The organism is Streptomyces sp. NPDC057249 (assembly GCF_042669245.1).
GTDB lineage: Bacteria > Actinomycetota > Actinomycetes > Streptomycetales > Streptomycetaceae > Streptomyces.
Window position 1 is genome coordinate 167,404 of the sequence record NZ_JBHUXS010000003.1, and the last position, 56,981, is coordinate 224,384.

Consider the following 56,981-nt stretch of genomic DNA (forward strand, 5'->3'; position numbering starts at 1 on the left):
GCGCAGCCGGTCGGTGCTGTCCTCGCTCGGCTGGACGACGACGATCCCCTGGCCGGAGAAGGCCATCTGGAACGCCTCGCCGCTGCCGCGCCCGATGAGCGAGGACGCCTTGAAGCTGCGCTTGCCCTTCACCTTGAGGTTCGGGGACCAGGCGACCAGCGCGTCCGGGTCGACGTACGTCTCGTCCTCGCCGCGTCCGCAGTCGACCACGAGCGGCGTGCCGCGCGAGGTGATCGCGACCCAGCCGGTCCCCGAGATGCAGACGTTCCACAGGCCCTGGCCGGCGAACTTGGCGAGGCCCTTGACCCGCTCGACGCCCCAGGTGAGGTGGCCGTCGAAGGCGAGGACGTTGGTGCCGTTCACCGAGAGGGAGTCGTTGTTGAGGTTGATGACGACGACGTCGGCGCCGTAGTCGGCGAGGTAGAGCAGCCCGTCGCCGGTGCACTTCATGAGGGGCGCGCCCTCGCCGGTGATCCACTGCGAGGCGATCTGGCGGACGGCGGGCGGGTTGGGCTCGTACTGGATGAAGCCCTCGTACGCGACCATCGATCCGGTGCGCGCGTAGAGGTCCTGGCCGGTCGCCATGGCGACCTTCAGCATGGAATGGCCGTGGTTCTCCATCCGTGCCGTGACGGGCGTCGGGGCGTAGCCCGCGAGTTGCTGGTTCATGACGGGCTCCCTCAGACCTCGTAGGGCTGGACGACGATGAAGTTGCCGGGCGCGCCCCGGAACTGGAGGTTCACGGTCTCCCCGCTGTGTCCGGGGTAGGCGTTGCGGCGCAGCCGGACCTGGCTGGAGATGATCACCTGGGACGCGGACGACCACGCCACCACGGCGTTGCAGTCGGCGAAGGTGGTCGGGGTGACCGGCAGGACCACGGGGGTGCCGTGGGTCTTGACGACGAGGGTGCCGGTGCCCTGGAACTGCATGGTGAACAGGGCGCCGCCGGGGATGCCGTGGCCCTCGATGCGGCGGACCTCGTACTGGAGCGACTCGTCGAAGGCGAGCACGTTCTCGGCGGAGACGCAGACTCCGTCGCCCTGGAGTTCGATGGTGTGCAGATGGGCGCCTTCCTCGGCGAGGAAGACCTGGCCCCGGCCGGTGCAGCGCATGAGCTGCATCTCCTGGCCGGTGGCGTTGCCCACCATGCGGCCGGCGAAACCCGCGCCCTTGTAGCTGAAGTCGACCTTGCCCTGGTACATGACCATGCTGCCCTGCCGGGCGAGCACTCCCGTACCGCCCATGGTCAGGTCGACCCGCATGAGCTGCCGGTTCTGCGGGGTCCAGCGCTGTCCGGTCGCGGTCTCCTTGTACGGCTGGAGCGCGGCCTGGAGACCGGCGCCGGCGGCCTGCGGAGTGCCGCCGGGCATGCCCTGCCCGCCCGGCGGCATGCCGGGAGGCTGCTGGCCGTACGGGGACGGGGCCTGCTGCCCGTAGGGCGCGGGCGCCTGGCCGGGAACCTGCCCGAACTGCTGCTGGGGCTGGCCGGGGACCTGCCCGAACTGCTGCTGCGGCTGCTGGCCGGGCTGCCCGAACTGCTGCTGGCCGGGCTGCCCGTACGGGGCCGGCGCGGGCGGCGGAGGCATGGTGCCGCCGGGCGGGGTGATCGGGGCGGCGATCGTCGGCGCGGCGTGCATCTGCTGCTGTGCGGCGGGCGCGGGGGCCGGGGCCGGCGGGGTGCCGAAGGCGGGCGCGGGCTGAGGGGCCTGGGGCGCCTGGGGCGCTGCCGGGGCGCCGAAGGACGGGGCCGGGGCCGCCTGGGCGGGCGGGGCGAACGACGGGGCGGCGCCCTGCGGCGGCGCGGCGGCGGCCGGCTCCTCCTCGGCGACCTCGCCGCCGAAGTTCTTCAGCAGCGCCTCGAGGCCACCGTCGAAGCCCTGGCCGACCGCGGCGAAGCGCCAGACGTCCTTGAGGTAGAAGTCGCCCAGCATGACGGCGCGCTCGGTGCTGAACTCCGAGCCGTTGAACGCGTACCTGACGACTTCCTCGCCGCCCGCGACGATCCGGATGTATCCGGGGCCGACCTGCGACATCTGCCCGGCGCCGTCCACGGTCGCGGTGAACGACAGCTTGTGGATGTTCGCCGGAATGCGGTCCAGGGTGACGCGGAACGACTCGGTGTCACCGGCCTGGGCCCCGAGGAGCTGAATGGACTCCTCGGGAGATTTCGGCTGATTGAAGAAGATGAAATACCGGTCGTCGGAGAGCTGCTCATTGGCATCGAGCCCGAAGCAACTGATGTCAAAGCTCAGCCCCGGGCCGGCGATCTGCACCCCTACGTACAGGTCCGTCCCCGGTGTGAGATCGCTGATCTTGGCCTTGTGGCCGCGTTGGAATTCCCTGGCCATGCGTAACGACCGTCCCCCATCCGGAAGGTGAATGCGTCGCGTCAGGCTATCCGCAAACTCCGGCATGGGGCGAAGCCGGTACAGACCCGGTACAGAAACACCCGGCACCGCTCGCCCGGCGCCACCACCTGTCACTCGCCGCGCGCGGCGGGCAGGTGCGGCAGCCGGTCGGCGGCCACCACACCCTCCAGGTAGCCGCGGGCCCGCTCGGTGCGGGGATAGGCGTCCAGCAGCCGCCAGAACCGCGGCCCGTGCCCGGGCACCAGGAGGTGGGCGAGTTCGTGGACGAGCACGTAGTCCACGACGTACTCCGGCATGCCCTGCAACCGGTGCGACAGCCGGATGCTGCCCTCGGAGGGGGTGCACGAGCCCCAGCGGGTGTTCTGATTGGTCACCCACCGCACGGAGGCGGGCCTGGCCCGGCCCGCGAAGTACTGGGCGGACAGGCGCTCCGCCCGCTCGGCGAGCTCGGTGTCGCCGAGGACGCGCCTGCTCTCCTGGGCGGCGAGCTTGTCGAGCATCACGTCCACCCAGCGCCGCTCCTCCGCCTCGGACATGCGGGCGGGGATGAGCACGATCGTGCGGTCGCCCTCACGGTAGGCGGAGACCGTTCTGCTGCGGCGAGCGCTTCTGCGGACCTCGACCGCGCTCGTCGCGGGGGCGCGGCGGGCAGGGTCCGCACCGCGCCGGCGGGGTCCGGCGCCGGGCACGGCGGGCTCCCCGGCGGAGCCGGGCGACGGGTCGGCGGGCACGACTCGACGTTACCCGCTGTGTGCGGGGGAAGTCCCGCCTCCGGGACGGTTCTCCATGATCGGCTCCACGCCTTGCACCATTTGAACGACTAATGCCCACGCCTGTGGATAACTTTCCGCACGTCTCGGCGCCCCGCTGCATTCTGGCAAAGGAACACGCACAGCACAGTCGCGCACAGCGGAGTCACAGACACACAGACCGGGGGAAGCCGTGCATCCGATGTTGAAGCCCGCACTGCGCCGCGCTTGGCGGGGCGGGGACACCGTGCAATTCGGAGTGACACCCGCACATGCGGTGAAGGTCGGCCCGATGGATATCGCGACGGGTTGTTTCATGGAACTGCTCGACGGCACCAGAGGCATGCCGCTGCTCCGGGAACAGGCCAGGGCGATGGACTTGAGCGAACGTCATGTGGACACCCTGGTGACACGGTTGGTGGACGCCGGACTCGTGGACGACGTACGGGCGGGCGGTCCGGCGGCGGAGGCGTTGCGGGCCAGGTCCGACGTCCTGGAGCGGCACCGGCCCGACCTGGCCTCGCTCTCCGTCGTGCATCCCGAGCCCGGCAGCGGGATGCGCAGACTCGCGGCCCGCCGCTCGATGCGCGTGCAGGTCCGGGGCGCGGGCAGGGTCGGCGCGACCGTCGCGGCGGTGCTCTCCGGAGCGGGGGTCGGCCGGGTGGAGGTCCTGGACGGCGGGTGTACGGAGCCGGGTGACGTGTCCCCGGGCGGGCTGCCCTCCTCCGCCGTCGGGGAGCGCCGGGACATGGCGGCCCGGCAGCTGGTCCGGCGCTCCGCTCCCGGCCCTGGGCCCAGGGCGCCCGGGGCGGCGGGCGGCGGTCCCGCCGGGCACGAGCCGGGGCTCTCGCTGATCGTGGTCGCGCCGCGCGACGGACTGTCGGCGTACGTCCCCGATCCGGGCACCGCCGAGCCGTGGGTCTCCTCGGGCACACCCCACCTGTACGCGGGGGTGATGGAGGCCACCGGGTTCGTCGGGCCCTTGGTCCTGCCCGGCGGCACGGCCTGCGCCGGCTGCCTCCAGGCGCACCGACGGGACCGCGACCCGCAGTGGCCGCGCATGCTGGCGCAGTGGCAGTCCGGGCGGCGCGGCGCCGCGCAGGCGTGCGACCTGGCCCTGGCGACGGCGGTCGCGGGGCTCGCGGCGGCGCACGCGCTGGCGTTCCTCGACGGCGAGTTGCCCGTGAGTACGGGTGCGCGGTGGGAGGCGGCGCTGCCGCTGTTGGACTGGAGGTCGGAACGGATCGGGGCGCACCTCGACTGTTCCTGTGGCGCCGCCGGTCACACTGAGAGGGTCCGCGCCTCCGGCGCCGGCACGGCGCACGACACAATGGCCGGGTAACCGCCGCACGCAGCGCGGCAGTCTGGGAATTGGAGGGGCATATGTCTGATCTTCCCCGGAAGGCGGTCACCCGTACCGCCAAGCTGGCCGCGCTGCCGTTGGGGTTCGCCGGCCGTGCCACCTGGGGGCTGGGCAAGCGCATCGGCGGTAGATCGGCGGAGCTGGTGGCCCGCGAGGTGCAGCAGCGCACCGCCGACCAGCTCTTCAAGGTCCTCGGGGAGCTGAAGGGCGGGGCGATGAAGCTCGGCCAGGCCCTGTCCGTCTTCGAGTCCGCGCTGCCCGAGGAGGTCGCGGGGCCCTACCGCGCGGCGCTCACCAAGCTCCAGGAGGCCGCCCCGCCCATGCCGAGCGGCACGGTGCACGCGGTCCTGGCGGAGCGGCTCGGCGAGGACTGGCGGGAGCTGTTCCTGACCTTCGACGACAAGCCGTCGGCCGCGGCGTCGATCGGCCAGGTGCACCGGGCGGTGTGGCACGACGGCCGGGACGTGGCCGTGAAGGTCCAGTACCCGGGCGCGGGCGACGCGCTGCTGTCGGACCTGACCCAGCTCAGCCGCTTCGCGCGGTTGCTGGGCCCGCTGGTTCCGGGCATGGACATCAAGCCGCTGATCACGGAGTTGCGCGACCGGGTTTCGGAAGAGCTGGACTACGAGCAGGAGGCGCGGTCCCAGCGGGCGCACGCCGAGGAGTTCGCGGACGATCCCGACGTCGTGGTCCCGGAGGTGGTCCACCAGTCGGCGCAGGTGCTGGTCACCAGGTGGATGGACGGTGTCCCGCTGGCCGATGTGATCGCCGACGGCACGGCCGCACAGCGCGACCGGGCCGGCCAGCTGCTCGCGAGGTTCCTCTTCTCGGGCCCCGCGCGTACCGGGCTGCTCCACGCCGACCCGCACCCGGGCAACTTCCGGCTGCTGCCCCCGGACCCGGAGGCGGGCGCGTCGGACGAGGAGAGCGACGAGGGTGCGGACACGGCCCGATGGCGGCTGGGGGTGCTGGACTTCGGGACGGTGGACCGGCTGCCCGGCGGACTGCCGCAGACCATCGGGGACGCGTTGCGGCTGACGCTCGGGGGCGACGCGGACGCGGTCTACGAGATGCTGCGGGCGGAGGGCTTCGTCAAGGACTCGATCGATCTGGAGCCTGACGCGGTGCTGGACTACCTGCTGCCGATCATCGAGCCGGCCGAGGTGGAGGAGTTCACGTTCAGCCGGAGCTGGATGCGTCATCAGGCGGCGCGGATAGCGGACCCGCGCTCCCCGGCCCACCAGTTGGGCAAACAGTTGAACCTGCCGCCGTCCTACCTGCTGATACACCGGGTGACGCTGAGCACGATCGGCGTGCTGTGCCAGCTCGGCGCCACGGTCCGGCTCCGCGACGAACTCGAGTCCTGGCTACCGGGGTTCCTGGCGCCGGAGGACATCGAGGACTCTGCGGAGGAGGACCAGGCGGACGTGGAGGCCCTGGAAGAGGTCGAGGACCAGGAAGAGGCCGAGGGCCGAGGCCCGGGACCCGTGCCGCCGGCGCCGAGGTCCGCCGAAACGGTGGACGCCGGCTAGCCGAGGCGGAACGAACGGGGCCGGGCAGTCCGGGCCGGGCGAACCGGGCCCGCTCAGTCCCGCCCCGCCTCGCCCCGAAACGCCGCCGGGGCCGGTCCGTCGGTGGGACGGATCGGCCCCGGGGTGGGGTTCTGCTGCGCGGGTGACGCTGGGAGGCGCGGCCCGCCGGGCGCAGAGAGCGGCTGCGTCCGGGCGGGGCCTCCGTGGCCGGCCGGAGTGGCTCAGTGCATGACGGCCATGGCCAGCGCGCGGCGGGCACGCATCGACGCGCGCTCGGCGCGGCGCTGCATCCGCCGGGCGGAGATCAGGCGCACGGCCTGACGCTCCGCGTCGGCTTCGCGCAGGCGGTCGTGCATATGCGCACGAGCCAGGGCTTCTGGGATGAGTTGCATTTCGCGGGTCCTGTTCTGACGCGAGTCGTTCGCGCCGATGATGGTGACGTCCGGGGTCGCGGAGCCGGCGGGCTCGGCCGTGGGGGTGGGGATGGTCATTGGAGCCTGGTTTCGGGGGTCGTGGGTCAGGGGACGGTCGATGGTTCCGATGCGCTTCACGGGCTTGGGGGCCGGGACCCCCAGGTCGGCGGTCACGCTGCGACCGGGTTCTTGCGCGGGCGGCCACGCGGCCGCTTCCGGGCGACGACGACACCCTGGATGAAGAGCTCGCCACCCCAGACACCCCACGGCTCGCGGCGCTCCTTGGCGCCGGCGAGGCACGCCTCGACGAGCGGGCAGGTGCGGCAGAGGGACTTGGCGTACTCGACGTCGGCCGGCGACTCGGCGAAGAAGACCTCCGGGTCGTAGGCGCGGCAGGGGACGGGTACACCGAGGTTCTCGATGGCGTCGTCGAGCGCGGTGAGCGCGGTGAGGGGGGTCAAGGTGGAGTCCTCCGTGAGGCCGGGCGGGGAGATCGTGTCGGAAGGCGGTACGGACGGGGCGTGCGCTTCGAGTTGCACGGTGGTGGTGTCCTCGTCTGGTCGTTTCCGGCCTGTTGGCCGGGGGGCGGCTGGTACCAGGTCCTGCTAGTCCCGAGGCCCCTTCTCGTTGTCTCGCCCGTTGAGGCAAAACAAAAGGGCCGCGGATCCCGAGTGGGGTTCCGCGGCCCTGAAGGCGCCGGCCTGATGCTGCATCAGGCTGGATCACTCCAGGGTTCAGGCCCACGGAAGGCCCACATCGTGTGGTGGTGCATCGTCTGCTCGGTGACGCCGGCTTCCGCTCCCGCACCGACGGCCGCAAAGGCATAGGCCGGAGCCTGTCCCTTCGCTACTGCTGCTGCCGGTGCCTGGGTCGGTCGCTCATTGCGCTCCCGCACGGGAAGGCCGGCCAGGGACATCGGGATGACGGCGGAGACGCCGGACACACCGGTGGCACGCAGGGAGGACTTCGGGGCACGGGCGAGAAGGCCGAGCGAGCAGGCGGAGACGACCGAGAGATCGGTCATTTTGTTGGTCTCGATGATGCTGATCACTTCAATCGCCTCCTCTCGGCGTCTCGGGGGACCGGCGGGCCGGTCCTGCGTATTCGGATAAGTACAGCACGGAACCTGGGCTTCAGAGAAGCCGCTGTTTCCGTGGTTAAGAACCTATGGTGATGACTGGGGCGGGCGCAAACTATTTTTTCGACGAGTTTTCCTCACCTCTCGCCAGGCGCCGCTGCACCACCTTCGCACCCGTCGCCACCTGCGCAGATGTCCAGAACGGCGGCGCCGAAGCGGCCCAGCTTCCGCGCGCCGACCCCGGGAATCCCGGCCAGTTCGCCCTCGCTGCCGGGCACCGCCTCCGCGATGGCCATCAGCGTCCGGTCGGTGAAGACGCAGTAGGCGGGCTGGCCGATCTCCCGCGCCCGGGCCGCCCGCCAGTCGTGCAGCCGCTCGTACAGCGCCTCGTCCATGTCCGACGGGCAGTCGTCGCAACGCATCAGCTTCATCTCGCCGGCGTCCGTCAGGGTCTTCCCGCAGACCCGGCACCTGGCCGGTGTCCGGGGCTTCCGCCTGGCCGCCGACCGCCCCCCGCCGGAGCCGGCCGCGCCGCCCTCGCCGCTCCGGCCGCCGTCGCCGGCCCAGATGCCGCCCGGGCCGGCCGCGGCCGCGCTCCGGCCGCCGGGGCCCGTGGAGCCGGGGCGGAGCCCGTTCAGGAAGCGGGTGGGCCGGCGCCCGGGCCGGCCGCCGGGCGACCGGGAGAGCGACCAGGACAGGGCGAGGTGGAACCGGGCCCGGGTGACCCCGACATACAGCAGCCGGCGCTCCTCCTCGATCTGCTCCGCCGTCTTGGCGTAGGTGATCGGCATCATGCCCTCGGTCAGCCCGACCAGGAACACCGCGTCCCACTCCAGGCCCTTCGCCGAGTGCAGCGAGGCCAGCGTGACGCCCTGGACCGTGGGCGCGTGCTGGGCGGCGGCCCGTTCGTCCAGCTCGGCGACCAGGTCGGAGAGCGTGGCCCCCGGGTGGGCCCGCTCGAAGTCCTCGGCGAGCCTGACGAGGGCGGCCAGGGACTCCCAGCGGTCGCGCACCGCCCCGGACCCGGCCGGCGGCTCGCTGCGCCAGCCCTTGGTGGAGAGCACCGCGCGCACCTCGGCGGGGAGGTCGTCCGCGTGGTCCAGGAGGGAGTCGTTGCCCCCCGCCCGGGCCGCGCCGCGCAGGGCCACACCGGCCTCGCGGACCTCCGCGCGCTCGAAGAACCGCTCGGCGCCCCGGAGCTGGTAGGGCACGCCCGCGTCCGCGAGGGCCTGCTCATAGACCTCGGACTGCGCGTTGACCCGGTAGAGCACCGCGATCTCACCGGCCGGAACGCCCGCCGCGATCAGGTCGCGGATGCGCCGGGCGGTGCCCTCGGCCTCGGCGGGCTCGTCCGCGTACTCCACGTAGACCGGCTCGGGGCCGCGCTCCCGCTGCGAGACCAGGTCGAGACGGTGCTCGGCGGCCCGGCCGGTGGCCTGGGCGAGCAGCCCGTTCGCCAGGTGCACCACCTGCGGGGTGGAGCGGTAGTCGCGGACCAGCTTGACGACGGTCGCACCGGGGTGCCGGGTGCGGAAGTTGAGCAGGTGGTCCGGGGTGGCCCCGGTGAACGAGTAGATGGTCTGACCGGCGTCGCCCACGACGCAGAGGCTGTCCCGGTCGCCGAGCCACAGGTCGAGCAGGCGCTGCTGGAGCGGGCTCACGTCCTGGTACTCGTCCACGACGAAGTGCTGGTACTGGCGGCGGACGTGGGCGGCGATGTCGTGCCGGTCCTGGAGGATGCCGACGGTGAGGAGCAGCACGTCCTCGAAGTCGATCACCGCGCGCTCGCGCTTCAGCTCCTCGTAGGTCTCGTAGACCTTGGCGATCTCGGCCGGGTCGCGCGGGGCGTCGCGCTGGGCCTTGACGACCACTGCCGGGTAGTCGGCGGGGACGGTCTGGGTGACCTTGGCCCACTCGATCTCGCTCGTGACGTCGCGCAGCTCGTTGCGGTCGAGACGCAGGCCGCTGCGGGCCGCCGCCTCGGCCACCAGCTGGACCTTGCGCTCAAGAAGCCGGGGCAGCTCGCCACCGACTGCTTTCGGCCAGAAGTACTGGAGCTGGCGCAGGGCCGCGGAGTGGAAGGTCCGCGCCTGCACCCCGCCCGCGCCCAGCTGGCGCAGCCGGCCGCGCATCTCGCCGGCCGCCCGGTTGGTGAACGTGACGGCCAGGACGCTCGCCGGCTGGAGTATCCCCGCGCGCACCCCGTAGGCGATGCGGTGCGTGATGGCCCGCGTCTTGCCCGTACCGGCTCCGGCCAGCACGCACACCGGGCCCCGCAGGGCCGTGGCCACCTCGCGCTGCTCGGGGTCGAGCCCGTCGAGGACGGCGTCCGCGGTGTCCGGGACCCGGGGGAAGAGGGTGGAGTGCGTTGCTGATGTCACCCCGCCATGCTGCCAGGTCGCCCGGGGCGCGTGCGGTGGTCGTCCACAGGGGCGGGGTATCCGTCGTACTAATGCGGGCGGCCCCCCGCACCGGCCGCACGAGAGCCCCGCGCGCCGTCCTCACAAGGGCCCCCGGGGCGGGAATGACAGCCGGGTCGCATACGTTCACCTGGCGTGCGGCAACGCACGCCCCGGCCCCGTGTGACGTACCAGACGCGTGGGCGGCCGTCCGGGCGTGACGGGACTTGCCGGGACCGAAGAGACAGAGGAGCGCGAAGACATGCCGGGCACTGTGACGATGTACAGCACCACCTGGTGCGGCTATTGCCGTCGGCTGAAGGGGCAGATGGACCGCGAGGGCATCGCCTACACCGAGATCAACATCGAGCAGGACCCGGAGTCGGCCGCCTTCGTCGAGAAGGCCAACGGCGGAAACCAGACGGTCCCGACCGTGCTGGTGGTTCCTGAGAACGGCGGCACGGACGTCGTGATGACGAACCCGAGCCTGGCCCAGGTCAAGCAGGCCCTCGGGGCCTGACCCCCGCGCACCCCGCCCCCTCCGGTCGACGCACCGGCGGGGGCGGCTTCGTGTCCGGGCCCGTTCAGGCGCCCGCGCGCACCGGCTTCGGGAGCGGCTTGCCGTACCAGAGCTCGATCAGCCGCGCGGCGATCGAGATGCCGAACGGGGGCAGGATCTCGCCCGACTCGAAGGCGGCGGTCAGCTCCTCGCGGGAGAACCAGCGCGCCTCCTCGATCTCCTCGCCGTCCACGTTGATGTCGAACGTCGAGGCGCGCGCCATGAAGCCCAGCATCAGGCTGGACGGGAACGGCCAGGGCTGGCTGGCGACGTACTCGACGTCGCCGACCGTGATGCCGGCCTCCTCGAAGACCTCGCGGGCCACCGACTGCTCGATCGACTCGCCCGGCTCCACGAACCCGGCGAGCGTGGAGAAGCGTCCCTCGGGCCAGTGCACCTGGCGGCCGAGCAGGGCCCGGTCCTGGTCGTCGGTGACGAGCATGATGACCGCCGGGTCGGTGCGCGGGTAGTGCTCGGCGCCGCACGCCGGGCAGCGGCGGATGTGGCCGGCCGCCGCGATCACCGTGCGCTCGCCGCACCGGGAGCAGAAGCGGTGCAGCCGCTGCCAGTTCTCCAGGGCCACCGCGTGCACCATCAGGGCGGCGTCGCGCGGGCCGAGCAGCAGGCCCGCCTCGCGCAGCCCCGCCGGGCGGGCCGACTGGTCCATGCGGCCGGGCAGGGTGTCCTTCTGCAGGGCGAAGTAGCTGACGCCGTCCGCGTCGGTGCCGAGGAAGTAGCGGTGGGTCTCGGTGACGGGGGCCTCGAAGGCGGGCGTCATCACGAGTTCGGTGCCGTCGTCGGTGTCGTCGATCAGCACCTGGCCCCCGGAGACGACGAAGACCCGGGTCGTCGGGTGGCTCCACGCGGCGGACAGCCACGCCTCGTCGAGGCGGTGGTGCGCCGCGCGGTCGATGCCGCTCGGCGCGGTCAGACCGATGGGCCGGTCTGCGGTGGCGTTGTCGAAGGTGCTCACAGGTGCTTCCTACTCCCCCGGGATGGATCGGGCGTTCAGAGAATTCAGCGGAGGGCGGCCGCCAGGTCGCTCCAGAGATGGGCGGCGGTCTCGACGCCCTTGAAGAGGAGGTCCAGCTCGACCTTCTCGTCAGGGGCGTGCCAGCCGTCGGACGGTACGGAGATGCCGAGGAAGAGGACCGGCGCGCCGAGCACGTCCTGGAGGTCGGCGGCGGGCCCCGAGCCCCCTTCCCGGGTGAAGAGGACCTTCTGGCCGAACGCCCGGCCCATCGCCCGGGCCACGGCCTGGAGCGCCGGGTGGTCCAGGGGCGTCAGGCAGGGCCGGGTGGCGGGGAGGAAGGTGATCCGGTGGCTGATCCCGGTCGGGACACGGGCCTCGGCCCAGGCCCGTACGGCCTTCTCGACGTGCTCCGGGTCCTGGCCGGCCACCAGCCGGAAGCTGATCTTCACCCGGGCGGACGAGGGGATGATCGTCTTGCTTCCGGCGCCCTGGTAGCCGCCGCCGATGCCGTTGACCTCGGCGGTCGGGCGGGCCCAGATCCGCTCCAGCGTCGAATACCCGGTCTCTCCCGAGGCGGCCCGGGACTTGGCGGTGTGCAGCCAGTCGGCCTCGTCGAACGGCAGCTCGGCGAAGAGCGCGCGCTCGGTCCCGGTCAGCTCGGCCACGCCGTCGTAGAAGCCGGGGACCGCGACCTTCCCGTCCGCGTCGTGGAGCGCGGCGACGAGGCGGGCGATCTCGGTGGCCGGGTTGGGCACGGCGCCGCCGAAGGAGCCGGAGTGGATGTCCTGCCCGGGGCCGTGGAACTCGATCTCGCACTCGGCGAGGCCGCGCATCCCGGTGCACACGGTCGGCGTGGTCTCGTTCCACATGCCGGTGTCGGAGACGATCACCGCGTCGGCGGCGAGGCGGCCGGCCCGGCGCTCGACCAGGTCGCGGAAGTGCGGCGAGCCGGACTCCTCCTCGCCCTCCACGATCAGCTTGAGGTGCACGGCGGGGGCGGTCCGGCCGGTGGCGGCGAGGTGGGCGCGGACACCGAGGGTGTGGAAGAACACCTGCCCCTTGTCGTCGGCCGCGCCGCGTCCGTACATCCGGCCGTCGCGGATCACCGGCTCGAACGGTTCGCTGCTCCAGCCGTCCTCACGGGCGGCGGGCTGGACGTCGTGGTGTCCGTAGACCAGGACCGTGGGCGCCGCCGGGTCGTCGGAGGGCCACTCGGCGAAGACGGCGGGTGCGCCGTCCGTCTCCCAGACCTCGGTGACCGGGAATCCGGTCTCCTTCAGCTTGACCGACAGCCACTCGGCGCTGCGCCGTACGTCGTCCTCGTGCTCCGGCTGAGCGGATACGGAGGGGATGCGCAGCCACTCGACGAGATCGTCGAGGAAGGCCGCGCGGTGCTGCTCGGTGTACGTGCGGACGGCGCTGTCCGGGGTGTCGCTCATGACCTTCAGCCTATCCGTCCGCCGGAGGTGGCTCGTCCAGGAGGATGCGCTCCAGCTCCCGGCGGCCCGGCAACGAGGCGGGGCGCACGGCCTCGCCGCTGCGCACGAAGAGGAAGGTGGCCGTGACGTCGGTGAGCGGCAGTCCGTGCAGCTCGGCCCAGGCCAGCCGGTACACGGCGAGCTGGAGCGGGTCGGCGGTGTGGGTGCGGCCGGTCTTCCAGTCCACGATCTCGTACGTGTCCCCCGTGCGGTACACGGCGTCGATGCGGCCCCGGATGACCCGGCCGGCCAGGGTGATCTGGAACGGCGTCTCCACCCGGTACGGAGTGCGGCGGGCGTACGGGGTGCGCTCGAAGGCTTCCTTCAGGTCGGCGAGGTCGCGCTCGTCGGCGATGTCGGTGTCGCGGTCGTCGCCGCCGGGCAGCTCGTCGGGGCCGAGCATGGGCAGCGGCAGCTCCTCGAACCGGGACTCCACCCAGGCGTGGAAGCGGGTGCCCCGGCGGGCGGCGGGCTGCGGCGGGCGGGGCATGGGGCGGGCCAGCTCCCGGGCGAAGGCGTCCGGGTCGTCGGCGAGGCGCAGCAGCTGGGTGGCGGAGAGCGAAGCGGGGACGAGGACGTCGCGCACGGTGGCGCGGGCCCGGCGCAGCTCCCCGGCCAGCGCGTCGAGGTCCCGGTCCCAGGAGGCGAGGGTGCGTGTCTCCTCGGGGGTGAGGCGGGCGGGCGTGCGGGGGGCCGGGACCTCCGGGGGCTCTGCGGGCTCCGGCCGGGACAGCAGCTCCATCACCGTGTCGGCGGCGGCCCTGCGGCGGGTGAGGGCGGTCTCGTCCAGCGGGAGCGGCCAGGCGTGGTCGGCGGACGCCTCGGCGAGGGCCGGGTTCTCGTCCGTCTCCGCCGGGGCGTCCGCCCACACCTCGATCTCGCCGTACCCGGCGGCGCAGTGGTCGTACAGCGCGTGCAGGAAGGGGGACGGGCCGCGCGGCTTCTTCTGGGTGGGGCCCCACCAGTGGCCGGAACCGAGGAGCAGCGTGCGGGGGCGCGTGAAGGTGACGTAGCCGAGGCGCAGCTCCTCGGTGTGCTGGTGCTCCTTCATCTCCTCCTTGAAGCCCTTGAGGCCCTTGGCGTCGTAGCCGCGGAGGGCGGGCAGGGTGGCGGTGTCGCCGCGCAGGGCGTGCGGGAGGACCTTGGCCTGGGAGGTCCAGGCGTCCCGGGACTGGCCGCTGGGGAACTGGCCGGTGACGAGGCCGGGCACGGCGACGACGTCCCACTCCAGGCCCTTGGACTTGTGGGCGGTGAGGACCTTGACGGTGTTCTCGCCGCCGGGCAACGCGTTGTCCAGGCCCTTCTCGTACTGGACGGCGGTGCGCAGGAAGCCGAGGAAGGCGAGCAGGGTGGCCTCGCCGTCGACGGCGGCGAAGCGGGCGGCGACGTCGAGGAAGTTGCCCAGGGTCTCGCGGCGGCGGGCGGCCAGGGCCTGCGGGGAGGCGGAGAGCTCGACCTCCAGGCCGGTGGTGGCGAGGACGCGGTGCAGGACGTCCATCAGGGGGTCGGCGAGCGAGCGGCGCAGGTCGCGCAGTTCGGTGGCGAGGCGGGCGAAGCGGACGCGGGCCTCGGCGGAGAACGGAAGCCGGTCGTCCTCCTCGCCGCCCGCGTCCAGGAAGGTGTCGAGGGCGTCGGCGAGGGAGATCACCTCGGCCGGGTCGGTCCCTTCGACGGCTTCGGCGAGCCTGCGGTCGGGGTCGTGGTCCTCGTCGTCGGCGTGGGCGGCGCGGTGCACCAGGAGGCGGGCCCGGCGGCCGAGCAGGGCCAGGTCGCGGGGACCGATCCGCCAGCGGGGGCCGGTGAGCAGGCGGACGAGGGAGGCGTTGGCGCCCGGGTCCTGGAGGACTTCGCAGACGGCGACGAGGTCCGCGACCTCGGGGAGGTGGAGCAGCCCGGAGAGGCCGACCACCTCGACCGGGATGTCGCGGGCGACCAGCGCGGCCTGGATCTCCGGGAAGTCACCGGCGGTGCGGCACAGCACGGCGATCTCGCCGGGCGCCTTGCCGGTGCGCACCAGGTGGGCGATGGAGTCCGCGAGCCAGGCGATCTCCTCGGTGTGGGTGGGCAGCAGGGCGCAGCGGACGAGGCCGTCGCGCTCGGCGCCGGGGGCGGGGCGCAGGGCCTCGACGCCCTCGTGCATGGCGCGCAGCGGCGCGGCGAGCCCGTTGGCGAGGTGGAGGAGGCGGCCGCCGCTGCGGCGGTTCTCGCTGAGGGCGTAGCGGGTGGCGGGGGTGCCGTCGGCGTGCGGGAAGTGGTCCGGGAAGTCGTCCAGGTTGGCGACGGAGGCGCCGCGCCAGCCGTAGATGGCCTGGCAGGGGTCGCCGACGGCGGTGACGGCGTGCCCGGTCGGTGCGGCGCCGGGGCCGCTGCCGAAGAGGGCGGAGAGCAGGAGGCGCTGGGCGACGGAGGTGTCCTGGTATTCGTCGAGCAGGACGACCCGGTACTCGTCGCGGAGGATCGCGCCGACCTCGGGGCGGGTGAGGGCCAGCTCGGCGGAGAGGGCGATCTGGTCGCCGAAGTCGAGGAGGTCGCGGCTCCGCTTCGCCTCGCGGTAGCGGCGGGTGAGGGCGAGCAGTTCGCGGCGGGCCTCGGCGGTCTCGGGGATCTTCCGCAGTTCGGCGTTGCTGAGCTTCGCGGTCTCCAGTGCGCCGAGCAGTTCGGTGTCGTACGCGTCGAGCTGTTCGGGGCGTACGAGGTGTTCGGCCAGCTCGGCGTCGAGGGCCAGCAGGTCGCTGACGAGGGTGGGGAAGGACCTGGTCAGGGCCGGGTAGGGGCCGGGTGCCTCGCGCAGCACGCGGGCGGCGAGCTGGTAGCGGGTGGCGTCGGCGAGGAGGCGGGTGCCCGGTTCGAGTCCGATGCGCAGTCCGTGCTCGGTCAGCAGCCGCCCGGCGAAGGCGTGGTACGTGGAGATGCCGGGTTCGCCCGGGGGGTCGTCCGGGTCGATCACGTCCGGGTCGGTGATCCCGGCGGCGACGAGTGCCTTGCGTACGCGCTCGGCGAGCTCGCCGGCCGCCTTGTTGGTGAAGGTGAGCCCGAGTACCTGCTCGGGGGCGACCTGGCCGGTGCCGACCAGCCAGACCACGCGGGCGGCCATCACCGTGGTCTTCCCCGACCCGGCTCCGGCCACGATCACCTGCGGGGCGGGCGGCGCGGTGATGCAGGCCGTCTGCTCCGGGGTGAAGGGGATGCCCAGCAGCTCCTTGAGCTGCTCGGGATCGGTGAGGCGCGGGGACACTCCACAGAGGCTAACCGGCGCCACCGACAACCGCTGACGTCGCGGCGGCGGCCGCCGTCACCGCCTCCCGGTGGCGCTCGTCACACCCGGACGGGTCTAAATTGTCTGCTCGTCGCACCAACAGCCTTATGAGGACGGTCATATGAGCGCCGACGCATCCGCCCCTGACGCCACCGAGCTGAGGAAGCGCATCGACACGACGAAGGCGCACCCCGCGCGGGTCTACGACGTCTTCCTCGGCGGCAAGGACAACTATCCGGCCGACCGCGAGGCCGCGGCCATGGCGCTGGCCGCCAATCCGCGCGGCTACCTCACCGTGCGGCACAACCGTGACTTCATGCGGCGGGCGGTGACCCTCGCCGCGCGCGACGGCGTCCGGCAGTTCCTGGACGTCGGCACCGGGCTGCCGACGCAACAGAACGTGCACCAGATCGCGCAGGGCATCGCGCCCGAGTCGCGCGTGGTCTACGTGGACAACGACCCGGTGGTCCTCGTCCACGCGCAGGCCCTGCTCACCAGCGGTCCCGAGGGCCGCACCGACTACATCGAGGCGGACCTGCGCGAACCGGACCGGATACTGGAGGCCGCCCGCCGCACGCTGGACTTCGCCCGTCCGGTCACCCTGGTCCTCGCGGCCGTGACCCACTTCATCGAGGACGAGACGGCCTACCCGGTCGTGAAGCGGCTGGTGGACGCGCTGGCCCCCGGCAGCTTCCTCGTCCTGAGCAATGTCAGCTCGGACCTGAACCCGGAGCAGGTCGGCAACATCACCAAGGGGTTCAAGGAGCGCGGCTTCGCCATGGTGCGGCGGTCCTACGCCCAGATGGAACGGTTCGTCACCGACAACGGTCTGGAACTCCTCGAACCCGGCATCGTCCCCGTGCACCGCTGGCGCCCCGAGCGGGTCGTGGACCTGCCGGAGGCCGCGGACCCGGACCCCGAGTTCGTCGCGGGCCTGGACGAGCTGGACCGTACCCGCTACCAGGACATCAACGACGTCACCGACGCGGACGTCAGCGTGTACGGCCTGGTGGCCCGTAAGCACTGATCACTCGACGACGTGCCGGCCCTCCGGCTGCGCGCTGCACGACGCCTTGAAGGAGCAGTGGCCGCAGTGCTGGCCGGTCGTCGGCGTGAACCGCTCGTCCAGGACCCGGCCCGCCGCGGTCGCCAGCAGGTCGGGGACCCACTCGCCGTCCGGCGGCGCCTGCGCCTGCACCTTGGGCGCGGCGTCGCCGCCCTCCTTCTTGGGGGCGGCCTGGCGCAGCTGTACGAGTTCGGCGCCGCCCGGCTCCGGCCGCGTACCGCCGAAGGCGTCGTCGACCGCGCCTTCCCGTACCGCCAGCTGGTAAACGGCGAGCTGGGGGTGACGCTGGACCTCGTCCTTCGTCGGGGACTGCTTGCCGGTCTTGAAGTCGACCACATAGGCCCGGCCCTCGGCATCCCGTTCCACCCGGTCCATGGAGCCCCGGATGCGCACCTCGTACTCCCCCGCCTCCAGCGTCACGTCGAAGTCGTGCTCGCTGGCGACGGGGGTGCGGCCGGCGCGGTCCATGACGTGCCAGCGCAGGAAGCGTTCGAGGGCGGCGCGGGCCTGCTCCTTCTCCTGGCGCGACTTCCAGGGGGCGTCGAAGACGAGGCCGTCCCAGACCGAGTCGAGCCGTTCCATGAGGACGGCCAGGTCGGCGGGGGTACGGCCGGAGGCCACCTCGTCGGCCAGCACGTGGACCACGTTCCCGAAGCCCTGGGCGGCGGTCGCGGGCGCGTCGGCCTTCACCTCGCGGCCCAGGAACCACTGGAGCGCGCAGGTGTTCGCGAGCTGGTCGAGCGCGCTGCCGGAGAGGGTGACCGGCTGGTCCCGGTCGCGCAGCGGCACGGCCGAGCGGGTCGGCTCGTACAGGCCCCACCAGCGGTACGGGTGCGCGGCCGGGACGAGCGGCTGGCCGTCGTCGTCGGTGAGCGCCGCGAGCCGGGCGAGGCGGCGGGCGGCCTCCTCGCGCAGCGCGTCCGAGGCGGCCGGGTCGACGGTGGTGGCGCGCAGCTCGGCGACGAGCGCGGCGACGGACAGCGGGCGGCGCGGGCGGCCGGTGACGTCGCGGGGTTCGACGCCCAGCTCGGCGAGGAAGCGGGAGGGCTGGTCGCCGTCGTCGGCGGGGGCCTTGACCGCCGTGACGACCAGGCGGTCGCGGGCACGGGTGGCCGCCACGTAGAACAGCCGCCGCTCCTCCGCGAGGAGGGCGCCGGGCGTCAGCGGTTCGGCGAGTCCGTCGCGGCCGATCCGGTCCGCTTCGAGGAGCGAGCCCCGGCGGCGCAGGCTCGGCCAGAGCCCTTCCTGGACGCCCGCGACGACGACGAGGCGCCACTCCAGGCCCTTGGAGCGGTGGGCGGTCATCAGCCGGACGGCGTCGGGACGGACCGCGCGGCGGGAGAGGGTGTCGGCCGCGATGTCCTGGGCGTCGACCTCCTCCAGGAAGTTGAGCGCACCCCGGCCGCCGGTGCGTTCCTCGGCGCGGGCGGCCGTCTCGAACAGCGCGCACACCGCGTCGAGGTCGCGGTCCGCGTTGCGTCCGGCGGTACCCCCGCGCAGGGCCGCCCGCTCCAGCCGGGCCGGCCACGGGGTGCCGGACCACAGCGCCCACAGGGCCTCCTCGGCGGTGCCGCCCGCCGCCAGCAGCTCGCGGGCGGTGCGCAGGAGCGCGCCGAGGCGCTGGGCGCCCCGGGCGTACGACGGGTCGTGCGTCACCAGCCGCTCCGGCTCGGCGAGCGCCCGGGCCAGCAGTTCACCGGAGGGCGCGGGCACCCTGTTGCCGGCGGCGCGCTCCTCGTCCCGCAGGGCGCGGCCGAGGCGGCGCAGGTCGGCGGCGTCCATCGCGCCGAGGGGCGAGGCGAGCAGGGTCAGCGCGGTCTCGGTGCCGAGCCAGGGGGCGGGGGTCTCCGGTTCCTCGGGGGTGCCCTCCTCCTCGGACGCCGTACCGCGCACCGCCGCCTCGGCCACCGCGCGCAGCGCCGTCAGCAGCGGTCCCACCGCCGGTTCGTGGCGCAGGGCCAGGTCGTCGCCGTCGACCTCCAGGGGGACGCCCGCCGAGGTCAGGGCCCGGCGCAGGGAGGGCAGCGTGCGGCCGCCGGCCCGGACGAGCACCGCCATTTCGGACCACGGGACCCCGTCCTCCAGGTGCGCCCGGCGCAGCAGGTCCGCGATGTTCTCCAGCTCCGTGGAGCCGGTCGGGTAGGTGTACGCCTCGACGGAGCCGCCCTCGCGGACCGCGCCCAGTTCGCGGTGGGCCCGGACCTTCGCCGACGGCAGCCGGGTGAGCGGCATCCGCCGGGTGAGCAGCCGGGTGGCGGCGAGCAGCCGGTCGCCGGAGCGGCGCGAGGTGGTGAGGACGCCGACCGGGGCGGGGGCGCCGTCCGCCCGCCGGAACGTCTCCGGGAAGTCGAGGATGCCGTTGACGTCGGCGCCCCGGAACGCGTAGATCGACTGGTCCGGGTCACCGAAGGCGATCAGGTCGCGCCCGCCGCCGCCCCCCGGGGCGCTCCCCCGGTTGCCGGCCAGCGCGTGCAGCAGCCGCACCTGGGCGGGGTCGGTGTCCTGGTACTCGTCCACGAAGACCGCGTCGTACGCCCCCGCCAGCTGCGCCGACACCTCGGGGCGCTCCGCGAGCAGCACCGCGCGGTGCACCAGCTCCGCGTAGTCCAGCACGCCCTGGGCGTCCAGCACGTCGAGGTATTCGGCGAGGAAGCGGGCGGCGGCGCCCCAGTCGGGCCGGCCGGTGCGCCGGGCGAAGGCGGCGAGGGCGTCCGGGCCGAGGCCCAGTTCGCGGCTGCGGGCGAGCACCGCGCGCACCTCGTCGGCGAAGCCGCGCGTGGTCAGGCAGGCGCGCAGCTCGTCGGGCCAGCTGATGTGCGGGCGCCCCTCCTTCTCCAGTTCGAGCTGGCCGGCCAGGAGGTCGCGGACGGTCACGTCCTGCTCGGGCCCGGACAGCAGCCGCAGCGGGTCCGCGAAGAGGTCGGCGTCCTGGTGGGCGCGGACCAGGGCGTAACAGAAGGAGTGGAAAGTGGTGGCCTGCGGCCCCCGGGCGGCGCCGAGCCGGGCGGCCATCCGGTCGCGCAGTTCGACGGCGGCCTTGCGGCTGAAGGTGAGGACCAGCAGACGGGCCGGATCGGCGCCCCGGGCGATGCGCGCCGCGACGGCTTCGACGAGCGTCGTCGTCTTGCCCGTACCGGGCCCGGCGAGGACCAGCAGCGGGCCTCCCGGGTGGTCAACCACCGCGCGCTGCGCCGCGTCCAGAAGAGGGGGCTCCACCGATCCCGGCAGGGTGCGCACCAGCCGGTACGGGCCCGTGGTCCCCGGCCGTGCGTGACGGTGAGGACTGTGCCGGGTGGTGGAGGAGGTGCTCACGTGGGTTCGCCGGTCCTGGTGGGTGTACGGGTGAGGGCGCGGCGCCGGCCGCGAACTGAAGACGCTACTCCGGCGCGCCCCCCGAATGCGGCGGGACGGCTGCGGGGATCGTCACGTTCTTCCGGCCGCCGCGCCCCGCGCGCACCGTACGGACGCGGATGCGCCCGATCCGCCGCCCCATGGCCGAAGCTGTCAGGTGTGAGCTCCCCCACCGCCGCCCGTCACGCCGTCCCAGCGCGCGCGCCGCATGTCCAGGCGCGGGAGGTGGCCCTCCGCGCTCGCGGGGGCCTCGCGCAGCGGAGTGTTCTCCGCGCGGTAGTGGTCCAGGGCGCGCAGCTCGTGGCCGGGCAGCAGCCTGCCGTCGGAGCGCACCACGCGCCACCACGGCGCCGCACTCCCGTACAGCGCCATGACCCGGCCGACCTGGCGCGGACCGCCCTCGTCCAGCCACTCCGCGACGTCGCCGTAGGTCATGACGCGGCCGGGCGGGATCAGGTCGGCGACGTCGAGCACGCGCTCCGCGTACTCCGGCAGCGCGTCGCCCGTGGGGTGTTCGCTCATCCGCCCCATCCTGCCGCACGGCACCGACAGCCCGGCCCCTCACGACCGGCCCGTGTCCGGGCGCACACACAGCGTGCGCACGGGGGGAAAGGAGCGTATGTTGCGCATCGCACGCCCCCGCATCGCACCCTGATGCCCCCTTGCGCCCATCGGCCGTGCCACCATCATGCGGGCGGTGACCGGTGATACGAGAACACGAAGACCAATCAGAGGCGACGAAGGAGCAGGGCGTGCAGCCACCGAAGGCGGCCGACGCCTCCGATGCCGAGCCGCGTCCGGACAGGGCCCGGCGGGAGCCGGGCACGGACGCGGAGGCACCTGCCGGATCGACCCTCGCCGGCGCCGACGAGTCGCAGGCCGAGCGCGTCTCCGGTGACGAACCGCTGCTGCCCGCCCGTGTGCACCGCCCCTCCGACCTGCTGCGCCTGCTCATCGGGGTGCTGGCGGTCGTCGTGCTGTTCTCCGTCGCCGCCTTCGCCCACGGCACGACCACCGGCCTCGAAGAGGACATCAACAAGGGCACGGGCCAGGCCCCCGACCTGCTGATCAAACTGGCCGGGCTGGTCTCCAGCATCGCCGTGCTGCTCGTTCCGGTCGCCTTCGCCATCGAGCGGCTGATCAAACGCGACGGGCTCCGGATCGCCGACGGGGTGCTGGCCGCCGTGCTGGCGCACGGGGTGACGCTCGCCGCGGACCTGTGGGTCGCCAAGTCCGCCTCCGGCACCATCCGGGACGCGCTGACCCAGCCGCAGCCGGGCGACGCGGTCACCGATCCGGTGCACGGCTACCTCGCCCCCGTGATCGCGTACATGACCGCGGTCGGCATGGCGAGACGGCCCCGCTGGCGGGTCGTGCTGTGGGTGGTGCTGCTGCTCGACGCCTTCGCGATGCTGGTCGGCGGCTACACGACCCCTTTCTCGATCGTCCTCACGGTGCTGATCGGCTGGACGGTGGCGTACGGCACGCTGTACGCGGTCGGCTCGCCGAACGTCCGCCCGACCGGCCAGCACCTGATGGCCGGTCTGCGGCACGTCGGCTTCCGGCCGGTCACCGCGATGCGCGCCGAGGACGCGCCCGATTCCGGCGACCAGAGCGACCGGGGGCGCCGCTATCTGGTCTCCCTGGAGGACGGGCCGCCGCTCGACGTCACCGTCGTGGACCGCGAGCAGCAGGCCCAGGGGTTCTTCTACCGGGTGTGGCGCAGGCTCACCCTGCGCGGGATCACCCAGCGGCGGTCCATCCAGTCGCTGCGCCAGGCGCTGGAGCAGGAGGCGCTCCTCGCGTACGCGGCGATCGCCGCCGGCGCCAACGCGCCCAAGCTCATCGCCACCTCCGAGCTCGGCCCGGACGCCGTGATGCTGGTCTACGAGCACATCGGCGGGCGGTCCCTGGACGCCCTGGAGGACGCCGAGATCACCGACGATCTGGTGCGCGGGGCGTGGAAACAGGTCAAGGCCCTCCAGTCGCGCCGGATCGCGCACCGCAGGCTCACCGGCGACGCCATACTGGTGGATCGTTTCGGCAAGGTGTTCGTCACCGACCTGCGCGGCGGCGAGATCGCGGCCGGTGACCTGGTCCTGCGGATGGACGTCGCACAGCTGCTCACCACCACCGGGCTGCGGGTGGGCCCCGAGCGGGCCGTGGCCGCCGCGCTCGCCGTGCTCGGCCCCGACGCGGTCGCCGACTGCCTGCCCCTCCTCCAGCCGATCGCGCTCAGCCGCTCCACCCGGGCGCAGCTGCGCCGGCTCGCCCGGGAACGCTCGCAGCGCGAGCGCGACGCCGTCCTCGAAGCGTCGGACGCGGCCAAGCGCGCCCGGGCCGAGGACGCGGAGCTGTCCAGGAGCGAGGACCGCAAGAACGCCCGCAAGTCGCTGCGCACCGAGAAGCAGGCCGAGAAGCGGGCCATGGACGACGCCCTCGAAGAGGCGCGCGAGGAGGACCTGCTCTCCCAGATCCGCCGCGAGGTCCTGCTGATCCGGCCGCAGGCGCCGGTCGAGCCGGTCCGCCTGGAACGCATCAAGCCGCGCACCCTGATCAGCTTCATCGCCGGGGCCATCGCCGCCTACTTCCTGATCTCGCAAGTCACCGAGGCCGACTTCGGTGCGGTCGTGGAGCAGGCGGAATGGGGCTGGGTGGCCGCCGCACTCGGCTTCTCGGCGCTGAGCTACGTGGCCGCCGCGATGAGCCTGCTGGGCTTCGTGCCCGAGCGGGTGTCGTTCGGCCGGACCGTCCTCGCTCAGGTCGCCGGGTCGTTCGTGAAGATCGTGGCGCCGGCGGCGGTCGGCGGGGTGGCGCTGAACACCCGGTTCCTCCAGCGTTCCGGGGTCCGGCCCGGCCTCGCGGTGGCCAGCGTCGGCGCCTCCCAGCTCTTCGGCCTGGGCTGCCACATCCTGCTGCTGGGCGCCTTCGGCTATCTGACCGGCACCGAGAAGACGCCGTCCTCGCTCACCCCGTCCAGGACCGTGATCGCCGGACTGCTGACGGTCGCGGTGCTGGTGCTCGTGGTCACCGCCATCCCGTTCCTGCGGAAGTTCGTGGTGACCCGGGTGCGGTCGCTGTTCGCCGGGGTCGTCCCCCGCATGCTCGACGTGGTGCAGCGCCCGCAGAAGCTGCTCACCGGGATCGGCGGGATGCTGCTGCTGACCGGCGTCTTCGTGATGTGCCTGGACGCCTCGGTCCGGGCGTTCAGCGGACCGGACACCCCGCACCTCAGCTACGCCAGCATCGCGGTGGTCTTCCTCGCCGGCAACGCGCTCGGCTCGGCCGCGCCGACGCCGGGCGGCATGGGCGCCGTCGAGGGCGCGCTGACCCTGGGTCTGATCGCGGTCGGGCTGCCGAAGGAGGTCGCCGCCCCGGCCGTGCTGCTGTTCCGGCTGATGACCCTGTGGCTGCCGGTCCTTCCCGGCTGGCTGTGCTTCAACCACCTCACGCGCAAGGGTCAGCTGTGACGGCGCCCGCGCGCTGACCGGGAGGCCCTACGTGCACGGGCCACCCAGTTGGACCGGCACCCCGTGCACGCGCCCCGGTGCCGCCGCAGCATGGAGCGATGAGGACCTCCCCTGCCCTGCGCGCCGCGGCCCTCGCCGCCACCGTGACCGTGCTGCTCCCGCTCGCCGGCTGTGCGGACGGCGGTGACAAGGAACCCGCCGGCCCGACGAGCCGGGCCCGCGCGGCGAACGCCGCCACCGGCAGCCCGTCCGGCCTCGCCGCCCAGAAGCTGACCTGGAAGAAGTGCCCCGCGCCTTCCCAGGCCCAGGGCGGCGGAAACCCGCCCTCCCCGCTGCCCGGCGGGGCGAACTGGGAGTGCGCCTCCATGAAGGCCCCCCTCGATTACGCGAAGCCGGACGGCGACACCATCGAGCTGGCGCTCATCCGCGCGAAGGCGGTCAGCCCGAAGAAGCGGATCGGCTCGCTGATCTTCAACTTCGGCGGCCCCGGCGGCTCGGGCGTCGCCACCCTGCCCGCATTCGGTACGGCGTACGACAAGCTGCGCGCCCGGTACGACCTGGTGAGCTTCGACCCGCGCGGAGTGGGGAACAGCGACGGCGTCGAGTGCGAGACCGACAAGCAGCTGGACGCCCGCTACCAGGAGGACGGCACCCCGGACGACGCGGCGGAGGAGAAGGCGTTCGTCCAGGACACCAAACGGTTCGCCGCCGCCTGCGAGAAGCGGTCCGGCCAGCAGCTTCCGTACGTCGGCACCACCAACGCCGCCCGCGACATGGACCTGATGCGCCAGGTGCTCGGCGACGACAAGCTGTACTACTTCGGCATCTCGTACGGCACCGAGCTGGGCGGCGTCTACGCGCACCTGTTCCCGAAGAAGGTCGGCCGGGCGGTCCTGGACGCGGTGGTCGACCCCACCGAGGACGCCGAACAGTCCTCGCTGAGCCAGGCCGAGGGCTTCCAGCTCGCCCTGGACAACTTCACCGAGGACTGCGCGGACCGGGGCGACGCCTGCAAGCTGCCCGGGTCCGACGCGAAGGAGATCGAGCAAGGCATCTCCGCCCTGCTCGACCGGCTGGAGAAGAAGCCCGTCAAGGGCATCGGTGCCCGCAAGCTGACCGAGACCCAGGCCACCACCGGCATCGCGGCGGCCCTCTACTCCAAGGAGACCTGGCCGCTGCTGGAACAAGGTGTGGACGAGGCCGACGGCGGGAACGGCTCCCTGCTCCTGGCGCTCGCCGACTCCCTCAACGGCCGTTCCGACGACGGCCGGTACGACAACTCCGCCGCCGCCTACTCCGCGATCAGCTGCGCCGACTCGCGGGAGCGGTTCACGCTGGAGCAGACGAAGGCGAAGCTCCCCGCGTTCCGCGACGCCTCGCCGGTCTTCGGGAACTACCTCGGCTGGGGCCTGATGGGCTGCACCGACTGGCCGGTCAAGGGCACCTGGAAGACCCCCGACGTCAGCGCCCCCGGCTCCGCGCCCATCCTGGTCATCGGCAACACCGGCGACCCGGCGACCCCGTACGAGGGCGCCAAGGCGATGGCCGAGGAGCTGGGTGAGGGCGTCGGCGTGGAGATGACGTACAAGGGGCAGGGGCACGGCGCGTACAACAGCGGCGACGCCTGCGTGCAGAAGGCGGTCGGCGGCTATCTGCTCGACGGCCGGGTCCCGGAGGCGGGCACGGTCTGCGGCTAGGGCGGCCGGCGGCGCCCCCTACGATGAGCGAACTGCCGTACGGGCAGCGCTCGACGGGGAGGGAACGCACACGTGGTCGCACACGCACGGGCCGGGGCACTGGCCACCGCCGCACTGCTGCTGACGGGGGTGCTCGCGGGCTGCGAGGACGGTACGGACGAGAAGCCGGGCAAGCGGGCGGACGGCTCCCCCGCCTCGTCGCCCGCCTCGCAGCACCTGGACTGGGCCCGCTGCGAGGCCCCCGAGGGCGGCGAGGCGCCGGGCTCCGAGTGGCGCTGCGCGACGGTGCGGGTCCCGCTGGACTACGCGAAGCCGAAGGGCGTCACGATCGGCATCGCGCTGATCCGCAAGGAGGCCACGGACAAGTCCAAGCGCCTGGGCTCGATGCTCTTCGACTTCGGCGGGCCCGGCGGCTCGGGCGTCTCGATACTGCCGCGTGCCGCCGCCGGGTACGCCACCCTCAACTCCCGTTACGACCTGGTGGGCTTCGACCCGCGCGGGGTCGCGCAGAGCGCCGGGGTGCGGTGCCGCGACGACGAGGCGCAGGAGAAGGCGTACCAGGATGTGGACATGACTCCGGACACGGCGGCCGAGGAGACGGCCTTCATGGCGGACGGCGCCGACTTCGGGGCCGGCTGCGCACGCCTGTCCGGCAAGGTCCTGCCGTACGTCGGCACGACGAACGCCGCCCGCGACATGGACATGATCCGCCAGGCCCTCGGGGACGAGAAGCTGACGTACTTCGGCATGTCGTACGGCACCGAGCTGGGCGGCACGTACGCCCACCTGTTCCCGGAGAAGGTGGGCCGTACGGTCTTCGACGCGGTCGTCGACCCGACCGCGGACTCCACCGGGCACGCCCGCAACCAGGCGACCGGCTTCCAGCGGGCGCTGGAGAACTACTTCGAGGACCGCGGCGAGGACCCGGAGGCGGGCACCCGGCGGGTCGCGGCGCTGCTGAAGCGGATCGACGCCGAGCCGCTGCCGACCGGCACGGACCGCGAGCTGAACGAGTCGCTGGCGATCACCGGCATCGTGCTCCCCCTCTACTCCAAGGACAACTGGCCCACCCTCACGCGGGCGCTGGACGAGGCCGAGGACGGCAGCGGCGCCACGCTGCTCCAGCTCGCCGACTCGTACAACGGCCGGGACGAGAACGGCCACTACGACACCCAGAACCACTCGCAGCGGGCCATCTCCTGCGCGGACGACAAGGCGCGGCCCACGGCGGCCGAGGCGAAGGCGCTACTGCCCGAGTTCGAGAAGCTGTCCCCCGTCTTCGGCCCGTTCCTGGCCTGGGACACGGCGGGCTGGTGCTCCGGCTGGCCGGTGGACGGCGAGCACGACGACCCGGAGGCGAGCGCGCCGGGCGCCGGTCCGATCCTGGTCGTGGGGACGACGGGCGACCCGGCCACACCGTACGAGGGCGCCCGCCGGATGGCGGACGAGCTGGGCGAGGGCGTCGGTGTGCTGCTGTCCAACGAGGGCGAGGGGCACGGCGCGTACGGCGGCAGCAGCTGTGTGACGTCCACCGTGGACTCGTACTTCCTGGACGGGAAGGTCCCGGCGGACGGCAAGACCTGCTCGTAACGGCGCCCGCGCACGCAGAAGGGGCCGGTCCGCGCGATGCGGACCGGCCCCTTCCGAGCGTTCTAGTAGACCGGCTTCTCGGGCTCGATCTGGTTGACCCAGCCGATCACGCCGCCGCCCAGGTGGACCGCGTCGGCGAAGCCCGCCGACTTGAGGACCGCGAGGACTTCCGCACTGCGGACACCCGTCTTGCAGTTCAGGACGATGCGCCTGTCCTGCGGGAGGTCCTGGAGGGCGTTGCCCATCAGGAACTCGTTCTTCGGGATCAGCCGGGAGCCCGGGATCGAGACGATCTCGTACTCGTTCGGCTCGCGGACGTCGATGATCTCGATCTTCTCGTCGGCGTCGATCCACTCCTTGAGCTGCTTCGGAGTGATGGTCGAACCGGCCGCCGCCTCCTGGGCCTCCTCCGACACGACGCCGCAGAACGCCTCGTAGTCGATGAGCTCGGTGACGGTGGGGTTCTCGCCGCAGACCGCGCAGTCGGGGTCCTTGCGCACCTTGACCTGGCGGTACTGCATCTCCAGGGCGTCGTAGATCATCAGCCGGCCGACCAGCGGGTCACCGATGCCGGCGAGCAGCTTGATGGCCTCGTTGACCTGGATCGAGCCGACGGAGGCGCAGAGCACACCGAGGACGCCGCCCTCGGCGCAGGACGGGACCATGCCCGGCGGGGGCGGCTCCGGGTACAGGCAGCGGTAGCAGGGCCCGTGCTCGGACCAGAACACGGACGCCTGGCCGTCGAAGCGGTAGATCGAGCCCCACACGTAGGGCTTGTTCAGCAGGACCGCGGCGTCGTTGACGAGATAGCGGGTGGCGAAGTTGTCCGTGCCGTCCACGATCAGGTCGTACTGGGAGAAGATGTCCATCACGTTGTCGGCTTCCAGCCGCTCCTCGTGAAGGACCACCTTGACCAGGGGGTTGATGCCCTGGACCGTCTCCTTGGCCGACTGGGCCTTGGACTTGCCGATGTCGCCCTGGCTGTGGATGACCTGGCGCTGCAGGTTCGACTCGTCTACCTCGTCGAACTCCACGATGCCGAGCGTGCCGACACCGGCGGCGGCCATGTACATCAGGGCCGGCGAACCGAGGCCGCCGGCGCCGACACAGAGCACCTTCGCGTTCTTCAGCCGCTTCTGCCCGTCCATCCCGACATCCGGGATGATCAGGTGGCGGGAGTACCTGCGGACCTCGTCGACGGTGAGCTCAGCAGCTGGCTCGACCAGGGGTGGCAGCGACACAGGAACCTCAACAATGCAGGTGGTCGGTTTCTACGTACTTCGACTACGTACGGTTGTTCTTCCGGTAACACTGCCACGCCCCCTCTCATTCCGAGATACCAGGTCCGATCCGCGAGACGATTTCGTCCCAGTACCTGGGCAGTGCCGCGAATGGGTCGCTTTGTCCGCGGCCGTTTCCCGGACCGGACCGTCCGCCGCGGTCGGTGAAGAAGATCGTCCCGGCGCCCTGCCAGCGGGCGATGCGCATCGCCTCCTCCAGATGCGTGCGCGGCACGCCGTGCACGAAGTGCGCGAAGCGGCCGGGCGGGTAGGCCGCGGTCCACTCCGCCACCTGCGACCAGCGGTAGTCGCTCCACGCGCCCCGGAACGTGACGAGCTGGTCGCCGGTCTCCGCGTAGCCGGGGTAGGGGTGGGTGTCGTGCCCCAGCACGAGGTGGCCGTCGTCCTTCCCGAGGAAGGCCCGCAGGGTGCCGGTGAGCCGGCGGACGGCCGGCAGCTCGGCGCGGCCGGCCGGGCAGCGGTCGAGGTAGAAGCCGTCCACCCGGTACCAGTCCAGGTAGGACCGGGCGTCGGCGAGCAGTTCCCCGAACGGCCGGGTGCCGTGGGCGAGGTCGAGCTGTCCGAGCAGCCTGCCGCCGGACGCCCGTACGGCGTCGAGCGGGTCCCCTTCGCGCAGCGCGCGGGCGCGGGCGTTGCGGAGCCGCCCGGCCGCCTCCAGGCAGTGCGGGTCGGGCCGGCTGCCGGGGCCGTTGTCGATGTCGAGGACGGCCCAGTGCAGCGGGGTGCCGGGGCGGGTCAGCTCGGCCCACTCGGCGGGGGCGAGCAGCGGGTGCGCGTAGCCGGGGACCCCGAAGCCGAGCCGGTCGGCGCCGCTGGCGCGCCGGGCGGTGCCGGGGCTGGTCAGATGCGGCACGCCGCCTCCATCCAGATGTCGGCGAGTGACTCCTCCAGGTTGATCCGGGGACGCCAGCCGAGCCGGTCCCGCGCGGTGCGGACGTCGGCCTGCTGCCAGGCGCCGCAGCCGTCCGGGTACGGGGACGGGGTGGCCGAGAGGTGTTCGATGACCGACTCGGTGGAGGTGCGGGGGGCGCCGATGGGGAGGCGGGCGGGGGGCGTGTCCAGCTCGTGGAGCGCGCCGGCGTATCCGGCGACCTTGGCGAGGACGGCCGCCGCGTCGCGCAGCCGGACGGCCCGGCCGGTGCCGATGTTGACGACGCCCTGGGCGGCGGAGAGCGAGGCGGCGTGCACCGCCCGCGCCACGTCGCGTACGTCCACGAAGTCCCGCTGCACGCCGAGGCCGCTGAGCTTGAGCTCGCCGTCCCCGGCCTGCATGGTGCGGCGCATCGCCTCGGCGAGCCGGCCGAGCGGGGACCCGGCCGGGGTGCCGGGGCCGACCGGTGAGAAGACCCGCAGGACCACCGCGTCGAGGCCGGAGCCGAGGACGAGCTCGGTCGCCGCGAGCTTGCTGACGCCGTACGGGCCGCCGGGGCGCGGGATGGCGTCCTCGGCGGTGGAGGACCCGGGCTGGGAGGGCCCGTACTCCGACGCGCAGCCGACCTGGACCAGGCGGGCGGTGCAGCGGCTGCGGCGCATCGCCTCGCAGACGGTGGCGACGGCGACGGTGTTGTGCCGGGTGAGGTCGCGCGCGCCGCCCCGGGTCGCGCCGGCGCAGTTGACGACGACCCCGGGGTGGACGGCGTCCAGGAAGCGGGTGAGCGCTCCGGGGCTGCCGGTCGCGAGGTCGAACCGCACGTCGGCGTCGTCGCCGCGGCCGAGTGCCGTGAGGTGGACGGCGGGGTCGGCGAGCAGCCGGTCGGCCACGAACCGGCCGATGAATCCGTTGGCTCCGAGCAGCAGCACCCTCATCGCGCACCGCCCCGGCCTGAGGGCCGACGGCGGGCTGCCGGTGCGGGGGATTGGCGGGTCATGTCGGTGTCTCCTTGAGGGCTGTTCCGTACGTCTCGGTGCGTACGGTGCGGGTGGTGACGGCCCGCGGCGTCGGCTCCGCGGGGGCTCTGGGGCCGCCTCAGGGGGCGGCGTGGGCGGACGCCCGGGAGAGGACGAGTACGGCGGTGATCAGCAGGCCGAGCGCGGCGGTGCCGCAGGCCAGTACGGGCACGGCCCCGGCGCCCCCGGCCTCGATGAGGGCGTCGACCGGCCGGGAGACCGGGTGCAGTCCGGGCAGGCGGCCGGCCAGGATCAGGGCGGGCGCCGCGGCCTCCATGGCGCAGGCGGCGGCGAGTCCGGTGGCGGCGGGTTCGGGGAAGCCGTGGACGGTCAGGAGCCGGGCCAGCAGGAGCAGGACCCCGAGGGCGGCGGCCCCGGCCGGTGAGCCGCCGGGGCCGAAGCCCAGACGGGCCAGGTACAGCAGCGCGGCGAGGGCGCAGACGAAGAGCGCGACGACGCCGAACAGCGGGGGTCGCACGCCCGCCCCGAACTCCTCCAGCGCATGGCTGCCGTGCAGTCGGCGGTGCGCGGACAGGGCGAAGAGGTGCGCGCACCAGGCGGCCGGGGCCGCCGCGACGGCGAGCCCCAGCAGGGGCGCCGGGGTCAGCGTCCAGGGGCCCTCGGGGCCGCCGCTGAGGACCTGGTGGAGCAGGTCGTCGCCGTACAGGACGTAGCCGAGCAGCCAGCAGACGCAGAGCGCGGCGGTGCCGGACGACCGGTGCCGGGCGCTCAGCGGGCCGGTGCGCAGGGCGAGCGCGAGGCCGGTGAGCGCGAGGAGGGTCCCGGCGGAGCCGATGGCCAGCCGGGCGTCGCCGCCGAGCACCCCGTCGGTCAGCCCGAGGACGACGAGGGTCGCCAGGCAGGCGGCGCCGGGCAGCAGGGCGCGCAGGGACCAGGCGGCGCGCGTCGCGACGTCGCGCGCCGGGGCGGGGCCCTTCGCGACCGGCTCCCCCGCGACCGCCGGGACCCGCGCGAAGAGCTCCTCGGCGAGCGAGAACACGTCGCGGTGACGGTAGCGGGCGGCGGTGCGGTCGGTGACTCCGTGAGCCTCCAGGCCGGCGGCGATCTCCAGCGGGTCCACGGCCCGTTCGCACAGTTCCCGGTGGCGGTGCATGAGCGCCCGCACCGGGTCGGCGGTCCCGCGCCGCCCGACGACGGTCTTGCGCGGAGCGGGGTGCGCATGCGCCACTTCGGGGGCGCGCGCGGGCGCGCCCGCGGCTCCGGCGTCGGCCGCCGAGGCGGCGTCCCCCTGGTGGCCCTCGCGGCTCATCGTCGTTCCTCCGTGGTGCTGTTCGCCCGGTGCCGGGGCGGGCGGGCCCGCCGTCTCGTGGCTACGCATCGCCGCTCCCCGCGCCCGCCCAGCTGGGGGTGCGGTCGGCGCGCTCCCGGCCGGGCGGCTCCGGCCAGTGGCCCAGCACGTGGGCCTCCGGTGGGGTGGCGAAGGGGCGCGGGCCCTCGTGGGTGGGCGGCTGCGGCCGCTCGCGCACCGGCGCCCGCGCGATCAGCTCCAGGTAGATGCCGTGGAAGGCGGCCAGATTCTGTTCGACGCCGAAGAGTTCGAGCGCCCGGGCGCGCGCCGCCGCCCCCAGGCGGGCACGGCGCTCCGGGTCGCGCAGGAGCGCGACACAGGCGTCCGCGAGCGCCCGGGGGTTGCGCGGCGGGACCACGAGACCCGTGCCGCCGATGACCTCGACCACCGCGCCGACGTCCGTCGAGACCGTGGCCCGGCCGCAGAACATCGCCTCGACCAGGCTGATCGGGAAGCCCTCGACCACGCTGGAGAGGACCACGACACCGCCCGCCGCGTACGCCTGGGCCGGCTCCGGGACCCCGGGTCCGCCGATCTCCTCGAAGGCGACGGCGTCCTGCCCGGGGAAGAGCTCGCCGGCCAGCGCGCGGCAGCGGGCCAGGTAGGCGGCGCCCGCCGGGCCGGGGGCCGGGGCGCCGATGATCCGGAGCCGGGCGTCCGGCTCGGCGATGCGCACTTCGGCGAAGGCGTGGAGGAGCCCGGTCAGGTCCTTGGCGGGCTCGATGCGGCCGACCCAGACGAGCGTGTCGGGGCCGCCGTCCTCGCTCTCGCCGAGCGCGGCGAACCGGGCCGCGTCCATGCCCGGGTACACGGTCCGCACCTTCGCGGGGTCGGCGCCGCAGCGCTCCTGCCAGCGGCGGGCGTGGGTGTTGCCGGGGGTGATGAGCGCGGCCTGCCGGTACACCTCGGTGGCGAGCCGTCCGTGCAGGTTCGCGAGGAGGGCGCGGACCGGCGCGCTGACCGGCGCGCGGCCCGACGCGAGGTAGTGCGCCCGCACCCGCACGGAGTACTCGGTGACCAGCAGCGGCACCCCGAAGAAGCGTTTGGCCAGCAGGCCCGGCAGGGCGGCGGCTCCGCCCGCCGTCGCGTGGCAGAGGTCCACGGCACCGAGGCCGTCCTCCTCGTACCAGTCGAGCGAGAGGGGGCGCAGCACCCGGTCCAGTTCGGCGGTGAAGGCGAGCAGGTCGGTGACGGTGGCGGTCTGCACGGTGCGTCCGGTGCCGGGCGCCCGGCAGGCGGCCTCCAGGATGCGCACCGCCGTCTCCGAGCGCAGGGCGGCGGGGAGTCCGCCGTGTTCCCAGGCGAGGTCCGCGAGTCCGTAGAGCCCGCGGGTGAACCGCTCGTCCGCGAGCCGGACTTCGGCGCCACCTTCCGTGAGGCCGCCGGACTCCGCACCCGTACGGCCCCGCTCGCTGCCCGCGGCGGAGCAGACGGAGGCCGCGAGGTCCGCGAAGTGCTCGGCGAAGCGCCGGCGTTCGCGCCGGGCGTACGTCCGCGCGCCCCCGCCGGTGAGCAGCCGGGCCAGCGGTCCCCGGGGGGCGTGCAGGCCGAGGGTGTCGTCGTCGGCGGTCCACAGGGGCGCGGTGCGCACGCCGGCGATCCGGGGCGGGAGGAGGACCCGGCCCGCCGCTTCCTGTTCGGCGGAACGGCTGAGTGCGAAGAGGTCGAACTCGTGCTGTGCGAGCCCGCGTACGAGCCGGTCGCACCAGAGCCTGGATTCACCGGTCGCGTACGGATAACCACCGTCGGTGAGCAGTCCGATCCGCACGAGCGCACCCCCGATCTCCCTGATGAGCGGCCGCCGTTCCTTCGGCGACTCGCGGCGGGACGACCGTAAGCGGATACGCCGGTGGCGCGACGGACGGTTGTCCGTCGCGCCACCGAAAGGGGTGAACCGGCGTAACTTTCCCGGCGGGACAGCGTTCTGTCGCGCTAGGGAAGCGGAGAGTTACTCGGAGGTGGGGTGGACCCAGGCATTGGGGCGGCACTTGATGCCGTCGAGGTCCAGCGTCTTGGTCTGCTGCTGCATGACCGGCGCGAGCGCGCCCTTCGTGCGGCAGCTCTCGTGGTTGTGCCCGAGCCGGTGCCCGACCTCGTGGTTGATGAGCATCTGCCGGTACGAGAACAGCTTGTCCGGTCCGAAGGTGGCCGAACCCTGTGCCCAGCGATAGGCGTTGATCATCACGCGCTCGGTGGCGGCCGAGTCGCAGGAGACGTTGTCCTCCATGGTGTCCAGGCCGGACTTGGCGCACCACTTGCCGGTGGTGCCGGGGCTCGCCAGCGTGATGACGAAGTCCGGATCGCCCTCGGAGATCCGTTCGAAGGTCATGGCGCCGTCGTGCGCCCAGCTCCGGTCGTCGTTGAGGGTCTTCTGGACGGCCTGGGCGAACAGCTGGGGGTCGAGTCCGAGCCCCTTCTCCACATCGATCCGGTAGCGGTGGACCGTCCCCTTGCCCGGCGCCTTGGCGGTGCCGGGCACGGTCTCGAACGTCCCCGAGCCCGTCAGCGCCGGCGACAGCGGGTAGGGCTTGGCCATTTTCTGTTCATACGTAAGGGGCTTGACGGCCGCCGCCTCGGGTGAGGGGGTCGTACGGCTGTCCGAACGGGAGGCGTCGTCCGCGTCGTCCCGGTCGACCCCCGCGGCCTGTGCGGCGCCGTTCTTGGAGGTGCTGTCGTGGGCGACCTGCCCGGCCACGACGACCGCGAGCACCGTGGTCACCGCGGCGGCCGCGATCCCGGTGAACGTACGGCCCTTGCCGCCCCTGGCCCCCCTGGCCGGGGTCCCGTCCCCGTCGCTCCGGGCCTCCGGCTCGCGGGGGTCCCAGTCGGTGACGGAGCGGTACGGGTCGTCGGCCACCCGGTCGCGCCGGCGCGGGGCGGGCGGTGCGGGCGGGCTGTCGAAGGCTTCGACGAACTCGCGCCGCGGACCCGGTATCAGCGGCCGGGTGCCGGTGGTCTGCTGGTGGTGCGCGGGGCGCTGAGCGCCGGGGCGCGCGCCGGGCGCGGGGGCCTGGAGGCCGGGGCGGCCCGGGGGGCGCATGGGGCCCGCGCCCCAGCCGCCGCCGGGTTCGCGCTGTTCGGGGTGGCCGCCGCGCACCTCGGGCGCCCCCACGGAGGGCGCGGGGTCCGCCTGCCGTCTGCGCCGTCCGGTGCCGGCGACGGGCCGGGCGGCTCCGCGCCCCGCTTCGTCCGGCTCCGCCTGCCCGGTTTCGGGCGCGCTGGGCGCAGGGCCCTTCCGGCTGTGTCGTCCCACGCCCTGGATCAGCTCCCGCCGCATTCGTCGAGCAATTCCCGGAACGCCTGGGCAACCGCCTCCGGGTACTCCATCATCGCCACGTGCCCGGCATCGGGCAGTGTCAGCAGGCGCGCGTCGCGGAAGGCCGCGGACGCCCTGCGGGCCATCCGGAACGAGACGAGCCGGTCCCGTCCGCCGTACACCAGCTGGGTCGGCGCGAGCACCCGCTCGGCCTGGCGCCACAGCCCGTGCTGTCCGCCCAACGTGTACGCGTCGACGATGCCACGGGCGGAACGCGCCATGGCGTCCCAGAAGTACGGCAGTTCCAGCCTGCGCTCCATTTCGGCCACCGCGTCGCGGAAGCCGGCCTCGGAGACCCGTGCCGGATCGCCGTAACAGAGTGCCATGACTCCGCGGGTGCGGTCCTCCGCGGTCCAGTCCCGGGAGAGCCGGGCGAACAGGGAGGCGACGCCCGGCAGTGCGAGCAGCGCGGTCGGGGCGGCCGTGCGCTGGACCCGGATCTCCGGGAGCGCGGGCGAGATCAGCGTGAGCGTACGCACCAGGTCGGGGCGGACCGCGGCGACCCGGGTCGCGACCGCGCCGCCCATCGAGTTGCCGAACAGGTGCACGGGCCCGCGCTCCTGGGCGTCCAGGAGGCGGATGACCGCCCGGGCGTGTCCGGTGACCGAGTAATTGCCGTCGTCCGGGGGCGGCGAGTCGCCGAAGCCGGGCAGGTCGACCGCCTCGCAGTCGGCCAGGTCCTCCACGAGCGGCATCAGGGCCGACCAGTTCTGCGAGGAGCCGCCGAGCCCGTGCACGAAGAGGGCGGGCGGCAGCCCGGGCCCCCGGGACGGCCGCGAACGGACGGTGAGCGTCAGCCCGGGCAGCTCGACGGAGCGCAGCCGCTCCCCCTCCGCCACCCTGACGGCGCTCACCGTGGGTGACACCGCCGCGGCGGCGGCGCGGACTCCCGGCAGCTCGGTCGAAGACATGCGGCAATGTTACGAGATGATCACACCGGGGTTCATGTGTTCGCCGTCACACGATCGCATAGCGGCTTCACGGGGTACCTCATAGGCTCGAACCGAGGAAGGGAGTCACCATGACGGTCGACCCGAGGGACCCGGAGACCTTCGAGGACGTCCAGCCGGACGAGCCCGACCAGGAGACGCCCGAGGCGGACGCCGCCGAGCAGCACGCCGACCTCCGTCCGGAGAGCGACGAACCGCTCACGGACCTCGAGCGCGGCGGCGCCAGCGAGGCGGACGCGGCGGACCAGGCCCGTGTGGTCCCGCAGGATGAGGACGATTACCGCTGATACGTCCCGCTCTGCCCGCCGGGGCGGACAATCTGCGGCTACCGCAGCCGTCCGGTCCGTGAAATTCTGCGTCCGCGCCGCGCATACCGGGGTTACCCAAAAGTACGATGTCGGTATGGCGCGGCACGTACGGAACGGCTGTGTCGGACCACGAATTTGGGAGGCGGCGTGACAGCCATCGAGCAGACCGAGGCGGCGCGCCCGCGGGGCACTCGCCTGCCCCGCCGCGCCCGACGCAACCAGCTGCTGGGAGCCGCGCAGGAGGTCTTCGTCGCGCAGGGCTACCACTCCGCGGCGATGGACGACATCGCGGAGCGCGCCGGGGTCAGCAAGCCGGTGCTCTACCAGCACTTCCCGGGCAAGCTGGAGCTCTACCTGGCCCTTCTCGACCAGCACTGCGAGTCGCTGCTCCAGGCGGTGCGCACGGCGCTGGCGTCGACCACGGACAACAAGCTGCGCGTGGCCGCGACGATGGACGCGTACTTCGCGTACGTGGAGGACGAGGGCGGCGCCTTCCGGCTGGTCTTCGAGTCCGACCTGACCAACGAGCCCGCCGTGCGCGAGCGCGTGGACCGGGTCTCGCTCCAGTGCGCCGAGGCGATCTCCGACGTGATCGCGGGCGACACGGGCCTGTCCAAGGACGAGTCCATGCTGCTCGCGGTGGGCCTCGGCGGGGTGTCCCAGGTGGTCGCCCGCTACTGGCTGTCGAGCCGGTCGGCCATTCCGCGCGACACCGCGGTCCAGCTGCTCACCTCGCTGGCCTGGCGGGGCATCGCGGGCTTCCCCCTGCACGGCATCGATCAGCACTGACCGCCCGCGCGGCGCCGTGTTCGCTGCGGGCGTGGCCGGGCCGCCCTGACGAGTCCCCTCAGCGGGCTAATGTGTGCTGCGTACGGCGCGGTTCGCCGCGCAGGGACTGACCGTCGGAGGGACATAGCCGTGGAGGTCAAGATCGGGGTGCAGCACACGCCCCGGGAGATCGTTCTGGAGAGCGGGCTTTCCGCCGAAGAGGTCGAGAGCGCGGTGTCCGAGGCTCTCGCCGGCAAGGCGCAGCTGCTCAGCCTCACGGACGAGAAGGGCCGCAAGGTCCTGGTGCCGGCCGACCGGATCGCCTACGTGGAGATCGGCGAGCCCAGCACCCGACGGGTGGGGTTCGGCGCGCTGTAGGGCGTACGAACGCGAGGAGCGGCCCGGCGGGATTCCCCGCCGGGCCGCTCCTCATTCGGCGCCCGCACCCGGGACCGGCGGTGCGGCGGCCGGGCGAAGCCTGTGCGCGGGAGGGTTGTGAACGGCCGCTCACGGGTAGTACCAGCAGGACCGAAGCGCCCGTTCCGTATATCTGCGAGGTGATCGTCCGTGATCCTGGAAACGTTGAGCGCCGTCGTGCTCGGAGTGGTCCTCTCCTGGGCGGCGCTCCGCTCGCTCCCCGGCCGGCTCCCGGCCCGTCGGACCGTGTTCGGCACGGGAGCGCTCGGCGGCGTGTTCGGCGCGTCCCTGATGCACTCGGTGCTCGGCCCGGGCCACGCGGCGGCCGTCGTGGTGGGCGCCGTGCTGATCGCCGCCGTGACGGTGTCCCTGCTGATCCGGCCCCGCCGCCGCCGGCTGAGCCGGTCGGCCGCCGCCTGACATCCGGGTCCGCTACGCGGCCAGCCCCAGGGCTGCCATGCGCTTGGTGTGCGCCTCGGTGATCCGGGAGAACATCCGGCCCACCTCCGCCAGGTCGAAGCCGTCGGCGACCCCGCCGACCAGCATGGTCGACAGCGCGTCCCGGTCCGCGACCACCCGCTGCGCCTGCGACAGCGCCTCGCCCATCAGCCGCCGCGCCCACAGCGCCAGCCGGCCGCCGACCCTCGGGTCCGCCTCGATCGCCGCGCGCACCTTCTCGACGGCGAAGTTGCCGTGACCGGTGTCGTCCAGCACGGCGAGCACCAGCGAGCGGGTGTCGGAGTCCAGCCGGACCGCGACCTCCCGGTAGAAGTCGCTGGCGATCGAGTCGCCGACGTATGCCTTGACCAGGCCCTCCAGCCAGTCCGACGGCGCGGTCTGGCGGTGGAAGTCGTCCAGCGCCCGGGCGAAGGGCTCCATGGCGGCGGTCGGCTCGACCTCGATGGCGGTCAGCCGCTCCGTGAGCCGCTCGAAGTGGTGGAACTCGGCGGACGCCATCTTCGCCAGCTCCGCCTTGTCGGCCAGCGTCGGTGCCAGCTTGGCGTCCTCGGCCAGCCGCTCGAAGGCCGCCAGCTCCCCGTAGGCGAGGGCACCCAGCAGGTCCACCACGGCGGCCAGGTACTGCGGCTGCGCGGACGCGGTGGCCCAGTCCTGGTCGGCGATTCTGGTCGTGGCGGGGGCTTCGTTGGCGTTGTCAGGCGTCTCCATGCAGCGCAGAATAGCCCGCCCGGGCGGCGGCGGAAGGGCCTGCCCGACGACCGACGTCACACCGTTCCGACGAATTCGCCCAACACAGATGCGCGGATCCGGGGTACAGTGGTAATGCGCTTACTGAGCACTTTGCATCTGCTCGTGGCGCGAAATTGAATGAGGATGCCCGGTCGGTGGCCCGATCGGCTCCGACCCGACAGCCCTCCACGCGGTGCGTGCACACGTACGACCGCAGATGAGGGGCCCCCTCAGCGGCACGAGCGCTCGAGCGACGGCAGTGGTCCCGCGCCACCCGGCCCATCCGCCGGATGACCAACCCCGGCACGGTACGACCCCCTTCGTTCGCCTCGGACCGCGTCTCACAGAAGAGGCAGCACCCTGACTACGTTCCGAGACCTCGGGATTCTTTCCGAGACGGCCGAGGCCCTTGAGGCCGTCGGCATCACGTCCCCCTTTCCCATCCAGGAGCTGACGCTCCCGGTCGCCCTCTCCGGCTCCGACGTCATCGGCCAGGCCAAGACCGGCACCGGCAAGACGCTCGGCTTCGGCCTCCCGCTCCTCGAGCGGGTCACCGTCCTCGCCGACGTCGAGGCCGGCCGTGCGAAGCCGGAGGAGCTGACCGACTCCCCGCAGGCCCTCATCGTCGTGCCCACCCGCGAGCTGTGCCAGCAGGTCACCAACGACCTGCTCACCGCGGGCAAGGTGCGCAACGTGCGGGTCCTCGCGATCTACGGCGGCCGGGCCTACGAGCCCCAGGTCGAGGCCCTGAAGAAGGGCGTCGACGTGATCGTCGGCACCCCCGGCCGGCTGCTCGACCTCGCGGGCCAGCGCAAGCTGGACCTGTCCAAGGTCCGCGCGCTCGTCCTCGACGAGGCCGACGAGATGCTGGACCTGGGCTTCCTGCCCGACGTCGAGCGCATCATCACGATGCTGCCGGCGAAGCGCCAGACCATGCTGTTCTCGGCCACCATGCCGGGCGCGGTCATCTCGCTCGCCCGCCGCTACATGTCGCAGCCGACGCACATCAACGCCACCTCGCCCGACGACGAGGGCACGACCGTCAAGAACACGGCGCAGTACGTCTACCGCGCCCACTCGATGGACAAGCCCGAGATGGTCGCGCGCATCCTCCAGGCCGACGGCCGCGGGCTCGCGATGATCTTCTGCCGCACCAAGCGCACCGCGGCGGACATCGCCGAGCAGCTGGAGCGGCGCGGCTTCGCCTCCGGCGCGGTCCACGGCGACCTCGGCCAGGGCGCCCGCGAGCAGGCCCTGCGCGCCTTCCGCAACGGCAAGGTCGACGTGCTGGTCTGCACCGACGTCGCCGCCCGCGGCATCGACGTCGAGGGTGTGACGCACGTCATCAACTATCAGTCCCCCGAGGACGAGAAGACCTACCTGCACCGCATCGGCCGCACCGGCCGCGCCGGCGCCAAGGGCATCGCGATCACGCTGGTCGACTGGGACGACATCCCGCGCTGGCAGCTGATCAACAAGGCCCTGGACCTGAGCTTCCCGGACCCCGTCGAGACGTACTCCACCTCCCCGCACCTCTACGAGGACCTGGACATCCCGGCCGGCACCAAGGGTGTCCTGCCGCGCGCCGAGCGCACCCGCGCCGGTCTCGGGGCCGAGGAGATCGAGGACTTGGGCGAGACCGGCGGCCGCGGCCGCAAGTCCGCCGCGCCGGCCGCCCGCGAGGAGCGTGCGCCGCGCACCCCGCGTCAGCGCCGTCGCACCCGTGGTGGCGCGTCCGTCGCCGAGGGCGCCGCGACCGTGCCCGCCCCGGCCGCCGAGGCCGAGCCCGAGGCGTCGGCCGACGCCCCGCGCACCCCGCGCCGCCGCCGGCGCACCCGTGCCGGTGCGGCGGAGGCCATCGCGGCGGAGGCCGTCGCCGCCGAGGCCGCGGTCGCCGTGGCCGAGGCGCCCGCCCCCGTGGCCGTGGTGACCGAGCCGGAGGCCGAGGCCGCGCCGAAGAAGCGCACCCGCACCCGGACCGCCAAGCCGAAGACGGAGGCCGTCGCGGCCGAGGTCGTCGCGGAGACCGCGACCGCCGAGGACGAGGCCAAGCCGCGTCGCCGCCGGGCCCGCGCCGCCAAGCCGGTGGCCGAGGAGGCCGAGTTCCGGAGCGCGCCGGTGGCCGAGCCGGAGGTGCCCGCCGTGACGCGACCGCGCCGCCGCCGGGTGATCAAGCCGGCCGAGGACGAGGTCGACTTCCAGATCGCGCCGATCTCCGAGCCGGAGCCGGTGCGCCGTCGTACGCGTACGGCCGCCAAGCCGAAGACGGAGGCCGTGGCGGAGACCGCGACCGCCGAGGGCGAGGCCAAGCCGCGTCGCCGCCGGGCACCGCGCGCCACCGCGAAGGCCGAGGGCTGAGCGGACCACGCAGCATCCGACGGGCGGCCCCGGGGAACCTCTCCCCGGGGCCGCCCGTCGTTCGCGGACACGGGCCGCCCGTCGTTCGCCGCCGCCGGGAACGTTCTAACCTCGTTCCATGAGCAGGCCACCCACCTTCACCCCGCCCTCCTGCGCCCGTGCCCGTGCGCTGCCCACCGCGCGCGGGCGCTTCGCCGTGCTGGACGCGGCCCCCGCCGGGCCGGTGCGCGGTACCGCCCTGCTGGTGCCCGGGTACACCGGCAGCAAGGAGGACTTCATCGCGCTGCTGGAACCGCTCGCGGAGGCCGGCTACCGTGCCGTCGCCGTCGACGGGCGCGGGCAGTTCGAGAGCCCGGGGACGGACGACCTCCGGGAGTACGCGCAGGAGGAGCTGGCCCGGGACGTGCTCGCGCAGACGGCCGCGCTCGGCGCCGGCGAGGGCGCGGTGCACCTGCTGGGGCACTCGCTCGGCGGGCAGCTCTGCCGGGCCGCGGTCCTGCTGGACGCCTCGCCGTTCCGCTCGCTCACCCTGATGTCCTCGGGGCCCGCCGAGGTGGTCGAGGCGCAGCAGATCAAGCTGAAGATCCTCGGTGACGCGCTGGCCACCATGACCATGGGCGACGTCTGGGAAGCCATGCGCGCCTTCGACCCGCCGGCCGAGGCGGAGACGGGCGGCGAGGACCTGCGGCGGCGCTGGCTGCTCCACCGTCCGGCCCAGCTGATCGCGACGGGCCGTCAGCTGGCCGCCGAGCCGGACCGGGTGGCCGAGCTCGCCGCGACCGGGCTGCCGGTCCACGTCGTCTCCGGTGAGGTGGACGACGTCTGGCCGGTGCCGGTGCTGGACGGGATGGCGGTCCGCCTGGGGGCGCGCCGGACCCGGATCGAGGGCACCGAGCACTCCCCCAACACCGGCCGGCCGGAGGCGACCGCCGCCGCGCTCGCCTCCTTCTGGGACAGCCTGTAGGCCACGCCCGGGGTTCCCGTGCCGCCGGGTCTCAGTACTGGGACTGGAGGTGCTGCCAGAAGCCGTCGCGCAGCGCCCGCCGCAGTGGGGGGTGGCCGCGCAGCGAGCGCTGGAGGAGGCGTTCGGCCTCGTGCAGCAGGTCCTGGTCGACCGAGCCCGGCAGGAAGGGGTGCCCGGGCAGCAGGTCCGCCAGGGACGCACGGCCGCGCGCGGCGAGCCAGGCCGCCGCGATCTGCGCGCCGACGAAGTGGACGTCCTCGCGGGAGGGTGCGGGGGCGTCCTCCTCGTACGTGGTGACGGGGCGTCTGGTCACGTAGGGGCGGCAGAAGTCCAGGTCGAAGGTGCGCTGGCTGTCCACCTCCCAGAGCAGCGGCTCCGCCTGGTTGCGCCCTTCGCCCGCCTCGATGCCCCAGAGGTGGACGCGGGCGCCGTAGCCCTGCGCGGCCTCGACGGCCGAGACCAGGTCCTCGTCGCCGCCGACGAGCGCGGCGTCGCTGATGGCCCGGTGGCGGGCGAGCGATTCCAGGTCGGTGCGGATGAGGGAGTCGACGCCCTTCTGCTGGTTGTTGGCGTTGAGGTTGCCGAGTCTGACCTTGACGTCGGGGAGTTCGGCGATGGTCTGCTGCTCGGTGGTGTGGATGCGGCGCCTGGCCCCGTCGTACCAGTACACGCGCAGCAGCCGGCTGTCCGCGAAGATGGTGCGGGCCTTGTCGATGAACGCCTCGATCAGCCCTTCGGCGTCGAGGTCGAAGGAGCGCCGGTCCTCGGTGCCGGTGACGAGCAGCCCGGCGGCGGCGTAGACGTATCCCGCGTCCACGAAGATCGCGTGGGTCGACGGGGTCTTCGAGACCTCGGCGAGGACGCGTTCGAGCAGGGCGTTGGTGCGGTCCAGCCGCTCGCCGATCTCCGCGTCGCTCATGCGGGTCCCGTCGCGCCCGTACGCCTGATTACCAACGGGTATTTAGACATCCGAAAAATTTCCTTAGCGTAGGGAATGATTGCAGGGGGCAAGCCGTTGTATCCGGTGTGGGGCGCTCGACAGACATGCCTGGCGCTCCTCATCCTTGCGGACGGGACACCGTCCTCCCAGTAGTTCTCCAGCAGGAGGATCAGACGAAGGGAAGCCCTATGCGCTTCGAGATCATGCGACTCGACGATGTCGACGGTACCGCCGTGGACAGCACCGTCGTGGACGCCGCCTCCGTCAAGCGGATCGTGCAGCAGGCCGCGGCCACGGGCCAGCGCATCTACATCCGCCCGGCCGAAAGTCCGGCTTCGTAACACCTTGCCGATGTGAGTTGCCGTCGTAACGAAGACGAAGCGCCCCCGCACGGAACGGCCGTGCGGGGGCGCTGTTGCGTCCGGGCCCCGGTCAGCCGCCCCGGATGACCTGGGTGACGCCGTTGATGATCTGCTGCACCGCGATCGCGGACAGCATCATGCCGGCCAGCCTGGTCACGAGCACGACGCCGCCGTCCTTGATGACGCGGATGATCAGCAGCGAGTAGCGCATGGTCAGCCAGAGCACGACGTGCATGACGAGGATCGCCGTCCAGACCGAGACCTGGCTCGCCACGCTGTCGGCGTGCTGCACGGCGAGGATCACCGAGACGATCGCGCCGGGACCGGCGAGCAGCGGCATGCCGAGCGGTACGAGGGCGACGTTGACGTCCTTGGTCTGCGTCGGCTCGTCGGTCTTGCCGGTGAGCAGGTCGAGCGCGATGAGCAGCAGGAGCAGCCCGCCGGCGATCATCAGCGCCGGTACGGAGACGTGCAGGTAGTCCAGGATCTGCTGGCCGAGCAGGCCGAAGACGGCGATGACGCCGAAGGCGACGGCGACGGCCTGGAGCGCCATCCGGCGCTGCACCTTGGCGGGGCGGCCGGCGGTGAGGGCGAGGAAGATCGGGGTGATTCCGGGCGGATCCATAATCACAAAAAGGGTGAGAAAAAGGGATCCGAAGACAGCGACGTCGAACACGGGTGAGCCTTGCGGGGAGTGAGCGGGTGTGCGGCGGGTGACCGCGGGGAAAGGACGCGCCCCGGGGCAGCCGGGCATGCCGGACGGCGGGCGGGGAGCGGTGAAGGGACGAGCGGCGTACGCGGGCGGGGCCCGGGCGCCGTCAGGCGGTGGCGGGTCCGCCGGCGCCCGGCACCGGGAAGGCTCCCGTGGCGCGTCGGGTGATCTCGCCGTAGATCTCGGGGTCGGTGGTGTACGTGCCGAGCTCCACGGTCTTGCGGCTGCCGTGGTAGTCGCTGGAGCCGGTCGCCAGCAGCCCGAGCTCGCGGGCCAGTGCGCGCAGCCGGGTCCGGGTCGGCTCGTCGTGGTCCATGTGGTCGACCTCGATGCCGTCGAGCCCGGCGGCGGCCAGCTCGGCGATCCGCGCCTCGGGCACGGTGCGACCCCGCTTGACGGCGGCCGGGTGGGCGAAGACGGTGACGCCGCCCGCGGCCTTGACGAGCCGGATCGCGTCGAAGGGGTCCAGCTCGTGCTTCTCCGCGTACGCGCGCCCGCCGTCGCCGAGCCAGTCCGGCGTGAAGGCGTCGGAGACGGTCGGGACGACGCCCAGCTCGACGAGGGCGGTGGCGACGTGCGGCCGGCCGACGGAGCCGTCGCCGGCGATCCGGGCCACCTGCTCCCAGGTGACGGGGACGCCCAGCTCCCGGAGCTTGCGGACCATGGTCCGGGCGCGCGGCACCCGGTCGTCGCGCACCAGCTCGCGTTCGCGGGCGAACTCCGGCTCGTCCGGGTCGAAGAGGTACGCCAGCATGTGCAGGCCCACGCCGTCGATGCGGCAGGACAGCTCGGCGCCCGTGACGAGGGTCAGCCCTTCCGGGAGCGCGGCGGCCGCCTCGGCGTGCCCGCGCACGGTGTCGTGGTCGGTGAGGGCGACGACGTCGAGGCCCGCGGCGGCGGCATTGCGCACCAGCTCGGCGGGGGTGTCCGTGCCGTCCGACGCGGTGGAGTGGGTGTGCAGATCGATGCGCACGACTCGTACTCCAGTGCTCGCGGCCGGACGGGGGGACGCTCAAGGATAACCGGCGCGCGCGCTTGGTCCGCCCGTCGTCAGGGGCCCGTCAGCAGGCGGGGGGTGAGGGCGCCGCACGGCACCAGGTCGACCTCTCCCCCGGCGTCGCGCAGGTCGGTGAGCACCAGCTCGTCGTACAGGAGCAGCCCGGACTGCTCGGGCCACACGATGGCCCACAGCCACAGGCCGCACGCCTCGCCCGCGAAGACGGCGCGATCCGCGGGGGCGTGCCTGACGTGCCAGAGGGGGGTGGGGCGTCCGGCGGCGAGCACCTTGGATTCCGGGGGGCCGTCCACCCGCAGCAGGGGTCCGGGGTCCGGTCCGTCGATGCCCGCGTACCGCGCGCCGAGTCCGACGCCCAGCTCCTCGGCGACGAGCAGCAGCTCACCCATGCCGCCGAGCGGCCCGGGTCCGGAGCAGGCGACGGCGGTGGCGCGTCCGCCGGTGCGGTCGTCGCCGGCGCAGGCGACACCGGTGAACAGCCAGCCGACCGGGAGCGGCCAGGGCATCCAGACGGGGACCTGCGCACGGTGCACCACCACGCCGAGCGCCTCGACGCTCGGCGGGACGACCGGCTGGAGCGGGTGGACGCTGCCGTGGACGTCGCACTGCCAGGTGTCGGCGAAGAGTCCGGGCGCCCTGACCCGGCCTCCGCACTTCGGGCAACTTGGTTCGCCCCTCATACCTTCCCACGGTCCTCTCCGGCCGTCGCCGCGTCAAGGACGATCACCCTCGCGCGCCGTGCGCCCAGGCCCCTCTACCCCGCGCACCGCACGGTCACCGGGCCGCCATCGGGAAATTTAGATGTAACTTGCATTCATTAGCTTCTCTAACTTATTCTGTGCATAACGCATCGATCCAGTGGAGCCAGTGGAGAGGAAGAGGCCCATGCCGTCAGAGGCAGTAACCGGAGAGGACCCGTTCAACCAGGAGCCGGTCAGCATCCTGCGCCAGCCGAAGGCCGTCTGGGCCACGGCGGGCGCTTCCGTCGTCGCGTTCATGGGCATCGGCCTGGTCGACCCGATCCTGCCGTCCATCGCCAAGGGCCTGGACGCGACGCCCAGCCAGGTGTCCCTGCTCTTCACCTCGTACTTCCTGATCACCGCCGTCGCGATGCTCGTGACCGGCTTCGTCTCCAGCCGCATCGGCGGCCGCAAGACCCTGCTGGCCGGGCTGGCGCTCGTGGTGGTCTTCGCGGCGCTCTCCGGCACCTCCTCGTCCGTCGGGGAGCTGGTCGGCTTCCGGGCCGGCTGGGGGCTGGGCAACGCGCTGTTCGTCTCGACCGCGCTCGCGGTGATCGTCGGCGCGGCGGCCGGCGGCAGCTCGGCGGCGATCCTGCTGTACGAGTCGGCGCTGGGCCTCGGCATGGCGTGCGGGCCGCTGCTCGGCGCGCTGCTCGGTGACGCCAGCTGGCGCTACCCCTTCTTCGGGACGGCCGCGCTGATGGCCATCGGCTTCGTCTGCATCACGGCGTTCCTGAAGGAGCAGCCCAAGCCCGCCCGCAAGACCTCACTGCTCGACCCGGTCAAGGCGCTCGGCCACGGCGGGCTCGCCTCCGTCGCGGCGTCCGCGTTCTTCTACAACTACGCGTTCTTCACGATCCTGGCGTTCACCCCGTTCGTGCTGGACATGACGCCGTACAAGTCCGGTGCCGTCTTCTTCGCCTGGGGCCTGCTGCTCGCGGTGTTCTCGGTGCTCGTCGCGCCCCGGCTCCAGCAGCGGTGCGGCTCGCTCAAGGTGCTCGGCGCCTCGCTGGTGCTGCTCGCCGCCGACCTGGTCGTCCTCGGCTACGGCAGCCACACCACGGCCATCGTCTGCACCATCGTGTCCGGTGCGCTGATCGGCATGAACAACACCGTGTACACCGAGCTGGCGCTCGGCGTGTCGGACGCGCCGCGCCCGGTGGCCAGCGCGGGCTACAACTTCGTCCGCTGGTTCGCCGCCGCCGCGGCGCCCTACCTGGCCCCGAAGATCGAGGAGTGGAGCGACATCCACATCCCGTTCGTGGTCGCCGCCGTCGCCTCGGTGATCGGCGCGGTCGTGGTCTGGGTCCGGCGCTCCGCGCTCACCCACGAGGCGGAGGAGCTGGAGCCGAAGCACGCCACGGAGGACGGCGTCACGGTCTTCGCCAACTGAGGCCGTCAGTCCAGGATCACGGAGTGTCGCAGGGGATCGCGCAGGTCGGTCCCCTGCGACAGCCATTTCTCCTGGAGTTCCTGCGCCCCCCGGACCCGCTTCCAGGCGGCCTCGTTCGGCGTCATCGGCAGCAGCGGCAGAAAGCGCACCGGCTCCAGGTGGGCATCCAGCTCCAGGTCCTCCACCAGCCCCCCGCTCTCCGCGACCAGCACCGAGGTGAACGGCGCGCCCGGCCACAGCGGTTCGCCGACGTCCAGCGACGCGCCGGGCGCCACGACCAGGCCCTCCACCTGGGGCGAGGCCGCGAGCACCGCGAGCTTGCGCAGCACCTGGTCGGTGTCGGCCAGGCCCGCCCGCACCGACAGGACCAGTTCGGCGCGCGGGCCCTTCAGCGGGTCGGCCACGACGGCCGTCGGGTCGGACATCGGCTGGGCGGACATGCCGAGCGTGGCGTACCGCACGATGTCGCCGTCGATGAACCGGAGCACCTCGATCCGGTCCGTCCCGAGAAACGTCACTGCCGCACGCGCGTCCGGTTCACCCAGGGCCGTCCGCAGACGTGCCTCGACCAGAGCAAGAATTTCTGCCATGCCGCGAGCATAGGTCGCGTATGGAACGGGCAAAGTAAGGGATTGGCCCTGTACCGGCTGCTAGCCTGGGGTGTCGGCCGGGACAGCTCGCTGAAGCGTCGCTCTCAAGTCCCGGCGCTACGTCATCCCCCACGGGGGACCGGCAGGAGGAGGTGGGGCTGCGGTGGATCCGAGTCGATCGTGCAGTACCAACCGCTCTTCCGCCGGACGCCCCTCCGTGTGATCTGACACCCGGTCGGGGCCCTGGCATGTCGCACGACGGAAGAGCACAGCCTTTCACCTGTCTGTAGCGAACGCCGTCGTCCTGTCGCCGCGGTGCCGCCCGCTTTGCGGATGTGAGTCCACGTCCCCATTCCGGGCTGTTCCAGGCCCCCCGACGACGGCCCTCCGTGAAGGAGCCAGCCATGTCGATGATCCGTGACCTGCGCGCCGTCGTGCGCCCCTCCCTGCGCAAGAGCACCCCCCTGCACAACGGCTACGACACCACCCGCGACCCGTCCGCCTCCAGCGCGGTGGTCGACTGCGCGGTCTACCGCGACGGCCGGCGGCTCGCCGAGGTGGACGGCACCTGCCGCACCGCACGTGAGGCGATGCTCCGGGTCCGGGAGAAGGGCGGCTTCGCCTGGATCGGGCTGCACGAGCCGACCGAGGAGGAATTCGCGGGCATCGCCCGGGAGTTCGGGCTGCACCCGCTGGCCGTGGAGGACGCGGTCCACGCCCACCAGCGCCCGAAGCTGGAGCGCTACGACGACACACTGTTCACCGTCTTCAAGACCATCCACTACGTCGAGCACGCCGAACTGACCGCGACCAGCGAGGTCGTGGAGACCGGCGAGGTCATGTGCTTCACCGGCCGGGACTTCGTCATCACCGTGCGGCACGGCGGCCACGGCTCGCTGCGCGCCCTGCGCCACCGTCTGGAGGACGACCCCGAGCTGCTGGCCAAGGGCCCCTCCGCCGTGCTGCACTCCATCGCCGACCACGTGGTCGACGGCTACATCGCGGTGGCGGGCGCGGTGCAGGACGACATCGACGAGGTGGAGATCGAGGTCTTCTCCACGCCGGACAAGGGCAGCGCGCGCGGCTCGGACGCCGGGCGGATCTACCAGCTCAAGCGCGAGGTGCTGGAGTTCAAGCGGGCCGTCTCCCCGCTGCTGCGGCCGATGCAGTTGCTGAGCGAACGGCCCATGCGGCTGATCGACCCCGACATCCAGAAGTACTTCCGGGACGTCGCCGACCACCTGGTGCGCGTCCAGGAAGAGGTCATCGGCTTCGACGAGCTGCTGAACTCCATCCTCCAGGCCAACCTGGCGCAGGCGACCGTCGCGCAGAACGAGGACATGCGCAAGATCACGTCCTGGGCGGCGATCGTCGCCGTGCCGACGATGATCTGCGGGGTCTACGGCATGAACTTCAAGCACATGCCGGAGCTGGGCTGGACGTACGGCTATCCGATGGTCATGGGCTTCATCGGCGTGGTCTGCTTCTCCATCCACCGCATGCTCAAGCGCAACGGCTGGCTCTGAGCGCCCCCGTTAAGCTCTCCCCCATGACTGCTGCTGACACGCTGCTCGGGACGGCCCTCGTCGAGGAGGCCACGAAGAAGTCGGGCCTCGTCTGGGTGCGCGGTACCGGAGCGGCGCGGGCGCTGTGGCACGTGTGGCACGAGGGCGCCGCCCACCTCGTCGGCGACGGCCCCGGCGAGCAGCCGCTCCCGGCCGGGCTCACCGAGGGCGCCACCGCCGAGGTGACCGTCCGCAGCAAGGACAAGGGCGGCCGCGTCGTCGCTTGGTCCGCCTCGGTCACCGTGCTCGCGCCGCGCTCCGAGGAGTGGGAGTCAGCCGTGGCCGAGTTGAAGGGCAAGCGGCTGAACGCACCGGACGCGGAACAGATGGTGGAGCGCTGGGCCCGCGAGTGCCGGGTCGTCCGGCTCACGCCGCTCGACGCGCGCACCGAGCTGCCCGACACCTCCGGGGCGGCCGCGCCGCTGCCGACGACGGCGACGACCCGGCTGCCGGTCCCGGCGGGCCTGCCGCGCCTGCTGAAGCGCTCACTGCGCACGTAGCGCGGGGCCTCAGGACGACGTCTTCGGGAGCTGCTTGCCGTAGTCGACGGTCTCGTCCTTCGCGGGGGCCTTCAGCGTGAAGTCCTTGCCCCAGTCGGCGAGCGTGATCACGCCTCCGCCGCCGCCCCGGGCGAAGCGCAGCGGGTACGGCTTGCCCTCCAGCGCCACGTCGAGCGCGCCGCCCGCGCCCTCGCCGCCCATGATCCGCACCGTGCGCACCCCGGCCACCTTGTCGCGGTCGCCCTTGGTGAGCTTGCCGTGCAGCGTGAGCATCCCGTCGAGCAGCATCTTCTTGTCGGTGAAGCCGCTGAGCTGCTTGTACGTGGGGTCGCCCTCGGGGACCTTGACGTACTTGCCCTCCAGCTTGTCGGCCGCCGCCGCGCCGCCCTCGCCGGTGTCCGCCTTGCCCTCGTCGTCGTGGCTCCAGAAGCCGGCGTCGGCCTTGAGATAGAGCTCGTCACCGATCCGCAGCAGTGTGAACGTGCTGTTCTTCGAGGTGACCGAGCCCGCGCCGCCCTTGTTCTTGAGCCGCATGTCGATCGTGTACGTGCCGCCCTTGCTGACCAGTGTCCCGGCGAGCCGCACCGCGTCGGCGGAGTCCGCCGCGGCGCGCGCCTTCTTCTCGATCTCCGGCGCGGAGAGCTTGCCGACGCCGTTGGTCCCCTCGTCCGGGTCCTCGCCCCCGCACGCGGTCAGCACCGCGGTCAGCCCCGCGCAGAGCGCGACGGCGAGGGATGCGTTCCGGCGGCGGGTCCGTACGGCCGGGGCGGAAGAGGTCACAGGCGCACTGCCTCTCGTATCCATGGTGGGGGGTGGCAGACGGCAGCGTACCCGGGTGGCCTACGCCATCGGACCCGGAGCCGTACGGACGGCCAGCCGGGGCGGTCCACGACCGTACGGGCTAGCCTGATCACGTCATAACAGTGCAATAACTGTCGGAAGCGGGCGCCGGAGGCTGTCCGGTGGCGAAGCGAGGAGGTGCGGGATGACACCGGTGACGCCCCGGGTGTTCGTCTCGCACCTGTCCGGTGTGCCGGTCTTCGATCCCAACGGCGACCAGGTGGGACGCGTCCGCGACCTGGTCGCGATGCTCCGCGTCGGCGGCCGTCCGCCCCGGCTGCTCGGCATGGTGGTCGAGGTGGTGAGCCGGCGGCGGATCTTCCTGCCGATGACCCGGGTGACGGGCGTGGAGTCGGGGCAGGTGATCACCACCGGCGTGGTCAACATGCGGCGCTTCGAGCAGCGGCCCACCGAGCGCCTGGTGCTCGGCGAGTTCCTCGACCGCCGGGTGCGCCTGGTGGAGACGGACGAGGAGGTCACCATCCTGGACGTGGCCATCCAGCAGCTGCCCGCCCGCCGGGACTGGGAGATCGACAAGTACTTCGTCCGCAAGGGCCGGGGCGGGGCGCTGCGCCGCAAGGGCGAGACGCTGACCGTCGAGTGGTCGGCGGTGAAGGGCTTCTCGCTGGAGGAGCACGGGCAGGGCGCCGAGTCCCTGGTGGCCACCTTCGAGAAGCTGCGCCCCGCCGACGTCGCCAACGCGCTGCACCACCTGACGCCGAAGCGCCGGGCGGAGGTCGCGGCGGCGCTGGACGACGACCGGCTCGCCGACGTCCTGGAGGAGCTGCCCGAGGACGACCAGGTGGAGATCATCGGCAAGCTCCAGGAGGAGCGCGCGGCGGACGTCCTGGAGGCGATGGACCCGGACGACGCGGCCGACCTGCTCTCCGAGCTGCCCGAGGAGGACAAGGAGCGGCTGCTGACGCTGATGCGCCCGGGCGACGCGGCGGACGTACGGCGGCTGATGTCGTACGAGGAGCGCACCGCGGGCGGCCTGATGACCACGGAGCCGGTCATCCTGCGCCCGGACGCCACGGTCGCCGACGCGCTCGCCCGGGTGCGCCAGGCGGACCTGTCACCGGCGCTCGCCGCACAGGTGTACGTGTGCCGGTCGCCGGACGAGACGCCGACGGGCAAGTACCTGGGCACGGTGCACTTCCAGCGGCTGCTGCGGGACCCGCCGTTCACCCTGGTCAGCTCGCTCCTGGACAGCGATCTGGTGCCGCTGCCGCCGGACACCCCGCTGTCGGTGGTGACCAGCTATCTGGCGGCGTACAACCTGGTGTCGGTGCCGGTGGTGGACGAGAGCGGTTCGCTGCTGGGCGCGGTGACCGTGGACGACGTGCTGGACCACCTGCTGCCCGACGACTGGCGGGAGACGGACTTCCACGGCCGCGAGGGGGTGCTCGGTGACCGGTGACGACCGCGCCCGCGCGTCGAACGGCTCGACGGCGCTGACCCGTACGCCGCGGAACCGGCTCGACCAGCCGAAGGCCCCGCGCCGCCGGCTGCTGCCGGAGTACGACCCGGAGGCGTTCGGCCGGTTCTCGGAACGCATCGCGCGCTTCCTGGGGACCGGCCGGTTCATCGTCTGGATGACGCTGATCATCATCGTGTGGGTGGCGTGGAACATCTTCGCGCCCCCGCACCTGAGGTTCGACGAGTACCCGTTCATCTTCCTGACCCTGATGCTCTCGCTCCAGGCGTCGTACGCGGCTCCGCTGATCCTGCTCGCGCAGAACAGGCAGGACGACCGGGACCGGGTCACGCACGAGCAGGACCGGAAGCAGAACGAGCGCTCCATCGCCGACACCGAGTACCTGACCAGGGAGATCGCGGCGCTGCGGATGGGCCTCGGCGAGGTCGCCACCCGGGACTGGATCCGCTCCGAGCTGGAGGACCTGGTGAAGGACCTGGACGACCGCCGGGCGCTGTTCTCCGCCGAGAGTGACGAAGACCGCTGACGGGGCTACCCGCGCGTACGGGAAGGCGCCGTACCATCGTCCGTATGGCTACGGAAGACGCGGTGCTTGAGGCACTGGCGACAGTGAACGACCCCGAGATCCACCGCCCGATCACCGAGCTGGGCATGGTGAAATCGGTCGACATCGATCCTGACGGTGTGGTCGCTGTCACGGTGTACCTCACCGTCTCCGGCTGTCCGATGCGCGAGACGATCACCCGGAACGTGACCGACGCGGTCGCCGGTGTCGAGGGCGTCTCGCGGGTCGACGTCACCCTCGACGTGATGAGCGACGAGCAGCGCAAGGACCTGGCCGCCTCGCTGCGCGGCGGTACGGCGGAGCGCGAGGTGCCGTTCGCGAAGCCCGGCTCGCTGACCCGGGTGTACGCGGTCGCCTCCGGCAAGGGCGGCGTCGGCAAGTCCTCGGTGACGGTGAACCTGGCCGCGGCGATGGCGGCGGACGGGCTCAAGGTCGGCGTCGTGGACGCGGACATCTACGGTCACAGCGTGCCCCGGATGCTCGGCGTGGACGGCAGTCCGACCCAGGTCGAGAACATGATCATGCCGCCGTCCTCGCACGGCGTGAAGGTCATCTCCATCGGCATGTTCACCCCGGGCAACGCCCCGGTGGTGTGGCGCGGCCCGATGCTGCACCGCGCGCTCCAGCAGTTCCTGGCCGACGTCTTCTGGGGTGACCTGGACGTCCTGCTGCTCGACCTGCCGCCGGGCACCGGTGACATCGCGATCTCCGTCGCCCAGCTCGTGCCGAACGCGGAGATCCTGGTCGTCACCACCCCGCAGCAGGCCGCCGCCGAGGTGGCGGAGCGGGCCGGTTCGATCGCCGTGCAGACCCACCAGAAGATCGTCGGCGTCGTCGAGAACATGTCCGGCATGCCGTGCCCGCACTGCGACGAGATGGTCGACGTCTTCGGCTCGGGCGGCGGCGCCAAGGTCTCCGAGGGGCTGACGAAGACGATCGGCGCCGAGGTGCCGGTGCTGGGCGCGATCCCGATCGACGTCCGGCTGCGCGAGGGCGGCGACGAGGGCAAGCCCGTCGTGCTCTCCGACCCGGACTCCCCGGCCGGCAAGGCGCTGCGCACGATCGCGGGCAAGCTGAGCGGCCGTCAGCGCGGCCTGTCCGGCATGTCGCTGGGCATCACCCCGCGCAACAAGTTCTGACACGCCTACGGACACGACGAAAGGCCGGGCCCCACGGGTCCCGGCCTTTCGTCGTCGCAGGCGTTACGCGTACGCCTCGATGTCCTTGACCACCGAGAAGCCCAGTCCGTACGCGCTCATCCCGCGCCCGTAGGCGCCGATGTGCACCCCGCCGGGCGCGGAGCCGGCCAGCACCCAGCCGAACTCGGACTCGCGGTAGTGGAAGGGGACCGGGACGCCGTCGACCGGCAGGGAGAGCGCCGACCAGGCGGGGCCCGCCAGATCGTCGGCGAGCTCGAACGCGGTCTCCGTCTGCTGGTCCAGCCAGTCGTCGCGCAGGGTGTGGTTGAGCTGCGGCGGCCAGGTGCAGGACAACAGCCCGGAGCCGGCCAGCCAGGCCGCCGAGGACACCGTCGTCGCCTCCAGGACCCCGGTGCCGTCACCACTGCGCCGTACGGGGCTGCTGGCGACGGTCACCACGACCGCGAACCGCTGCTTGTCGGCGCCCGAGTCGCCCCGGACCAGCGGCTCGTCGCCGTGTCCGATGGAACCGTGCTGCACCTCGCCGTCGGCGGCCGTGCCCAGCGGCATCAGCCGGCGCGGACCGGTGAACGCCTCGTCCAGCGCGTACCAGGGGAACGGGGCCTTCAGATAGCCGTCGACCACCAAGAGCCGGGCCGCCGGGACCGCCTCCACCGTGTCCGGCGCGTCCTGTGCGCCCACCCGACTCGTCGTCTCCATCAGCCCGGCCCGCCTCCTCGATCCTCAGGGTCCGGAGCGGCCCGCCCCCGCGGGCGTCCTCACCACCGGACAGATGGAGAATAGCGACACCGTCCGGACGACCCGGGATCGGCAGCCCTCAGGTGGCGTCCGCGTCGAACGGCGGCGGGGTGTCCTTCGGCGGCTGCTCGCCCTTCTTGAGCAGGTCCGGAGCGCCCTTCGAGCCGTTCGCGGCCGTGACCGAGGCACCGCCCGACACGCCGGTCTTCGCCTCGACGGACGCGGTGCCGCGCCCGTTCACCGCGTCGGTGACCTCGGTGATCTCCTTGCGCAGGTCGAAGCTCTCGCGGATCTCCTTCAGCCCCAGGTCGTCGTTGCCGTCCATGAGCTGCTTGCGGACGAAGGTCTTGGGGTTGAGGTCCTCGAACTCGAAGTCCTTGAACTCCGGGCCCAGCTCCGTGCGGATGTCCTCCTTGGCGCTCTCCGAGAACTCACGGATCTTGCGGATGAAGCGGGAGACGTCCTGGATGACCTTGGGCAGTTTGTCCGGGCCGAAGACGAGCACGCCGAGAATCGCGAGCGTCAGCAGCTCGAGTGCACCTATGTCGTTGAACACCTTGCGGCTCCTCGTATTCTCCGCGACCAAGCTCGGATGAGGTCCGGACATCCAACACGGTACCCGGCGAATCTGTCCGGACGGTAGCTTCCCGTGGCGGTCACGTGCCGGTTGCCGAGCCGAGCGTCAAAGTTATGGACAGGTCTTTACCGCCGCGGGACACGGTCAGCTCCAGCCGGTCCCCCGGCCGGTGCGAGCGGATCTTGACGATGAGCTCCTCGCCGCTGTGCACCCGCTTCCCGTCCACCTCGGTGATGACGTCGTCCGCCTCGATGCCGGCCTTGTCGGCCGGGCCGCCCGCCGTGACGGGCGAGGAGCCCTGGGTGCTCCCGCCGACCTTGGCCCCGTCACCGTTGTACTTCATGTCGAGCGTGACGCCGATCACCGGGTGCGTCGCCTTGCCGGTGTTGATCAGCTGCTCGGCGACGAGCTTGCCCTGGTTGATCGGGATGGCGAAACCGAGCCCGATGGACCCGGCCTGGCCGCCCTCGCCGGCCGAGCCGCTGTCGGCGGCGCGGATGGCGCTGTTGATGCCGATGACATGGGCGTCGGTGTCGACCAGCGGGCCGCCGGAGTTGCCCGGGTTGATCGGGGCGTCGGTCTGGAGCGCGTTGACGTAGCTGACGTCGCTGCCGTCGCCCTTCTCGCCGCCCGCGGTGATCGGCCGGTCCTTGGCGCTGATGATGCCGGAGGTGACGGTGTTGGACAGGTCGAACGGTGCGCCGATGGCCACCACCGGGTCGCCCACCTGGACGTTGTCGGAGTTGCCCAGCGGGAGCGGCTTCAGCCCGGAGACGCCGCTGACCTTCACCACGGCCAGGTCGTAGCCGCTGTCCTTGCCGACGACCTCGGCGGTCGCGGTCTCGCCCCCGCTGAACGTGACGGTGATCTCACCGGCCGAACCGGCCGGGGCGACCACGTGGTTGTTGGTGAGGATGTGGCCCCGGTCGTCGAGGACGAACCCGGTGCCGGTGCCGGACTCGGTGGCGCCGCTGACGTGCAGGGTGACCACGCTGGGCAGGGCGCTGGCCGCGATGCCGGCCACGCTGTCCGGGGCGCGGCCGCCGCCGTCCCGCTCGTCCTGGGGCAGTTCGATGCTGGTGAGGCCGCCGTTGCGTTCTATGTACGCGCCTATGCCGCCGCCGATGCCGCCCGCGACCAGGGCGAGGAGCAGCGCGCCGATCAGCAGCGCGCCGCGCCGGTTCTTCCGCCGGCCGTCGGGGAGCGGGGGCCCCGGCTGGGTGACGAGGGGCTGCCGGGGCGCGCCCCACGGGTCGTAGCTCTGCCACTGCGGGGCCGGCGGGTGGGCGGCCGGCTGCTGCTGGAACGCGGCCTCCTCGGCGCTCGGTATCCCCGCGCCGTTCGTCCCCGCGTACGGCGGGGGCACGGGGGTGCCGTGCGCGGGTGTCGGGCGCTGTACGGGAGGAGCGGGCGCCCACGGGCCGGGCCCGCCGTAGGGCGGGGTGCCATACGGGTCGGGCTCGTGCAGCGGCTGCCCGGCACGGGGGGCGGTGTCGGGGGACGCCGGGGGCTCAGCCGGCGCGGCGGCCTCCGGGGCCTCGGCCACCGGGGCCTCGGCCACCGGGGCCTCGGCCTCGGCAGGGGCCCGCGGGGCCGGCACCGCGTCCTCGACGGGAGGCTCCGGGTGCGCCGTGCTCCCCGGTGTGGGCCGGCTCCACCACTTCGCCCTGGGCTCGGTCGGCTTCCCGTCGTCCATGTTCTCCCCGCAACTGCCGCAACCGGCCCTCCGCACGCCCC

At 73.0% G+C, this 56,981-nt stretch carries 49 protein-coding genes (1 of these 49 running past the window's edge); 20 read left to right on the top strand and 29 right to left on the bottom strand.

Annotation, left to right across the window (positions count from 1 at the left end):
* From ACFUJY_RS07285 to ACFUJY_RS07295, 3 genes are all read right to left on the bottom strand, one after another.
* Positions 1-669: the 5' portion of an AIM24 family protein gene (locus tag ACFUJY_RS07285; protein WP_383295780.1), read on the bottom strand. It extends 12 nt beyond the left edge of the window; the window shows 669 of its 681 coding nt (coding positions 1-669); its start codon is at positions 667-669; its stop codon lies beyond the left edge, outside the window.
* Positions 670-680: 11 nt separating this feature from the next.
* Positions 681-2,348, bottom strand: coding sequence for a TerD family protein (locus tag ACFUJY_RS07290; RefSeq protein ID WP_383295783.1), 1,668 nt, complete (start codon positions 2,346-2,348; stop codon positions 681-683).
* A 131-nt stretch (positions 2,349-2,479) separates the two neighbouring features.
* Positions 2,480-3,100, bottom strand: a complete 621-nt coding sequence (locus ACFUJY_RS07295; protein ID WP_383295786.1) for a M48 family metallopeptidase — start codon at positions 3,098-3,100, stop codon at positions 2,480-2,482.
* 211 nt (positions 3,101-3,311) lie between these two features.
* Between ACFUJY_RS07295 and ACFUJY_RS07300 the strand changes: the two genes are divergently transcribed.
* Both ACFUJY_RS07300 and ACFUJY_RS07305 read left to right on the top strand, forming a co-directional pair.
* Positions 3,312-4,460, top strand: a complete 1,149-nt coding sequence (locus ACFUJY_RS07300) for a ThiF family adenylyltransferase (protein WP_383295788.1) — start codon at positions 3,312-3,314, stop codon at positions 4,458-4,460.
* Positions 4,461-4,501: 41 nt separating this feature from the next.
* Positions 4,502-6,013, top strand: coding sequence for an ABC1 kinase family protein (locus ACFUJY_RS07305; RefSeq protein WP_383295791.1), 1,512 nt, complete (start codon positions 4,502-4,504; stop codon positions 6,011-6,013).
* A 221-nt stretch (positions 6,014-6,234) separates the two neighbouring features.
* On the opposite strand, the gene ACFUJY_RS07310 is transcribed toward ACFUJY_RS07305, so the two are convergent.
* From ACFUJY_RS07310 to ACFUJY_RS07325, 4 genes are all read right to left on the bottom strand, one after another.
* Positions 6,235-6,600 (bottom strand): hypothetical protein, encoded by a 366-nt coding sequence (locus ACFUJY_RS07310; protein WP_383295794.1) that lies wholly within the window; start codon positions 6,598-6,600, stop codon positions 6,235-6,237.
* Positions 6,597-6,965, bottom strand: coding sequence for a WhiB family transcriptional regulator (locus ACFUJY_RS07315; RefSeq protein ID WP_018105532.1), 369 nt, complete (start codon positions 6,963-6,965; stop codon positions 6,597-6,599). Before ACFUJY_RS07315 ends, ACFUJY_RS07310 begins: the two co-directional genes overlap by 4 nt.
* Positions 6,966-7,138: 173 nt before the next feature.
* Positions 7,139-7,477: a hypothetical protein gene (locus tag ACFUJY_RS07320; protein WP_143622268.1), complete on the bottom strand. Its 339-nt coding sequence runs from the start codon at positions 7,475-7,477 to the stop codon at positions 7,139-7,141.
* Between the two features lie 164 nt (positions 7,478-7,641).
* A complete protein-coding gene (locus ACFUJY_RS07325; RefSeq protein ID WP_383295798.1) occupies positions 7,642-9,885 on the bottom strand; it encodes an ATP-dependent DNA helicase UvrD2 in 2,244 nt (747 codons plus the stop codon).
* Between the two features lie 280 nt (positions 9,886-10,165).
* Between ACFUJY_RS07325 and ACFUJY_RS07330 the strand changes: the two genes are divergently transcribed.
* Positions 10,166-10,423 carry a glutaredoxin domain-containing protein gene (locus tag ACFUJY_RS07330; RefSeq protein WP_164398441.1) on the top strand — a complete coding sequence of 86 codons (258 nt, stop codon included), beginning with the start codon at positions 10,166-10,168 and terminating at the stop codon, positions 10,421-10,423.
* Positions 10,424-10,487: 64 nt separating this feature from the next.
* On the opposite strand, the gene nudC is transcribed toward ACFUJY_RS07330, so the two are convergent.
* Genes nudC through ACFUJY_RS07345 form a run of 3 tightly spaced genes read right to left on the bottom strand, consistent with a single transcriptional unit; the run spans position 10,488 to position 16,148 of the window.
* Positions 10,488-11,435 (bottom strand): NAD(+) diphosphatase, encoded by a 948-nt coding sequence (gene nudC / locus ACFUJY_RS07335; RefSeq protein ID WP_383295802.1) that lies wholly within the window; start codon positions 11,433-11,435, stop codon positions 10,488-10,490.
* A 44-nt stretch (positions 11,436-11,479) separates the two neighbouring features.
* Positions 11,480-12,874 carry a dipeptidase gene (locus tag ACFUJY_RS07340; protein ID WP_383295805.1) on the bottom strand — a complete coding sequence of 465 codons (1,395 nt, stop codon included), beginning with the start codon at positions 12,872-12,874 and terminating at the stop codon, positions 11,480-11,482.
* Positions 12,875-12,884: 10 nt separating this feature from the next.
* Positions 12,885-16,148, bottom strand: coding sequence for a UvrD-helicase domain-containing protein (locus tag ACFUJY_RS07345; RefSeq protein ID WP_383295808.1), 3,264 nt, complete (start codon positions 16,146-16,148; stop codon positions 12,885-12,887).
* Between the two features lie 142 nt (positions 16,149-16,290).
* Here ACFUJY_RS07345 and ACFUJY_RS07350 point away from each other — a divergent pair, with 142 nt between their 5' ends.
* Positions 16,291-17,196: an SAM-dependent methyltransferase gene (locus ACFUJY_RS07350; RefSeq protein ID WP_383295810.1), complete on the top strand. Its 906-nt coding sequence runs from the start codon at positions 16,291-16,293 to the stop codon at positions 17,194-17,196.
* On the opposite strand, the gene ACFUJY_RS07355 is transcribed toward ACFUJY_RS07350, so the two are convergent.
* Positions 17,197-20,547: an ATP-dependent helicase gene (locus ACFUJY_RS07355; protein WP_383295813.1), complete on the bottom strand. Its 3,351-nt coding sequence runs from the start codon at positions 20,545-20,547 to the stop codon at positions 17,197-17,199.
* Positions 20,548-20,739: 192 nt separating this feature from the next.
* Positions 20,740-21,108 (bottom strand): MGMT family protein, encoded by a 369-nt coding sequence (locus ACFUJY_RS07360; protein ID WP_383295816.1) that lies wholly within the window; start codon positions 21,106-21,108, stop codon positions 20,740-20,742.
* A 230-nt stretch (positions 21,109-21,338) separates the two neighbouring features.
* Between ACFUJY_RS07360 and ACFUJY_RS07365 the strand changes: the two genes are divergently transcribed.
* From ACFUJY_RS07365 to ACFUJY_RS07375, 3 genes are all read left to right on the top strand, one after another.
* On the top strand, positions 21,339-24,056 hold the full coding sequence (locus tag ACFUJY_RS07365; RefSeq protein ID WP_383295819.1) for a lysylphosphatidylglycerol synthase domain-containing protein: 2,718 nt from the start codon (positions 21,339-21,341) through the stop codon (positions 24,054-24,056).
* 98 nt (positions 24,057-24,154) lie between these two features.
* The gene (locus tag ACFUJY_RS07370; RefSeq protein ID WP_383295822.1) at positions 24,155-25,753 is read left to right on the top strand and encodes an alpha/beta hydrolase; all 1,599 of its coding nucleotides are present in this window, start codon (positions 24,155-24,157) and stop codon (positions 25,751-25,753) included.
* Positions 25,754-25,825: 72 nt separating this feature from the next.
* Positions 25,826-27,343 (top strand): alpha/beta hydrolase, encoded by a 1,518-nt coding sequence (locus ACFUJY_RS07375; RefSeq protein WP_383295825.1) that lies wholly within the window; start codon positions 25,826-25,828, stop codon positions 27,341-27,343.
* A gap of 62 nt (positions 27,344-27,405) precedes the next feature.
* Here ACFUJY_RS07375 and moeZ read toward each other — a convergent pair whose 3' ends face one another.
* The 7 genes from moeZ to ACFUJY_RS07410 all read right to left on the bottom strand — a co-directional run bounded on the left by moeZ (position 27,406) and on the right by ACFUJY_RS07410 (position 36,067).
* The gene (gene moeZ / locus ACFUJY_RS07380) at positions 27,406-28,584 is read right to left on the bottom strand and encodes an adenylyltransferase/sulfurtransferase MoeZ (protein ID WP_383295827.1); all 1,179 of its coding nucleotides are present in this window, start codon (positions 28,582-28,584) and stop codon (positions 27,406-27,408) included.
* A gap of 85 nt (positions 28,585-28,669) precedes the next feature.
* Positions 28,670-29,497, bottom strand: coding sequence for a spherulation-specific family 4 protein (locus tag ACFUJY_RS07385; RefSeq protein WP_383295830.1), 828 nt, complete (start codon positions 29,495-29,497; stop codon positions 28,670-28,672).
* Positions 29,485-30,450: an NAD(P)-dependent oxidoreductase gene (locus ACFUJY_RS07390; RefSeq protein WP_073964087.1), complete on the bottom strand. Its 966-nt coding sequence runs from the start codon at positions 30,448-30,450 to the stop codon at positions 29,485-29,487. Before ACFUJY_RS07390 ends, ACFUJY_RS07385 begins: the two co-directional genes overlap by 13 nt.
* Positions 30,451-30,610: 160 nt before the next feature.
* A complete protein-coding gene (locus ACFUJY_RS07395) occupies positions 30,611-31,801 on the bottom strand; it encodes a hypothetical protein (RefSeq protein ID WP_383296470.1) in 1,191 nt (396 codons plus the stop codon).
* Positions 31,802-31,862: 61 nt separating this feature from the next.
* On the bottom strand, positions 31,863-33,608 hold the full coding sequence (locus ACFUJY_RS07400) for a glycosyltransferase (protein WP_383295833.1): 1,746 nt from the start codon (positions 33,606-33,608) through the stop codon (positions 31,863-31,865).
* A gap of 180 nt (positions 33,609-33,788) precedes the next feature.
* Complete coding sequence (locus ACFUJY_RS07405; protein ID WP_383295836.1) at positions 33,789-35,117, bottom strand: DUF3152 domain-containing protein; 1,329 nt, start codon at positions 35,115-35,117, stop codon at positions 33,789-33,791.
* Positions 35,102-36,067 carry an alpha/beta fold hydrolase gene (locus tag ACFUJY_RS07410; RefSeq protein WP_383295838.1) on the bottom strand — a complete coding sequence of 322 codons (966 nt, stop codon included), beginning with the start codon at positions 36,065-36,067 and terminating at the stop codon, positions 35,102-35,104. The genes ACFUJY_RS07405 and ACFUJY_RS07410 overlap by 16 nt, the downstream gene beginning before the upstream one ends.
* 110 nt (positions 36,068-36,177) lie before the next feature.
* Between ACFUJY_RS07410 and ACFUJY_RS07415 the strand changes: the two genes are divergently transcribed.
* The 4 genes from ACFUJY_RS07415 (at position 36,178) to ACFUJY_RS07430 (ending at position 38,019) form a co-directional block, all read left to right on the top strand.
* Positions 36,178-36,393 (top strand): hypothetical protein, encoded by a 216-nt coding sequence (locus ACFUJY_RS07415; RefSeq protein ID WP_383295841.1) that lies wholly within the window; start codon positions 36,178-36,180, stop codon positions 36,391-36,393.
* 168 nt (positions 36,394-36,561) lie between these two features.
* Positions 36,562-37,203: a TetR/AcrR family transcriptional regulator gene (locus tag ACFUJY_RS07420; protein ID WP_018105511.1), complete on the top strand. Its 642-nt coding sequence runs from the start codon at positions 36,562-36,564 to the stop codon at positions 37,201-37,203.
* 129 nt (positions 37,204-37,332) lie between these two features.
* Positions 37,333-37,560, top strand: coding sequence for a DUF3107 domain-containing protein (locus tag ACFUJY_RS07425; protein WP_024490505.1), 228 nt, complete (start codon positions 37,333-37,335; stop codon positions 37,558-37,560).
* 189 nt (positions 37,561-37,749) lie between these two features.
* Entirely contained in the window at positions 37,750-38,019 is a 270-nt protein-coding gene (locus ACFUJY_RS07430) for a hypothetical protein (RefSeq protein WP_383295845.1), read from the top strand.
* Positions 38,020-38,031: 12 nt separating this feature from the next.
* Here the strand turns inward: ACFUJY_RS07430 and ACFUJY_RS07435 are convergent, their stop codons facing one another.
* Complete coding sequence (locus ACFUJY_RS07435) at positions 38,032-38,766, bottom strand: ferritin-like fold-containing protein (protein ID WP_383295849.1); 735 nt, start codon at positions 38,764-38,766, stop codon at positions 38,032-38,034.
* A 471-nt stretch (positions 38,767-39,237) separates the two neighbouring features.
* On the opposite strand from ACFUJY_RS07435, the gene ACFUJY_RS07440 reads away from it, so the two are divergent.
* Positions 39,238-41,145 (top strand): DEAD/DEAH box helicase, encoded by a 1,908-nt coding sequence (locus ACFUJY_RS07440; RefSeq protein WP_383296472.1) that lies wholly within the window; start codon positions 39,238-39,240, stop codon positions 41,143-41,145.
* A 118-nt stretch (positions 41,146-41,263) separates the two neighbouring features.
* Complete coding sequence (locus ACFUJY_RS07445) at positions 41,264-42,109, top strand: alpha/beta fold hydrolase (protein WP_383295852.1); 846 nt, start codon at positions 41,264-41,266, stop codon at positions 42,107-42,109.
* Positions 42,110-42,140: 31 nt separating this feature from the next.
* Here ACFUJY_RS07445 and ACFUJY_RS07450 read toward each other — a convergent pair whose 3' ends face one another.
* Positions 42,141-43,028 (bottom strand): NYN domain-containing protein, encoded by an 888-nt coding sequence (locus ACFUJY_RS07450; RefSeq protein WP_383295855.1) that lies wholly within the window; start codon positions 43,026-43,028, stop codon positions 42,141-42,143.
* A 209-nt stretch (positions 43,029-43,237) separates the two neighbouring features.
* Here ACFUJY_RS07450 and ACFUJY_RS07455 point away from each other — a divergent pair, with 209 nt between their 5' ends.
* A complete protein-coding gene (locus ACFUJY_RS07455; RefSeq protein WP_018105503.1) occupies positions 43,238-43,390 on the top strand; it encodes a hypothetical protein in 153 nt (50 codons plus the stop codon).
* Positions 43,391-43,481: 91 nt separating this feature from the next.
* Here ACFUJY_RS07455 and ACFUJY_RS07460 read toward each other — a convergent pair whose 3' ends face one another.
* The 3 genes from ACFUJY_RS07460 to ACFUJY_RS07470 form a co-directional block, all read right to left on the bottom strand.
* The gene (locus ACFUJY_RS07460) at positions 43,482-44,087 is read right to left on the bottom strand and encodes a MarC family protein (protein WP_383295859.1); all 606 of its coding nucleotides are present in this window, start codon (positions 44,085-44,087) and stop codon (positions 43,482-43,484) included.
* 142 nt (positions 44,088-44,229) lie between these two features.
* A complete protein-coding gene (locus ACFUJY_RS07465; RefSeq protein ID WP_383295862.1) occupies positions 44,230-45,096 on the bottom strand; it encodes a PHP domain-containing protein in 867 nt (288 codons plus the stop codon).
* Positions 45,097-45,173: 77 nt separating this feature from the next.
* Positions 45,174-45,818 carry a DUF6758 family protein gene (locus ACFUJY_RS07470; protein ID WP_383295864.1) on the bottom strand — a complete coding sequence of 215 codons (645 nt, stop codon included), beginning with the start codon at positions 45,816-45,818 and terminating at the stop codon, positions 45,174-45,176.
* Between the two features lie 205 nt (positions 45,819-46,023).
* Here ACFUJY_RS07470 and ACFUJY_RS07475 point away from each other — a divergent pair, with 205 nt between their 5' ends.
* Positions 46,024-47,271: an MFS transporter gene (locus ACFUJY_RS07475; RefSeq protein ID WP_383295867.1), complete on the top strand. Its 1,248-nt coding sequence runs from the start codon at positions 46,024-46,026 to the stop codon at positions 47,269-47,271.
* Positions 47,272-47,276: 5 nt separating this feature from the next.
* Here ACFUJY_RS07475 and ACFUJY_RS07480 read toward each other — a convergent pair whose 3' ends face one another.
* Positions 47,277-47,861: a suppressor of fused domain protein gene (locus ACFUJY_RS07480; protein ID WP_383295870.1), complete on the bottom strand. Its 585-nt coding sequence runs from the start codon at positions 47,859-47,861 to the stop codon at positions 47,277-47,279.
* 404 nt (positions 47,862-48,265) lie between these two features.
* Between ACFUJY_RS07480 and ACFUJY_RS07485 the strand changes: the two genes are divergently transcribed.
* Both ACFUJY_RS07485 and ACFUJY_RS07490 read left to right on the top strand, forming a co-directional pair.
* Positions 48,266-49,387: a magnesium and cobalt transport protein CorA gene (locus ACFUJY_RS07485; protein WP_383295872.1), complete on the top strand. Its 1,122-nt coding sequence runs from the start codon at positions 48,266-48,268 to the stop codon at positions 49,385-49,387.
* A 23-nt stretch (positions 49,388-49,410) separates the two neighbouring features.
* Positions 49,411-49,926 carry a hypothetical protein gene (locus ACFUJY_RS07490; RefSeq protein WP_383295875.1) on the top strand — a complete coding sequence of 172 codons (516 nt, stop codon included), beginning with the start codon at positions 49,411-49,413 and terminating at the stop codon, positions 49,924-49,926.
* Between the two features lie 9 nt (positions 49,927-49,935).
* Here ACFUJY_RS07490 and ACFUJY_RS07495 read toward each other — a convergent pair whose 3' ends face one another.
* The gene (locus tag ACFUJY_RS07495; RefSeq protein WP_383295877.1) at positions 49,936-50,706 is read right to left on the bottom strand and encodes a hypothetical protein; all 771 of its coding nucleotides are present in this window, start codon (positions 50,704-50,706) and stop codon (positions 49,936-49,938) included.
* 205 nt (positions 50,707-50,911) lie between these two features.
* On the opposite strand from ACFUJY_RS07495, the gene ACFUJY_RS07500 reads away from it, so the two are divergent.
* From ACFUJY_RS07500 to ACFUJY_RS07510, 3 genes are read left to right on the top strand one after another with little or no spacing between them, the layout of a single operon-like run.
* Entirely contained in the window at positions 50,912-52,186 is a 1,275-nt protein-coding gene (locus ACFUJY_RS07500) for a magnesium transporter MgtE N-terminal domain-containing protein (protein WP_383295879.1), read from the top strand.
* Positions 52,176-52,730, top strand: a complete 555-nt coding sequence (locus ACFUJY_RS07505; RefSeq protein WP_383295882.1) for a DUF1003 domain-containing protein — start codon at positions 52,176-52,178, stop codon at positions 52,728-52,730. Before ACFUJY_RS07500 ends, ACFUJY_RS07505 begins: the two co-directional genes overlap by 11 nt.
* Before the next feature lie 44 nt (positions 52,731-52,774).
* A complete protein-coding gene (locus ACFUJY_RS07510; protein ID WP_383295885.1) occupies positions 52,775-53,908 on the top strand; it encodes an Mrp/NBP35 family ATP-binding protein in 1,134 nt (377 codons plus the stop codon).
* A gap of 63 nt (positions 53,909-53,971) precedes the next feature.
* Here the strand turns inward: ACFUJY_RS07510 and ACFUJY_RS07515 are convergent, their stop codons facing one another.
* From ACFUJY_RS07515 to ACFUJY_RS07525, 3 genes are all read right to left on the bottom strand, one after another.
* Positions 53,972-54,628, bottom strand: a complete 657-nt coding sequence (locus tag ACFUJY_RS07515) for a hypothetical protein (protein WP_383295888.1) — start codon at positions 54,626-54,628, stop codon at positions 53,972-53,974.
* 118 nt (positions 54,629-54,746) lie between these two features.
* Positions 54,747-55,223 (bottom strand): sec-independent translocase, encoded by a 477-nt coding sequence (locus ACFUJY_RS07520; RefSeq protein ID WP_383295890.1) that lies wholly within the window; start codon positions 55,221-55,223, stop codon positions 54,747-54,749.
* A gap of 100 nt (positions 55,224-55,323) precedes the next feature.
* Positions 55,324-56,940 carry a trypsin-like peptidase domain-containing protein gene (locus ACFUJY_RS07525; protein ID WP_383295893.1) on the bottom strand — a complete coding sequence of 539 codons (1,617 nt, stop codon included), beginning with the start codon at positions 56,938-56,940 and terminating at the stop codon, positions 55,324-55,326.
* Positions 56,941-56,981: the final 41 nt, after the last annotated feature.

Bases quoted from the DNA above. Each gene is read 5' to 3' on its own strand.
- ACFUJY_RS07290 (WP_383295783.1), bottom strand. From the start codon at position 2,348: ATGGCCAGGGAATTCCAACGCGGCCACAAGGCCAAGATCAGCGATCTC.
- ACFUJY_RS07305 (WP_383295791.1), top strand. From the start codon at position 4,502: ATGTCTGATCTTCCCCGGAAGGCGGTCACCCGTACCGCCAAGCTGGCC.
- ACFUJY_RS07330 (WP_164398441.1), top strand. From the start codon at position 10,166: ATGCCGGGCACTGTGACGATGTACAGCACCACCTGGTGCGGCTATTGC.
- ACFUJY_RS07340 (WP_383295805.1), bottom strand. From the start codon at position 12,874: ATGAGCGACACCCCGGACAGCGCCGTCCGCACGTACACCGAGCAGCAC.
- ACFUJY_RS07350 (WP_383295810.1), top strand. From the start codon at position 16,291: ATGAGCGCCGACGCATCCGCCCCTGACGCCACCGAGCTGAGGAAGCGC.
- ACFUJY_RS07360 (WP_383295816.1), bottom strand. From the start codon at position 21,108: ATGAGCGAACACCCCACGGGCGACGCGCTGCCGGAGTACGCGGAGCGC.
- ACFUJY_RS07370 (WP_383295822.1), top strand. From the start codon at position 24,155: ATGAGGACCTCCCCTGCCCTGCGCGCCGCGGCCCTCGCCGCCACCGTG.
- ACFUJY_RS07390 (WP_073964087.1), bottom strand. From the start codon at position 30,450: ATGAGGGTGCTGCTGCTCGGAGCCAACGGATTCATCGGCCGGTTCGTG.
- ACFUJY_RS07395 (WP_383296470.1), bottom strand. From the start codon at position 31,801: ATGAGCCGCGAGGGCCACCAGGGGGACGCCGCCTCGGCGGCCGACGCC.
- ACFUJY_RS07405 (WP_383295836.1), bottom strand. From the start codon at position 35,117: ATGCGGCGGGAGCTGATCCAGGGCGTGGGACGACACAGCCGGAAGGGC.
- ACFUJY_RS07410 (WP_383295838.1), bottom strand. From the start codon at position 36,067: ATGTCTTCGACCGAGCTGCCGGGAGTCCGCGCCGCCGCCGCGGCGGTG.
- ACFUJY_RS07415 (WP_383295841.1), top strand. From the start codon at position 36,178: ATGACGGTCGACCCGAGGGACCCGGAGACCTTCGAGGACGTCCAGCCG.
- ACFUJY_RS07435 (WP_383295849.1), bottom strand. From the start codon at position 38,766: ATGGAGACGCCTGACAACGCCAACGAAGCCCCCGCCACGACCAGAATC.
- ACFUJY_RS07445 (WP_383295852.1), top strand. From the start codon at position 41,264: ATGAGCAGGCCACCCACCTTCACCCCGCCCTCCTGCGCCCGTGCCCGT.
- ACFUJY_RS07450 (WP_383295855.1), bottom strand. From the start codon at position 43,028: ATGAGCGACGCGGAGATCGGCGAGCGGCTGGACCGCACCAACGCCCTG.
- ACFUJY_RS07455 (WP_018105503.1), top strand. From the start codon at position 43,238: ATGCGCTTCGAGATCATGCGACTCGACGATGTCGACGGTACCGCCGTG.
- ACFUJY_RS07470 (WP_383295864.1), bottom strand. From the start codon at position 45,818: ATGAGGGGCGAACCAAGTTGCCCGAAGTGCGGAGGCCGGGTCAGGGCG.
- ACFUJY_RS07475 (WP_383295867.1), top strand. From the start codon at position 46,024: ATGCCGTCAGAGGCAGTAACCGGAGAGGACCCGTTCAACCAGGAGCCG.
- ACFUJY_RS07480 (WP_383295870.1), bottom strand. From the start codon at position 47,861: ATGGCAGAAATTCTTGCTCTGGTCGAGGCACGTCTGCGGACGGCCCTG.
- ACFUJY_RS07485 (WP_383295872.1), top strand. From the start codon at position 48,266: ATGTCGATGATCCGTGACCTGCGCGCCGTCGTGCGCCCCTCCCTGCGC.
- ACFUJY_RS07490 (WP_383295875.1), top strand. From the start codon at position 49,411: ATGACTGCTGCTGACACGCTGCTCGGGACGGCCCTCGTCGAGGAGGCC.
- ACFUJY_RS07500 (WP_383295879.1), top strand. From the start codon at position 50,912: ATGACACCGGTGACGCCCCGGGTGTTCGTCTCGCACCTGTCCGGTGTG.
- ACFUJY_RS07510 (WP_383295885.1), top strand. From the start codon at position 52,775: ATGGCTACGGAAGACGCGGTGCTTGAGGCACTGGCGACAGTGAACGAC.
- ACFUJY_RS07515 (WP_383295888.1), bottom strand. From the start codon at position 54,628: ATGGAGACGACGAGTCGGGTGGGCGCACAGGACGCGCCGGACACGGTG.
- ACFUJY_RS07525 (WP_383295893.1), bottom strand. From the start codon at position 56,940: ATGGACGACGGGAAGCCGACCGAGCCCAGGGCGAAGTGGTGGAGCCGG.